This window comes from Desulfobacterium sp. N47, from assembly GCF_051233685.1.
Taxonomy (GTDB): Bacteria; Desulfobacterota; Desulfobacteria; order Desulfobacterales; family RPRI01; genus RPRI01.
The window spans coordinates 1-57,671 of sequence record NZ_JBAMMY010000130.1 but is presented as its reverse complement, the minus strand read 5'-3'; the positions used below and the strand labels follow the sequence as shown (position 1 = coordinate 57,671).

Genomic DNA, 57,671 nt, shown 5'->3' with positions numbered 1-57,671 from the left:
TACTTAACATAAACAATCATATGCCGGATGCTGCAATAGGAGTGGATATTCTTGCAGGGTTTCCCGGAGAAACGGATGAAGCTTTTCAAAATACATATTCTCTGATTAACGATCTGCCGGTAACTTATCTTCATGTTTTTCCATTTTCACCCCGTAAAAATACACTTGCTGCAAATATGGCCGGAAGAGTTCCGGCCGATATTGTAAAGTCAAGATGCGCAATTCTGCGTAAACTCGGAAGTTTAAAAAAAGCCGGCTTTTACAAAAAAGCCGTAGGAACCGATATCAATGTCCTGATCGAAGAGAAAAGAGAGCCGCAAAATAACCTCCTGAAGGGATTATCTCCAAATTATATACCCGTGCTTATAAACGGTGATGACTGTATGAAAAATTCGATAGCAAACGTAAAGATTCAAAGAGCATATGTCAACTATGTTGAAGGTATAATTTAATAAATACCAATGCTGGCCGGAATCAATTTATATTGTAATGAACCTGATTACAAATGACCTTCCGTAAAAAACAGGTGTGGCTGTTTCCTGCCGGGTAAAATGCGTTTAATTTTATGTTAAAACACTATTTCACAGAAATTTTTTCTATAATTACCGGATTAACAGGTACATCGCCCATAAATCCCTTGGATGAGATCTCGACACTTTCTATCTTGTCAACAACATCCATTCCTTTGATAACTTTCCCAAAAACTGTATAACCATACCCCCGTGCAGTCGGGGAGGAATAGTTCAAGAAATCATTATCCTTGGTATTAATAAAAAACTGGCTGGACGCTGAATTTGGGTCACCTGTTCTTGCCATGGCAATTGTTCCCCTGACATTTTGAAGGCCATTATTTGATTCTATCGCTATAGGAGCAAGTGTTTTCTTCTGTACCATGTCTTTTGTGAAGCCGCCGCCCTGAATCATGAAGCCTTTGATAACTCTATGAAAAACAGTACCGCTATAAAAATTACTATTAACATATTGGAGAAAGTTTTTTACTGTATTTGGAGCTTTTTCAGAAGCCAGTTCAATTTCAATATTTCCAAAATTAGTTTGAATCACTACCTGAGAAACCCCCTGCCCGGCAGCCTGGCTCAGAGTCCCAAAGACCGGAACAAAGAAGCAAGCAATTAGGTTTACCAGTACCACGGCACTCAGAATGCGTAAATTATTTTTCTTTTCTTTCAAGGTTTTGTCCTCCTGTTTTTTGGGAAAATAATGTGGGGAAAAATTCAAAGATCCGGTCAGCCGCTTTTATACCCGCGACATTTACGGATAATTATCCATCTGCTGTTAAAGATCAATATCAATCCAGGCAGGATCGTGATCACTGCCGTCTCCTTTATGTTTGGTGCGTCGATCAATTGTCGGGTTAGCAAATCGTCCGGCAAGAGCCTGGCTTACCCATATCTGATCAAAAAGACTGTATTCAGGCAGGTCCGGACCAGAAGGATTAAATCTATGTGTCCAGGCTGAGGTAAAGCTTATGATAAAACAAACTGCGTTACCATTCAAGCTTGAAATAACGAAAGTACTGCATGAATAAACCAGGCAACGCTTTGTATGCTGGCAATTCACCATACGGTTCAGAAATAAATTACTTGATGAAACTGATAAATTATATAATATTTCTTTTTGTTTGTGCTTATTTTTTTATTTTACTCACCCTAAAAAGGGTATTTTTTTTACTAATATTTGCCTTATAGCTTGGAATTGATTATAGTATATTAAACTTGCTTCCGAACTATCGTTATTCGTCCGGCCAGAGCATGGCTAAGGGAACAAAATGAAGGATTTTCGCTCTTTTCCCGCCCCGACCATTAAACTAAGTATTACTAAATCCGGAAAACATTCGTGTTACGGGAGATTGGATGAACAGGAAAATATCACATAAATCTGCTAAAGCAATAATTGAAATAAGTTCAGCCACAAAGCAGATTCAGAATTTCCACGAATTTCCACAAGTAATTGAATCAATAATATCAAAACATATACCGCTTGACTGGATTGCAATGTATAGCAATTCATCTTCAGAAAAAGAAATGATAACGCTTACCAATCCAAATCTGTCATTTGACTGGAACGAGATTTATTCACAGGTCGGACCTTACGATTATTTTGGGGCCTGCATTCAAAAATTGAATCCGGGGGAATTTCTTATCAACCAGGATGTAATTGACCCAACCATCGAGGAACAATGTTACAGCCTGGATTTTGCTAAAAAGCATACCGGAACAAATCATTTTATGGGCTTAATGGGTTTCAAAAATCGCAAGCAATTTCATGCATACGGATTTTATCGCGCCGATAAAAAAGATTCTTTTACCCAGGAGGATAAAATATTTTTCAGCTGCCTGAGTTCACTATTTGTCTCTATCTCAAATACGCTTTTCTTATATCTCCAAAACGATTTCATGCGCGCAGGCATTGAGTACCTGATGGCTGGTGAGTCCATAAAGCCCCTTGTTTTTGATAAAAGACTCAAGCCTGTTGAAATTCCTGCAGTTACCCTTAAAATACTTTCCGAAGTTTTTGATGAAACTAATTACGCAAAGCTTCCCGGAGAGTTTATTCAATGGATTAATACAACAATAGCACCCCGTGGTTATATTGAGCCGAATACCGGACCATGGTTTCTCAGACGAAACCTGCCAGGGAAAATGATATTATGCCAGGCCTATGTGATATTAACTCCGGACAAAAGACTTTATCTTTTGATTAAGATAAAATCCAAAAACAGTACGATTGACTTTTCCATGCTTAAACAATTAACAAATAGGGAGATAGAGGCTCTTGAATACTTGCCTATTGGCTATACAAACAAACAAATCGCAAAGATCATGGGCATAAAAGAAGTAAGTGTGAAAAAGCTCTTTAAGAATATAGCCCTGAAGTTAGGGGCATTCGGTAAAACAGAAACACTATATCGTGCGCTGTTGGAAAAACATCTGTTAGAATGAATCGCCGTAAATAAATATAAATACGATTAACCTGACTTTTCACGAAGATATTCTTGCTTTTGGCCAATGTTTTGTTTATTATTTTAGTCATTAAGGAGTTGATATGAAACGGCAATCCGTATCAAAAGACTATGTTCACACCGATTTAAATGAGGAATTCAGCGCCATTGGGGGCTACTATGTCCTGACGGAGGAAACCTGTCATCCTTTCTGTGACCGTGAGATTCTCTACTTATCGGGTTACTGCGTAACCTACAACTCTTGCTGCGGTTCCGGAAATTTATCCTATGCCATTGTACCCGGTTTCATCATCGACTGGAAATATAAAAAAAACTCAGACGGTTTTTTTGTGTCCAGGATTGAACCTGTCAGAGACCAGGCACTGCAAAAAAAAATCACATCCATGATTGAACAGAAAGAATCGGTCAGCCAAGTTAATTTTCTATAATAAGTCTATAATGAGTAATGATACGTAGCAAACACCGGTGCGTTTCCCGCGTTTAATTTCCGGCGTTAACCTTCAACGGACGACATGATAAAGTTAAATAAATAAACAACTTTAAAACTGGCTGTTGCAGGGCACGAATTGATTATGCATACCACCATTCCATCCTAAGATGACAAAGAAGCTGACTATTAGTTTAAGGAGGTTATTCCATGAAACACTGCACAATCGTTGTTGCCTGGGGCCTCATGTTTATGATATTTCTTTCAGTACTTGAGGCCGATGCTTTCTCCATCTGCCCGGTTCACTTGACTTAAAGCTGAGCTGGAACAATTCGCTTCGCTACAATTGGGCAATGCGTATGCAGAACCGTGATCCGCGTATTGCCGAAAATGACCAAGAGGATGCTCGAACGCCTGGGATACACCGTTTTAGCTGCCTCCATGCCGGACAAGGCGATCTCCCTGGCCAAGACTCATCCCGGAGACATCCACCTGCTTATAACAGACGTGATCATGCCAGCAATGAATGGCAGGGATCTTTTTGAATGCATTCACGACATCAGGCCCGCGATAAAATGCCTCTTTATGTCCGGCTATACAGCCGGCGTGATAGCGAATCATGGTGTTCTGGACGAGGGGGAGTTTACTTCATGCAGAAACCTTTTTCGCCAATGGATCTGGCCGGCAAAATTCGCAAGGCGCTTGAAGGGAAAAGATGAAAATAATAATCTGAGCCACTTTCAAAACGTTTCAGTTGGCATTTGATATCCAAATTGCTTTCCTGTTTTTGATATAGTTAGTCTCCAAAAAGTTCTTTTAGTCTTTTTGCTGCAGAATCAGTAAGAGTTTTTTTTGCTTTTGCTATCTCAATGGTATGAAGCCCCAGTATTTTGTAAAGAGGCAGAAGGTTTGGCGTCTTAGAACCGATTTCAGACAAATGATTTTCAATTGTTTGGATATCGCCTCTTGCAATCGGTCCGGTTAAGGCATCATCTATGCCCATTTTTTCTATATTTGAAAGAGTGCCTTGTATCAGCGGTTTTAAACCCATAAATGCTTCTTTTGCCGGCACTCCTGCCTGGCCTATCAGGTTTAAAGAAAGGTCAAGTAAAGTAACAAGGTAATTTGATGCAACTACTGCTGAAGCATGATAAAGAATTTTTGCATCTGTTTTTATGGAGATACAAACAGAACCAAGATCCTTAACAATTATACTTGCCGCATCGACTGCTTTTTTGTCGCCTTCAACAGATGTTACAATGCCGGAGAAAGGATTGATGCCATATTCGCCGGTTGATGCAAAACTCTGTAAGGGATGCATGGATCCTATGCTTGCGCCGCAGACTTTAGCTGATAAAAGCACATTGGATGTCAATGCTCCGCTGCAGTGAAGAACAATGGATTCCCGGCTAAAACCTTTATTGTTTGCTATACTGCTGCAAACTTCTTCAATTGCACCATCAGGAGTTGTAATAAATACAATGTCTGCTTTGGTTGCTTCCCATAAAACATCTGTGAAATTTGTGCTGCCGATCAATAAGGCTGTTCTTTTTGCTGATGAGAGGCTTTTGCTGGCAAAACCAGCCGGGGTATAGCCGGCTTCGGCAAGGAATTTAGCAAGAGCAGTGCCCACTCTTCCGCATCCAACTATTGAAAATGAAGGTTTCATTGATTCTTACCTTTATTATTGCTCAGTATATCTAATAAGAAGAGGGTTTGGTGCTTTATCCGTTATTGCAGTTTATATATTTATGGACACAGAATATTCAAGAAAAAAAACAGCTGTTACAGCAATTATCATAAATCGGTTCCATTTGTGTGAGGTTGCGTATGCGAACCGCAGAATGCAAAAAAGCACCCCTGCCTTATCAGCGTGAATGCTTTTTTTAACTATTATGATCTGATTACAGCTTTGTCACGTTTGCTGCGCCGGGCCCTTTGGGGCCATTTACGACATCAAAAGTAACACGGTCGCCTTCAGAAAGCGATTTAAATCCGTTTGAATTGATAGCTGAATGATGAACGAATACATCATTGCCATTTTCCTGTTCAATGAAGCCGAATCCTTTACGATCATTAAACCATTTTACAGTTCCATTTGCCATAGTGTTTTCCTCCTTTCAAAAAGTACAATCAAGGTCCCCACTTCAGGTCGCCACTTTGACAACATGGAACAAGCCTTTCGTTCGAAACCGATTTGCAAAACTGTGCAAATCTTTACTGATTTGTCGCAAAATACAACGCCAGCATGCAAATGTCAAGATAAATTATCGTAATTTCAAAAAATATTTGCAAGTAACACTATAATAATTTGAATTGTTCGTATTAACCATAAATAAAACCAAAAGAGCATAAAAACCCTAGACCGGGGCTTATCCACCCCCGGTCTGATAAGCTTTTTACTACACGGGCATTTTTAAAATCCATTAAAGATTAAGAAGCCTTTTTATGCTTTCGGTAATCTGTTCTGCCGATGCAGGTTTTGGCATATAATCATCGGCTTCCATGCTCATTCCGTCATAATGGGAATAACGTGTTGAGGTAACATGTGAAGCAACCGCAGTTAAAAGAACAATCGGAATATCGGAATACTGTTTATCCTTTTTTAATTTTGAGCATACTTCATACCCATCCATTTCAGGCATCATTACATCAAGGACAATTGCATCGGGAGGATTAGTTTTAACTTTGGCAAGACCTTCAGCTCCATCATAAGCAAGTTCAACATCAAAGCCTTCTTTTTCCAGATACTTTTTTAAAATCATGGAAAAATCGGGTTCATCATCCACCACAAGGATTCTCTTCTTACCGTTCATAGCACCTCCTTTTTAAGTTTACAGTAAATTCATCAGATTGCCGCTGAAAATGTATGTTGACTAGAAAACCGATCTTTTAGATTAATTATATTATAATTTAATAAATAATAGAAATCAATCTTTTGATACCGTCGTAAAAAGTAAGCAAACAAATATTGTGGATACATTAATCTACTGCAGGTCTTGGATAAAGACCGGCGCTTTCTACTATTTCAGGAACCTTTTCTTCCCATTCAATAGCCATTATATGAAAACCCTTAACACCTTCAACCTCTTTTAAACGCTGAATCGACTCAATACATATCTTTATTCCTTCATCAGGTTGTTTATCTTTTGGAGTGTCGGACATTCTTTTTACAACTTCATCAGGAACATCCATTCCGGGTACCCTGTTTTTCATATATTTTGCCATGCCCGCTGATTTTAAAGGGGTAAGCCCTGCAAGAATATAGACTTTCTCATGCAGACCTCTATCGCGGGCCATCTTCATCCACAGCTCAAACTTGTCAAGATTATAGATGCACTGTGTCTGGATAAATTCAACACCGGCAGCAATTTTTTTTGCAAGGCGCGGAACTCTTATTTCAAATGGATCGGCAAAAGGATTGGCAGCAGCTCCGACAAACATTTTCGGCGGACGCTCTATATCAGCTCCTCCTAAAAATTTTCCTTCATCGCGCATATGCCTTGCTGTCTGAATAAGCTGCATTGAATCAAGGTCATGCACATTCTGGCCCTGGGCACAATCTCCAAAACTCTGATGATCTCCTGAAAGGCAAAGAAGATTAAAAATATCAAAGGAAGCCGCACCCAGTATATCGCTTTGTATCGCAATTCTGTTTCTGTCCCTGGTTACCATCTGGAGAACAGGTTCAAGCCCCATCAATTTTAATTTTATACATGCCGCAAGGCTGCAAAGGCGGGTAACTGAAGTCTGATTGTCTGTGATATTTATAGCATCCACATGGTTTTTAATAAGGTTTGCTTTATGTTCTATATGACTGATATCGCTGCCACGCGGAGGACCGCATTCCGAGGTAACCGCAAAATGGCCTGCTGCAAGAATCTTTTCAAGTTTACTTGGCGTTTTGCAATTCATAACTGCACATCCTCCCTTGCAACTTTCCGGGGTCCTCCGGCTCTGTCGGCAGACCAGTCTTTCAAAGGAATAATAATTTCAAAATCATCAATTCTGCCAAGCGCTTTTAAACGGTCGACTATCAACTGCCAGGCGCAGTCAAGATCCTTGCTTATTTCGCACTTACCCTTTGTTGATCCGCCGCAGGGACCATTTAAAAGCCTCTTTGCACATCTTGATACAGGACATATACCGGCAGTTTTTGAAAGCATACATTTCCCGCAGGCCTGACATCTTTCGGTCCAGAGACCGCGTTTTTCGGTAACACCAAGAAAACAGGTATTAACACCCGGATGCACAGGAACGCTCTGGTATTTTTCAGCCACAAACTGCACTCCAACACCGCATGCCAGAGATAAAACCGCATCATATTTGTCCACGCTGTCACGAATTTCTTCAAGATATTCGTGATCACATTGACGTTCCGGGGTTATCTCATCTATTTTTATTTCTTTGCCTTTATTTAAAAAATACATCCTAAGTGCAGAAGCCAGAATCCCAACCTCCTTTTTGCCGCCGGCCTCACAGACTGTGACGCATTCATTGCAACCCAGTATCAGAATTTTGCTGTAGTTTTTCAGATCCTCGATAATTTCTTCAATCGGCTTTTTATCAGCTACAATCATATGTCGCGCCCTTTCTTTTATTTATATTATGATGGTAAAGATAATCAGTTTTCTGCACTGTGAGTTCCCGGAATTAAATAGTAGTATTATGCTCACATAATATAAGGACTTTTACGCCGCTTTATTTTTAGCGGCAATTTTAATCGGATTCGGGCCAAGTTTTCTGATAAGCTCATCCATCTCAACTGCGTACTGTGCAAATCTTGGACCTTCAGCAGAAGAAAGATTTCTCATCTGAACCCTTTCTCCTCCTACTCCTATTACATCTAAAATCTTTTGAGCCTGTTCGATTCTCTTTCTTGCTCTCAAATTTCCGCTGTTGTAATGGCATTCACCTTCCATGCAGCCTACCGCATATACTCCGTCAGCTCCTTTTTCAAAAGCCCTCAGGATATGAATAATATCGACTTTGCCGGTACATGGAACTCTTATAATTTTGATATTGGTAGGATAGTTTAATCTCATGGAACCTGCCAGGTCCGCAGCAGTATACCCTCAGTAATTGCAGCAAAAAGCAATTATTATGGGTTCAAAATCCTGATTCATATTACTCCTTCCAGCAAAGCTTCAACCTTGCTCAATATCTGATCATCCTCATACCAGTTCAATTCTATTGCCTTTGCCGGACATTCGGCCGCACACACTCCGCATCCGTGACAAAGAGCAACATCAATTTCACTCACTCCTTCAGCATTGATTTTTGGTACACCATAAGGACAAGATCTGACGCATATAAGACATGATGCACATTTTTCTGCTTCAACATAGGCGGTAACGGCAGATAGGGTCAATTGATCCTGAGAAAGAAATGTTGTTGCTCTGGAAGCGGCAGCCAATGCCTGAGAAATTGACTCTGTAAGCAATTTAGGACTGTGAGCCGTTCCGCAAATAAAAATTCCTTCAGTAGCCATATCTACAGGCTTAAGCTTAACATGCGCCTCCAGAAGATAGCCTTCGGCATTAAGAGCAAGTTTTACAATGGAAGATAATTCAGAGATATCCGTGGGTCTCATCCCGGCACTTAAGGCAAGAATATCTGCAGAAACTTTAAGACGGCGGCCAATAATAGAGTCTCTGAACGTTACCATAAGCCCTTCTTCCGTTGACTCAACTTCAGGCATCTCATCAAGGCTGTAGCGGAAGAAGAGGACACCTTTTCGCCTTGCTTCCGTGTAATAATCCTCAAGAAGTCCGTACATTCTGATATCTCTGTACAGAATATAAATATCGGCATCAGGATTAATATCTTTGATATGAAGTGCATTTTTGATCGCGCTCTGGCAGCAAATCCTTGAGCAGTTTGGATTCTCATCATTTCTTGATCCCACACACTGAATCATTACTATGCTGTCAATGCTATCGGCATTACTTTTGTTTTCAAGCTGGCCAGCAAGTTCTACCTGTGTCATCACTCTTTCATCCTGTCCGTATAAAAACTCGGTGGGAGTATATTCATTTGCTCCGGTAGCAAGAATCACAACACCATGGTCAATTTTTCTTTCATACATGCCAGGGCCCACAATTACTTCTGTGGTAAAATTTCCCTTAAACCCTGTGAACCCGACTATAAGAGATTGGGTTAAAACCTGAATTTTGGGGTGACCGGATACTTTTTTTATAAGATCTGAAAGGTACGGGCCTATTTTTTCTCCTTCAATGGTTGCGGTAAGCTTATTCGCCATACCTCCGAGCTTAAGTTCTTTTTCAATAATCACAGTTTCAAAACCCTGATCAGCAAGGCCGAGCGCTGCAACCATGCCCGAAATTCCTCCGCCTATAACAAGAGCCCTTTTATTAACAGGGATTTTCTTTTCACAAAGAGGATTAAGAGTTGCCGCTCTGGCAACCGCCATTTTGACAAGATTTTTTGCCTTTTGGGTAGCCTTTACAGGATCATTTGAATGAGTCCATGAATCCTGATTGCGTATATTCGCCATTTCAAAAAGATATTTATTCAAGCCGCAAGCTTGCAAAGTATCCATGAAAATTCCTTCATGGGTTTTTGGAGTACATGCTGCAACAACAACTCTGTTTAGATTTTTCTTTTTTATGATTTCTTTCATTCTGTCCTGGGAATCCTGGGAACAGGTAAAAAGATTGTTTCCCGTAAAAACCACATTCGGAAGTGTTAAAGCATATTCGGCTACTTCATTTACATCAACTACACCGGCAATATTTATGCCGCAATTGCAAACGAATACGCCCGTTCTGGGCTCTTTGCCTGTTAAATCAATTTCATCAGGTATCTGTATGGTTTTTGTTCTTGTGCCTCTTGCCGCATCCAGCCTGCTGCCTGCGGCACAGGCAGCAGCGCTGGCTTCAATAACGGAACCTGGGATATCCTTTGGACCCTGAAAAATTCCGCAGGCATAAACTCCCGGTCTTGATGTTTCAACAGGCGTAAACGGCTTGCTTTGGGCAAAGCCATACTTATCCAGATCAATATTTAAGCGCTTTGCCATGTCTATCGTCGACTGGGGAATCTTAAGGCCTACGGACAGCACGACCATATCAAATTCTTCTTCATGCATCATGCCTGATTCATCTGCATATCTTATAATGATATTTTGGCTTTCTTTTACTTCCTCCATAGTATGAATACGCGCCCTGATAAAACGTACTCCGTCTTTATCTTTTGCCTTGTTGTAATACTTTTCATAATCTTTTCCAAAGGTGCGCATATCCATATAAAATACTGCGCAATCAAGATTTATGTGAGAATGCTCCTTTGCAATCATAGCTTCTTTTACTGCATACATACAGCACACAGACGAGCAGTAACCATTCCCGCATTTATTGTTATCTCTTGAACCGATACACTGCAACCATGCAATTTTTTCAGGCTCTTTGTTATCAGAGAGCCTCACAAGATGCCCCATAGTCGGGCCTGATGCGCTTAATATTCTTTCAAATTCAAGACTTGTTATTACATTGGGATTTGTCTTGTAATGATACAACTCATCAAGAGGCAAAGGATCATAAATATCGGTTCCCGGACAAAGTATTACCGAACCAACCTCTATTTGTTTTTCTTCAGCTTTCTGGCTGTGGTTAACAGCATTTGCAAGACAGGCCTCTACGCACTGAAAACACTCGCAGCAATAACCGCAGTTAAGACATCTTCCGGCTTCAGCTTTTCCGTCTTCTTCATTATAGCCAAGCTCAACCTCCTTAAAATTACCGGCCCGCTCTTCTACAGAAAGCTCAGACATTACAGCCCTTGTCTTTATAGTTTCGTCTTCCGGAACAGGTCTGTATACAGGAGCTTCGTTTTTAGCAGTCTCACGGCCTTCGGCCATATCTATCCCGTCTAAATATCTCAATATAGATTCTGCAGCTTCTTTGCCTGCTGCAATAGCTTTAATGGCTGTGGCCGCACCTGAAGCAGCATCACCTCCCGCAAATATTCCGGGAAGATTTGTCTTAAAAGTAACCGCATCAACAGAAATAGTCCCCTTTCGGCTGAGTTCAAGCTTTGTCGGCAGATTTGCCTTATCAACTCCTTGACCTATAGCCATTATAACATTATCAGTATATACAATAAACTCCGATCCTTCAATCGGTATTGGACTTCGCCTGCCGCTGTTGTCCGGTTCTCCTAGTTCCATACGGATACAGCGTAAACCGACAACCTTGCCGTCTGAAGTCAAAACTTCCTGGGGTGCGGCAAGATAGGTTATTTCGGCTCCTTCGGTTTCAGCTGCATGAATCTCTTCTTCCCATGCAGGCATCTCGGCGCGGGTTCTTCTGTAGATTATATTAACCTTTTCGGCTCCAAGCCTTACGGCGCACCTTGCAACATCTATGGCCACATTGCCGCCGCCTATTATCGCAACTTTTTTGCCAACTTCGGATTTTCCGGTTAGATTAACTTCTCTTAGGAAATCAACGCCCTGACGGACTCCTTTGGCTTTTTCTCCGGGTACGCCAAGATCAAGACCCTTGTGTGCGCCGATTGCAATATAAACCGATTTGTAACCTTGTGCAAAAAGATCATCAATTGTCAGATCAGAACCAAGAGCTGTGTTGGTTTTAATTTCAACGCCAAGATTTGTTATTACTTCTATTTCATTATCAAGGACATCTCTTGGAAGTCTGTGCTCCGGTATGCCGACCCTTAACATTCCTCCTGCTTTGGGAAGAGCTTCATAAAGGGTTGAAAGCACTCCTTTTCGCGCAAGATGATATGCGGCAGAAAGTCCTGCCGGACCTGATCCTATGATGGCGACCTTTTCATTTCTTTCGGGAAGCGTTTTGATCTCGATTTGTCTCGGATCGAATTTATCCGCGGCAAGACGTTTAAGGCTGCGTATTGCAACAGGATTATCCACATCGCACCTGCGGCAGGCGTCTTCACATCCATGCGGGCATATTCTTCCAAGAACACCGGGCAAAGGCAGATCCTCCATGATTATCCGGAGAGCCTCTTTATATTTGCCCTGGCCGACCATCTGTACATAACCCTGGACATTGAGCCCTGCCGGGCAAGCCAGTCTGCACGGAGCCTTATCGCTTTTCTGTATGGAATATGCTCCGGGAATAGCCTGTGCGTATTGCTTATAAACAGCTCTGTTTTTTGAAAGGTTTTCATCATATTCATTAGATAGAATTACAGGACAAACCTTTGCACATTCTCCGCAGCCTGTACATTTTGAAATATCTATAAAGCGAGGATTTTGTTTTACAGTTGCAAGAAAATTTCCCTGTTCTCCCTCAAGTGTAAGGAGTTCTGAATTCATAAGAAGTTCAATGTTTAAATGCCGGCCGACCTCGACCAGTTTAGGAGAGATAACTCACATCGCACAGTCATTTGTGGGAAAAGTCTTGTCAAGCTGCGACATGAGGCCGCCGATGGCGGATGATTTTTCAAGCAGATATACATAATATCCGGAACTAGCAAGATCGAGGGCGGACTGCATTCCCGCAATACCTCCCCCAACAACCATAACAGATCCAACAACTCTTTCAGCCATGCGGTGCTCCTTATTATCTAAGAATAAAGGTATAAAACTCCGGTACCAGCTGATTAGTATCTATTGATATTTTGTTATCAGGAATATATTAACTGAATCTGATTGTTTTTTGAGCGGTTTAATAAAATATATAAGATACCCTGTAACCAGTCAAGCAAAAATAATAGCTTTTTAGTATACATTATTTTAATCTTGAATCTGATATTTCAGCATGCTAAAAATATTAGATAAAATATAAACTACAGATAAGGATTATCTTCACGATGCCGTATTCATCTCATCCCATTATCAATATAGCTCTTGTAGGCGGAAGTGAATTATGCAAGGAAATTCTTGAAAAAACCACTTTATATTTTAAACAGCAAGGCGTCCAGGATACTCCCATTATTGCCGTTGCGGATCCTGACACCCAAAGTCCGGGCATGTTGTTTGCGAAGGATAAAGGTCTTATTACACTTGCCGACTATCATGAGCTTTATGATATCTCATACAACATACAACTGATAATAATTTTAAACCCTGATCCGAAAATCCTTGAAGACATTTTAAAAACAAGACCTCCCAGAATACGCATCCTTTCGAATCATGTGTTTGAAATTTTCTGGAAGGTAATAAATTATGAAGGACGAAAACTAAGAGAACAGAATAAAGCCATGGAAACCATTATAAACGGTATCCAGGATTTCATATCTGTAATTACGCCTGATATGACAATTGTTGATGCCAACGAATCCCTGCTTAAGGGCATTGGTCGTTCGGGAAATGAAGTTATCGGACGCAAATGTTACGAAGTTCTTCAAAAAGATTCTTCAGCATGCACAAGTAATGGGATGTTATGTCCTTTAGATGAAGTTATACGTATCAAAAAACCGGTTCAACAGATAAGAACACATATAGACCGTAAGAATAGAGTCCGTCATATTGAGGTTAATGTATATCCCGTCTGGGGGAAAAACGGAAAGATCATAAAATTTATCCAAATAAGCAGAGATATAACGAAGCACAAGGAAGAACAGGAAGAGATTACAAAGCGCCTTGAAAAAATGGTCGAGGAACGCACAAGCCAACTTAAGGAAACTCATGAAAAATTAATCCATAAAGACAAAATGGCTTCTTTAGGCAAGCTTTCCGCTTCGGTAGTTCACGAAATCAACAATCCCATAGCAGGGGTCCTTAATCTTACTATACTTATAAAACGCATGATTCAGGAAAACCATTTTGGTGATAAAGATATGGATGAGATTATGCGTTATCTTAATCTTATGGAAAAAGAAACAAGACGGACAAGCAGAATAGTATCTTACCTTCTTGCCTTTTCAAGACAGAACAAGATGGAATTAAAGCCGTTAAGTTTCAGCAAACTTATCGAGCAAACTCTTTTTTTAAATTCAAACCTTATAAAAATAAACAATGTAAAAATCAAAAACAAGCTTGATCCAAATTTACCGGATATTATTGGCTCGGAAGATCAGCTCCAGCAGGTTATCATGAATCTGATATCGAATGCTGTTGAATCAATGGAATCTAAAGATGGGGGTATTTTAACTATTGAAACAAAGCATTTCCCGAAAAAGGGTAGTATTTTAGCAACATTTAAAGATACGGGTATAGGAATTACAAAAGAAAATCTGACTAAAATATTTGAGCCTTTTTTTACTACCAAAAAACAGGGTAAAGGTGTTGGGCTTGGCCTTTCCCTTGCTTATGGAATTATTCAGGAGCATGGAGGTTCCATAAATGTGAATTCCAAAGAAGGAAAAAGTACTACTTTTAAAATTGATCTTCCAATAAAACGTTAATTAAAAACAATCTTCTATTAACTGACATATTCGGCTGAGTATATTCTTTAATGCCCAGCCACGGATATACTACTCCCTTAAACTGTGGAGGTTCATTGATGAGCAAAGCACGGCTTCTTATTGTTGATGACGAGCTGATAATGAGAGAATCTTTGGCCGGATGGCTTCTAAGAGACGGCCATGAGGTTGAAACTGCTGCAAGCGGGGAAGAAGCTCTTGATAAAATCAAAGAGACCCGCTTTGATATACTGTTTGTAGATATAAAAATGGAAGGAATAAGCGGTCTTGAAGTATTAGAAACGGTTAAAGGAAGTGACCCTGATGTTGCCATTGTTATGATTACGGCATATGGTTCCATACAAACCGCGATCGAAGCAATAAAAAAGGGTGCATATGATTATCTTCTAAAACCTTTTGATCCGCATGAGCTTGGAGTTCTTATCGAAAAAATCCTGGAAAATCAGGCTCAGGCAAGGGAAAATCTTTATCTCAGAGAACAATTCAAGGAGACAACAAGGTTTGAAAGCCTGATAGGTCAATCCATGGCAATGCAGGAAGTATTCGAACTTATACAAAATGTTGCTCCTTTAAATACTACGGTGCTTATTACAGGTGAAACCGGCACCGGAAAAGGTCTGGCTGCAAAAGCCATACATACACACAGTCCGAGATGCCAAGGCCCTTTTGTTGTGGTTAATTGCGGTGCTATACCCGAGAATCTGATGGAAAGCGAACTTTTCGGATACCAGAAAGGAGCATTTACCGATGCTAAAACTACAAAAAAAGGCCGTCTTGAGATGGCCCATGGAGGAACACTCTTTCTGGATGAAATCGGAGAAATAGGCATGCGAATGCAGATTGATCTGTTAAGGGTGCTTGAGGATCGGATATTTTACAGGGTTGGAGGTACTCAGCCGATTGAAACGGATTTCAGGATTATTGCAGCCACAAACAGAACTCTTCAGGAAGCTATCACAAATGGTACATTCAGAGAAGATTTGTATTACCGGTTGAATGTTGTTTCATTTAAAATGCCCTCATTAAGAGAAAGGAAGGAAGATATTCCGCTATTGGCCGATCATTTTCTCCATCGTTTTACACAGGAAACAAACAAGCAAATTGACCGTATAAATCGTGATGCAATGGATGAAATGATGCTTTATGACTGGCCGGGTAATGTCAGAGAGCTTGAAAATGCTGTAGAACGATCTGTGGTCATAGCAAAAAAAAGAACCATTATCCCTCAGGATTTGCCCATTTTCCGGTCTGATGCAATCTGTATTCCATCTGCAAACAGTCTCGAAGAAATCGAAAAAACTCATATTAACAGAATGCTTTCCGATAACGAATGGAATATTTCCGCTACGGCCAAAGTATTAGGTGTTGACAGGTCAACACTATACAGCAAAATCAAACGCTACAATATAAAAAAAGCCTTAGTCTAAAAGCTTGAAGATAGATTGCGAATATAAAATCATCATTTCTCCAATCGGAAATATTGATGCAGAAATAATAGGGTCTGTTGAAAAGGGTATAGCCGGCATATTCGGTTTTCAGACTATAATTCTGCCATTAATAGAAGATATAAGCTTTGCACTTGATTCGGGCCGGAACCAGCATAATTCCACATCAATCCTTGGAAAGCTTGAAAGCTGCACACCTGAATACGCACTCAAAGTTCTTGCAATAACAAATGTGGATTTATTCATTCCGATACTTACCCATGTTTATGGTGAAGCGCAGCTTGGAGGAAGGACATGCATAGTTTCAACATACCGGCTGAAAGATTTTACTTCAACAATGCGGGCCACTATCTCTTTATCCGCAAGAATGGTCAAAGAGGCGATCCATGAACTTGGTCATACATTTAATCTTCTGCATTGCAAAGATCATTCATGCATAATGCATTATTGCCGGACGGAAAATGACGTTGACCGGAAATCGGATCAGTTGTGCAGATACTGTAAAATACTTTTAGAAGATGGAATTAAAAAATTAAGTTCTTAAAAAAAGCCGGGTTAATCTCTCCCAGCCCAACTGAGGTATATTTCCGTAAATATTTTCAGCAAGATATCCTCCGTCGGTATTTAAAAGATGTCCGGATTTTTCGATAGTGCTGTATAGAAGATTTACTTCTTTATCAATGAATTTTTCTGATTGATCGGCAATGTAAAGATTTTTTATATCATCTTTTAATTCTTCAGAATGAAGCCTTAAAATCCATCCGTCAGTATAAGGGTTTTTTCCGGCTGATTTTGCATCTTCTCTTATGTTCGGATTTATATCGGTAATAACACCGCTCACAGGTGAAAGCAAAGAAGCTGTCAAATTACCGCGTTTTATGATAATCTGCGAGCTGTTTTGCTTCATCTGTTTTCCGATAAGTGGCGCTTCAATGTGTTCAAGAGGGCCAAAAACTTTAAGCGCAAAATCATCAAGACCTATTCTCACAGTTTTTCCTTCTTCTATTTTAACCCATGCATGCCCTTTATGCAGATAGTATCCCTGAGGAATACTGAATCCATGAATATTTAATACTTCAACAGGATTAACTGTGGCATGAACAGTATACTGATCTAAGAAATACTGGTCGAACTCGCAGTTTATACACTTGTAATCATGGCTGCAGCTTCTGAAATCCATCCGGCCTTTCATGTGGTGTATGCATGGCCTTTTTGATACAGGCAGTTCTTTTAATTTATCCATCCAGTAAATAATTTTTTTATCCTTTTTGCCTTTGGTATTACTACCTTCTGAAACACTGCTGTTTGCATCTGCCATATTAGTCATGGTTCTGTCAAACTGGCAATTCGCGCAATCATAAAAAGCTTTGCAATACTTGGAGCGTACAACTCCAGCCTGCATCCAGACACATGGAAAGTGGTTTTTCTTTTCTTTTTTTGATCGGAGAGATTCCATTTATACCCTCACTGTAACAAGGTTCCCTGATGTACATAAACATTAACTTATTTTGTCAGGTTTGATAATATTTATTAATAAAAATTAAATGCAGAATATCGTATAAGGAATTTCAAATTATGAAACTAAAGGCGGGGTGTAAAACCCCGCCCTACACTATATTTGCCGTAAAACGGTTTTGCCAATAATCTTCTATCGTAGGGCGGCATTTTATATGCCGCCACAGATAGTGGTTATCTGCCTAAATCATGTCTTAAGAAAAGTTTTTGTGAGATTCTTCCAGTCAAGACCCGGAAGATTTCCATATATGTCTTCCATAAAATAACCGCCATCAGCAGCAAGTGGTCCTGCAACTTTTTCAACCATCCTTTCAAGTTCAACTACTTCTTCACTAATCCAGGAAAGACCGGCTGTATCATCCATAAGTTTTTTAACGGTTTCCTTGATATCCGGCGAACGCACCATAAAAAGCCAGCCATCTCCATAAGGTTCATGATTGGCGATTTCGGGTTTTTCCCTTACATTGGCATTTACTTCAACTATTACTCCGTCAACAGGAGAAAGAACATCAGCCATGTTATCTTTTCGTCTTAATCCCCATCCAACAGCTCCCTGGTCAAACTCTTTTCCAATTAGCGGAAGCTCAAGTGCATCCGCCCTGCCTAATAATTTTAAAGAAAAATCATCCAGCCCGATTCTTATATATCCTCCGCTTTCAATTCTTGCCCAGGTGTGTCCGTTATGAAAATAATATCCTACCGGAACATCAAAACCTTTAATTTGCTGGATCTCACCGGGTACCGTCTTGTTTTTGGTTGTCCAGACATCTTCAAAAAACTGGTCAAAATCGCATTTTGCACATTGATAATCATAGGCGCAGGCCCTTTGTTCAATCCTGTTTGTGAGGCTGTGCCTGCAAACCCTGTTCAGATAAGGTTTCTTTCTCATTGCATCCTGCCAGCTGATTCCGTTTCCTTTTTCAACTTTTTTGCTCATGCCCAAATCATATTTACAAGTAGTGCAATCATAAAAATTATTGCAATCTTTATATTTCACAAGGCCAGCCTGCATCCATATGCATGGATTGGAAGTGTGCGCACTTTTATCAGGTTTTACCTTCCAGGTTTGTCCTCCCAAAACGGTTTTTATTTCGGTTGGATTCGCATCTTTCGCATCACCTTTTTTATAGGTTGATCCATATCCCAGACTGCTTCTTTTCTCTTTTTGAGTGGTCATGTTTTTCTCCTTTGTATTTTATTATATATAATTTATTTAGTTAGTTCTGTTTTTATGTTTATTTTATATAGAGCAATGTATATGCCAACATGTTCAATTATGAGGTAATAACTTTTAACTAATTGAATATACAATAATATCAAAAGATATATCTGCTTAATAAATCGAAAACTATAAAATTTATAATATGATGGATTTTGCTACACTGTGGCCAAGGCGGGGTAATATATAAGATAATAATATAAATATGATTAGCATTTATAAATAGTTATAAAGCTGTTGGATTTTACGGCATAAATAAAGCCATGCTGTTGCATATTACAGCAGTATGGTTATATAAAAGTCTTGCTAAAGCGTTTACTATAAAATCAGTAAACCCAAAATTGTGTTTTGCCAATATAATTTTCACTTATGCCGGTATTCCTTTGAATTTAATACAACAAACCAAATGCCACAGCAAAGAATTATCTGACAGGATTGACAGGATTAACAGAATATTTATCAGACCGCCAAAACAAACTTTTTCAGCTGAATAAAAGTTCTTCGACCGCCTATATACCCTTAAGGACAATGCTCTAAAAAATTTCTACTAATTTATTAGCACCTATTACCTCAAAATCCACCGGAACCATAAACAACATTATTCTATAACTATTTTATACTGCGCATAAAAAGATCTCTTTTTTGCTCAAATGAATATTAAAAAAACTTGCCGGGATGGTATTTGGTGGTACAATATTTTAACAAGTATACTAAAGTCATAAAACCCGCAAATGCGATAAGCCTATAAACCATCAAAACATAAAGGATGTCAACAATGCGCGAAACAGAATTAAAACCAATTCAATTATATCGGAAATGCCAGCTTGACGATTTGCCTTTTGAAACCACGGATGATTTTGAAGACATCTCTATGGCAGCTCATGTGGTCGGTCAGCCTAGGGCCGAACAGGCTCTGCATTTTGGTGTCGGGATTCAGCGCCAGGGATATAATATCTTTGCTCTTGGTGAGCAAGGCACGGGCAGACACACCTTTATCCGGGATTTTATAAGTCAGCGTGCCGAACACGAACCTGTTCCCGAAGATATCTGCTATGTAACTAATTTTGATCAAAAGCATGTACCCGGTCTCTTAACCATTAAAGCAGGCCAGGGCAAATTATTGGCCAAAGATATGAAACATTTGATTGAAAATATCCGGCATGCCATGCAGACGGCCCTTGAAAATGAAGAATATCAGAACAGGGCCCAGTCTATTACCCAGGAATTCCAGGAAAAACAAAAGCAGGGTTTTGAAGAAATACGTAAGAAAGCAAAGGAAAAAAATCTGGTGGCGATGCCCACACCAAGCGGTCTGGTATTTGCCCCAATTAAAACAGATGAGGAAGGAACATATACCCCGGAAGAATATGAAAAACTTCCTAAAGAACAAAAGAGCAAAATCGATCAAAATATCGAAGAGATGAGAAATGAAGCCCAACGTTTGGTCCAAAATTTTCCTAAATGGCAAAGGGAAGTTCGCGAAAAAGAAAAAGCTTTTATGCGGGAAGTAACAGAATATACCATTGACCCCTTAATCAATGAATTGAATGAAAAATACACAACTAATGATTCAGTGAGCCACTATCTTAAGGCTGTCCGTGACGATTTAGTTCAAAATATCATGCAGCTCTTTCCCGCTCAACAATCTATGCCACAACAACAGATGCCCGGAGATGCTGCTGCCGGCATGGGCGAAAAGCCCGAAAATCCGGCTGAACGCCGCTATCATATCAATGTTCTTGTGGACAACAGCGAAACAAAAGGAGCACCGGTCATATATGAAGAAAATCCAACCTACCAGAATCTTTTCGGGCGGGTTGAACACCTTGCTCAAATGGGCTGGTTAATTACCGATTTCACCATGATCAGGCCGGGCGCAATCCACCGGGCTAATAGTGGGTATTTGATTTTAGACGCCCTTAAGTTGCTGACTGAACCCTTTGCCTGGGAAGGATTAAAACGGACACTAAAAACCGGAAAACTCAAAATAGAATCCATCGGCCAGATGTATAGTATGATAAGCACAGTTTCCCTTGAACCTGAAGCTTTGCCAATCAAGATAAAAGTAGTTCTGATCGGTATTCCGTACATATACTATATGCTAAGAGCGTATGATTTTGATTTCGGCGATTTATTCAAGGTTTCTGTAGATTTTGCCAGGCAGATGAACAATAACCGGAAAAACCAGCATGAATTTGTGCGCCTTTTGGCAGGTATTGTGCGCCAGGAAAAGCTGCTGCCTTTCAAGCGCGACGCAGTTGGCTTAGTCATTGAACGCGGCAGTCGTACGGTGGGAGATGCCCACAAGATGTCATTGCATATGGAGAGCATCATAAATTTGCTGCGTGAAGCTGATTATTGGGCGCAGCAAAACGGAAATTCATCTGTTGACGCAAATGATGTGCAAAAAGCCGTAGATGCAAGGATATACCGCTCTGACCGCTTGCGGGAAAGTATGCAGGAACAGATCGATAGAGATATCGTAATGATTGATACAAAAGGAAGCTCAGTTGGCCAGATAAATGGTCTTTCCGTTATATCACTGGGTGATTTTGCCTTTTCCCGTCCCAGCCGTATCACTGCCAGGATACGACTGGGAAAAGGAGAAGTAGTGGATATTGAGCGTGAAGTGGCCATGGGCGGCCCCATCCATTCCAAGGGAGTATTGATTTTATCCGGTTTTCTGGGAGGACGTTACGCTTTGAATAGTCCGCTGTCTTTATCCGCCAGCCTGGTTTTTGAACAATCCTACGGAGGTGTGGAAGGTGACAGCGCCTCTTCGGCAGAATTATACGCACTGCTTTCTGCCATAGCCGATGTTCCCATCAAGCAATCTTTTGGTGTTACAGGGTCGGTCAATCAATACGGCCAGATCCAACCCATCGGCGGTGTAAATGAAAAAATCGAGGGATTTTTCGATGTCTGCAAAGCAAGAGGCCTTACCGGAGATCAGGGCGTTCTGATACCGGCTTCCAATGTACAACATCTTATGTTGCGCAAAGATGTGATTGATGCCGTTGAGAGCGGACAGTTTTGCATTCATGAGGTAAAAACCATTGATGAAGGTATTGAAATTTTAACCGGTATGGTTGCCGGAGAGCCTTCTGATGCCGGTGATTATCCGCCTGACTCATTCAACAATAAAGTACATCAAAGATTAAAAAAGTTTGCAGATACAGTAAAGCAATTTGCCCAAAAGGACAATGATACCAAAAAAGAAGAAGTTACATCAGCAAAACCGTAATCCGTTTTTGTATTTTACCAACCCATAAGTAAAAAAGGGATATACATATGACTGAACAAAATAGACGGAGATCGCCAATTCAAAATATAATGGTTTGCCTGGATGCTTCCTCCTCGAGCCTGAATGCATTACAAACGGCTGTGGATCTTGCATTCCGTTTTAAAGCAACAATTGTTGGATTGTTTGTGGAAGACATCAACCTGTTGCGCCTTGCAAATTTACCTTTTGCCAGGGAAATATGCTTTTATTCCTCACAATCCCGTGAACTCAAGCTGCCTGAGATAGAATTACAGCTTCGTGTTCAAGCCGAAAGAATCCGCAGGACATTTATTGAAATAGCTGAAAGAGCAGGCGCTTCCTGGAAATTTCGGAACGTAAGAGGAACCGTTACCGGTGAAATACTTGCCGCAGGCACTTCGACAGATCTTGTAGTGCTGGGGAAAACCGGACGTTCTCTTCCAGGATTCAGACGTTCCGGCTCAACAGTACGTCAACTCCTGTTGCAGCGTCGTGGCATGACACTGATAATGGAAACCCGTATTCATTTTTTGCATAAACCGGTTGCAGCAGTATATAATGGTACCGGATCCGGGCAAAAAACGCTGGATACGTCCGTTTATCTGGCACAATCATACGACGCACCGCTAACAGTTATATTACTCGGTGACAGTGATGCCGATATTGAGCATAAGCAGCGCCGGGCAGAAGAAATGTTGCAGTACTCGGGTATAAGAGTAGACTTCAGGCATCTTATCAAGCCAATAATGGCCGAGTTATCCGTTTACATAAGACAGGTAGAAATGGGACCGGTAGTTCTGCCCAACATGGAAGATCTGTTTGAAGGTGAAGAACTTTGCGGCCTGGTGGAAGAAATTGATAATCCGGTGCTGCTGATCCGCTAGCATCTCTTTTAACGCCATACTCAAGGGGAATAATAAGACATATGACAGAATCAATAAGTTTTACTCTAAACGCAAAACCAGCAGCCATCAATACGGACGGTAATCGGGAATTTCCTTTGGGCACTGCACACCGATATAACCATGTAACAGTTTAGTCCCTATTTTCCCCACGATTATCAAGACATCAGCTTGAGTCGTTGTACAAAATGGGAGCATTGGGTCAAACCTTGAACAGTGATTATATCCTGGCTGTGATTCTAAAATCACAATTCAAGGTTTAAATCCGAATCTTCGGACAACCATGTATCACGAAAAAAACCGTTCCAACCGTTCGAATGGTTCGAGCAGTTCAAACGGCTGGAACGGTTAGATAAAGGTTTCCTGCCTCATTCCAATATCTCAGAGAGTTTATTTTCCCATCCAAGAGTTGAAACAAAAGCTCCGGCAAATCCTTCATTTTTAAGCATTGAAACAGTTTCGGAAGCGATTTTTATACATTCACGCACTCTGTCGGGAGCTTTCCGGATACGTTCAATTATAGCATCAGGAATAATTATGTTGTCCATATGTTGTTTTATATATTTTGCCATTCCGGCAGATTTCAATAAAAGTACTGTAGGAAGTATTTTCGTTTTTGAAAGGTCGATTCTTTCTAAAAAAGGTTTAATACAGTTTACATCAAATAAAGCAGGCGTTATAAAAAATTTTGCTCCAGCTTCTATCTTTTTGGCCATAATTTCAAGTTCAAGTGTTAAAGCATGCCCGCTGGCTCCTGAGTTGATGGTGGAGCCGGCAATAAATCGTGGAGATCCGGAAAGCTCAATACCCGCCATGTCTTTACCGTTATTCAAACTGTTTATTGTGCGAATAAGCTCGATCAAATCAAGATCGTAAACAGCCTTTGCCTCATGATGATCGCCAAAACGCGGTTCTTCACCACTAACAGCCATAACATTGTCAATTCCTACGGCTCCTGCTGTAAGCAGATCAGCCTGTAACGCAAGCCTGTTGCGATCTCTGCAATTTACCTGAAATACAGTTTCCAACCCATTTCCGTTTAATATTAATGCACCTCCAAGAGAGCTCATGCGCATTACAGCATTACTCATTTCAGGCACTACAAAAGCATCAACAATTCCTTTAACTCTTTTAGCGTTAGCCAGCATCAAAGAAACATCAACTCCCTTTGGTGGTTCCAATTCAGCCAAAATTGCAAAATTCCCTATTTCCAGCTTGCTTTTAAGGTTCATATACTTCCTCCCGGATCAGACTTTTCAAAGAATAGAAAATATTAAAGCCAATATATCAGCTAAAGATTTAATTTTATCATAACCGTCTTCTTCCTTCGACATTCATTCCCCCTTAAAAAAGGGGGATTAAGGGGGTTGTTTCCTTGTTCAATATTCTATATTCAAAATATATTCATATAGTTAATATAGATCAATTTACTTAACACAAATGCTCCGGATCACCGATTCCCATGATCACCTATGGGAAACGCAACTGTAAAAACGCTTCCTTTGCCGGGAGTGCTTTTTACAATTATCGAGCCTCCTATATCTTCCAAAAGGCCTTTTACTATTGGAAGCCCAAGGCCGGTGCCTGTTATAAATCTTGTTTTTTCATTTTTTATCCTGAAAAATTTATCAAAAATCTTATCAATATATTTTGGGTCAATACCAAAACCATTATCTTTTACTTCTACGACAAGATTCTTTTCTTCAGCAAATGCACTGACAATAATTTCTCCTCCTTCCTGAGTGTAATTGATAGCATTTGCAATAAGATTTCCGAATATACTTTCAAGAGCCAGAGGATCGGATTGGACTGAAGGAAGGGTGGTTTCAGGCAAATTCAGCTTAATAGACTGTTGTTTGCCTTTGGTTCTCGTACTGAGAAAATCTACAATATTTTTAAGCAACGTGCTTACACATACAGGTTTTAGCTCATTGCATACCATGCCTGCTTCAATACGCGAAAGATCAAGAAGATCGCCAATAAGAGAAATGAGCCCGCTTGTTTTTTCCTTGGCCCGGTTAAGAAGTTGCCTTTCACCATTTGAATCCTCGCCCGCCATGTCGTTTAACACAGAAGCTAACTGCTCATGTATAGTTGAAAGCGGAGATCTTAATTCATGGGAAACTTTAGCTACAAATTCTGACTTGAGTCTGTCAAGCATCTTTAATGCGGTAATATCTTCAATGGATATAACTGCTCCGAGGCATTCATTTTCATCTCCAACTACGGGTCTTATCCTTGCCATTAAATATTTATCGTCACTGGTGGAAAACTCATAAGGCGGAATATTTCCTGCATCATCATAGCTGCATTGCGAAATTCTCATGACAAGCGAACAAAAACCTTCGTCTTTAACATAGTGTTCTATATGCCCATCAGTTGAATCAGGATAAAAATCCAGACCTAAAAGCTTTAGAAATGCCGGGTTCATAAGCGCAACATGGCCTGTTGAATTGGTTACGACAATTCCGTTGGGAAGAGATTCAATTATGGTTCTTATGCGGCTTTTTTCGGTTCCAAGATCGGCTAAAGTCCTTTTTCTTTCAAGCTCAAGGATTTCGGCTTCAAAGGTCAATCTTATCTTTTCTAAAGCTCTGTTTACTATTATTCTTAAGTGCTCAGGCTCAAATGGTTTTGCAACAAAATCATATGCTCCCTGTTTCATGGCTTCAATAGCGGTTTCTACAGTAGCATATCCGGTAATCACTATTACCAGAATATCCGGATTTTTTCCCCTGATCCGCATCAGAACCTGCATTCCATCGAGCCCTGGCATTTTTAAATCCAGAAGAACTATTGAAATATCTTCTCTATCCAGAATATCAAGCGCTATATCTCCTCTTTCAGCCGTAAAAACCTTTAAACCCATCCGGACAAGAATTCTTTCTACTCCTGCTCTTATGCCCTCTTCATCATCAACAACAAGAATATGTATTGTGTCCTGATTTTTTTTCAATCTGTCAATCCTCCCTTATCGGGAATAGCTGCAGGAAGCTCAATTACAAAAGTCGTGCCTTTATCCTTAACACTTTTTGCATAAATTTTTCCTTTGTGATTATCTAAAATACTGTAGGCAAGACTTAATCCTAATCCGGTTCCTTTACCTTGTTCTTTTGTTGTGAAGAAAGGTTCAAAAATGTGCGGCAGGATATTTTCCGGTATTCCCTGCCCTGTATCCGATATTTCCACAACCACAATATCTTTTTCCGGATGCCTGTAGCTTTTTATCGTAAGTTTTCCTTTTCCTTCCATTGCATCTGCAGCGTTTAAAATTATATTCATAAAAACATGATTTAACTGTTGTATATCCCCATATACTTCCGGAAGAGATGGAGAAAGATCTTTTTCAATTTTAATATTATGAAAAAGTGTCTGATTTTCAAACAGAAACAATGTGCGGGAAATTGCAGTATTTATGTCATGCGAACGCATTTCATGCCGGGTCTGGCGGGCAAATTCAAGCAGTTCCTTAACTGTATCACGGCATCTCTGCGCTTCCTTAAATATTCGTGTAAGATCATTGCGGGCCCCTTCTTCAAGATTGTATTCTTCAAGAACAAGCTGGGTAAAAAGGGTAATGCTGCTTAAGGGATTGTTTAACTGATGAGCCACACCTGCCGCAAGTTTTCCAAGAGATGCCATCTTTTCCGACTGAAGAATCTGTATCTGGGCTTTTTCAAGTTCTTTTTTCATTTTTATAGTATCACGCATATCGTGAAAAAAGCCTATTGTTGCGACTTCGCGTTCATCTTCGTAAACTATGGAGGCGTTTAAGCTGATAGGAATTATTTCACCGTTTTTCCCGAGTACCTCCGTTTTGTAAGATTTCAGTTTTCCTTTCCCTCCACATTCGTCGCTTCGAAGCCTTCGCATCACCTTTTTTGCTCCGCTACCGGGATATACTTCACGTATATTAAGATTATCTAAAACATCCTTTATGTTATAACCGCCTATTTTAGCTGCGGCATCATTAAAAATAAGAATTTTACCCTCCATATCAGCTGCTATAACTCCATCGACCGAGCTTAGAATTAAATTTCTCAAAAAAGCGTTTGATCTTTTAAGTTTCTCTTCAAGTCCTTCAAGCGCAGGAAAATCAAAATCCACAATAACAAGAGCATCTATTTCGTTCTCTGATAATATCGGATAAGAATAAAGACAAAACATTTTATCCTGTTCTATCATGCCTTTCTTATCCATCAAGGCAGGTTTTTTCGTTTTAAGCACAATTACTGCCGGACAATTATCGCAGTATGAATCCAGGCCAAAAAGGACCTTGTAGCAAGGTTTGCCTATGAGACCATGTTTTATGCTCTGGCATGAATCGCTATTAATGGCTATAACATTAAAATCAGGTGAAATAACAAGAAGTTTACGTTTAAAGGAGTTTATGGCTTTTAGCAGGTATTCATTTTCTTTATTAGATCGCATTTATTTATTTCCCTTATTGTTGCTAACCTCATACAGAACGAAGTCGTTGTGATTAAAACGAAAATAAAGTTATGAATAAAAAATGCATTTAAAATTGAAGGTTGTGAATATATAGTTTTAGATTATCTTATTTAAGTCTATAAACGTAAAAAAAGCAATTAAAAGTTTGTTTATAGATTTATTTAATCAAAAAGCCGTATATCAATGCCATTGAATTAAGAATAAAAAATAATTATAATTTAAACATAACATACTAATACAACTTAATATATCTATATATAATATTTAAGGCAACTAAAAGCGCTTGAATGGAACCGGGAATAACCGAAACTTTTGCTCAAGTCTGCATCTGGGCTATGGCTTTGCGGAATCTTGCATGGGCTGCTCCGAAAAATACAAGACCTATTAAAATAATGGTGGCAAAACGCGGCCAAACAATATCGATTCCTGCGCCGCGATAAAGTATAGCCTGTGCTAAGGCGACAAAATGTGTTGTTGGCATAAGAGACATAAGATTCTGGATATATACCGGCATGCTTTCTCTTGGAGTAACCGATCCGGAAAGTATCAGTATCGGAAGTAAAACAAGAATAGTCAGCAAACCCATCTGAGGCATGGATCTTGCCACTGTTCCCAAAAAAATGCCCATGGAAGTTGTGGCGAAAAGATACACAAGGGTGCCGCAAAGAAACAGCGGAATCGACCCGGCGATTTCAACTTGAAGAATTAACCGGACCATCACATACAATGAGAATATGGTAGCCATAAGTACGACGCAACCCATTGACCAGACTTTGGCGGCCATAAGCTCAAAGGGGGAAAGAGGCATAACCAGCAAATGTTCGATGGTACCGTGCTCGCGCTCGCGAATAAGAGCCGCACCAGTCAGCATGATGGATAGCAGTGTAATATTATTCATTACTTCCATAACAGACATATACCACACCTGCATCAGGTTTGGGTTAAAACGCATACGCACTTCCAGTTTAACAGGCCCTTCCTCAAGTGAGCGGTAACGCCGGACAAATTCGCTCAGCTCTCCGTTTATGATAGTTCGTATATAACCTGCTCCAATGAATGCCTGTGACATTTGTGTGGCATCGACATTTACCTGAAGAGCCGGATTCTTACCGGCCAGAACATCACGCTGATAGCTTGGCGGAATATTTAACACAAATATATAGTGTCCCCTATCCATTTCCGGATCTGTATCATGCTGGGTGATAATATCCGGTTTCTTGAAATGGGGGCCGTAGAATGCGCTGATAAAACGCATGGAAAGTTGAGATTTATCTTCATCTATGATAGCAATCGTCGCCTTGTGAAGAGTATCCGGCTGGTTTTTTGCTGAAATATAGACACCAAAAGTAAATACCCAGCCGATCAGAAACAGCATAACCCAATCACGTGAAAGACTGCGAAACTCTTTCAGTCCCAGGTTCCAGATATTGGACAAACTGTTGCGGCTCATTTTACTTCTCCTGTTTTTTCAAAAAGATTAAACACATTCCGAGCAATACGGGAATAGCGATCAATAAAGGAATGAAGAAGATATAAAGGTCTTTAAGGCCAAGTGCTTTAGAAAACACACCGCGGCATATGATCAAAAAATGTGTGGTGGGATACATGTTCCCTATCCATCTGGTAACGCCTTCGGAAGAAGACACAGGATTTATAAGGCCTGATAATTGTACTGCAGGAAGTATTGTGGAAATGGCCGTACCCGACATAGCCGCTATCTGGCTCTTTGTGAAACCGGACATAAAAAGTCCCAGGCCTGTGGCCGCTGAAACGTATAATAAAGCTCCCAGAGTTAAAGTGAGCAGGCTGCCTTTTACAGGTACATTGAAAACAAAAACAGCTAAAAGTATCATAAGAACGAAGTTTACCATTCCCAATGCGATATAAGGGATTTGTTTGCCTATTAGAAATTCAAGCCGCGTTACCGGGGTTACGTAAAAGTTGGTAATAGATCCCAGTTCCTTTTCACGCACTACTCCCAAAGCAGTCAGCATCGAAGGAATAAATATCAGCAGCAAAGGTATCACAGCCGGTACCATGGCATTTAAACTTCTTACTTCCGGGTTATAACGATAACGTACTTCTATGTTTGCCTGCCCGGAAGAAGGAACCGCGCCATAGGTGGTTAACATAAGGTAATTAATGTAAGAATAGTGCATGCCTGTAACATAACCGGATATTGTTTCGGCTCTGTTAGGCATTGCTCCATCTATCCATACACCAATTGAAGGATGCTGTCCTGCAGCAAGTTTACGCCCGAAGCCGGGTGGTATCTCCATGGCTAAGCTGATTTCTCCATTTTGCATGCGGCGTTCCAAATCAGCATAATTAAGTATCGGATCATGTTCAATAAAATATCGTGATCCTGCAATATTTAAAGTATATTCATGGCTGGCAACGCTCTGATCAAGATCCATAACTGCAAAGGACAGGTCTTCCACGTCAAGACTTATACCGTAACCCATAATAAACATTAAAATAACTGTTCCCAAAAGTGCTAACGCCAGGCGTATTGGATCTCTGCGCACTTCCAAAGTCTCGCGGTAAGCATAGCTGATCATGCGTTGCCAGCTGAAGGCCTTTCTTGCCGGAATATTGTTTTCAGGCAAAGATACGGATTGGGTTTGAGAAACTTCTTTTGCAGTATCGTCTGTCTTTTCCAGTCCTGCTTCTTCAAGATAGGATATGAAAGCATCTTCTAATGTACCACCTTTTGAATGCTCAATATTTTCCGGTGTATCGCTTGCTAAAATACGACCCGCATGCATAAGGGAAATACGGTCACAGCGTTTGGCCTCGTTCATGAAATGCGTGGAAATAAACAGTGTAACCCCGTCTTTGCGGGATAATTCAATAATTAATTCCCAAAAACGGTCACGGGCCAGCGGATCGACACCCGAAGTCGGTTCGTCAAGTATCAGTATTTCCGGTTTATGGATAACCGCCGCGGCAAGAGAAAGACGTTGCCGCATACCACGGGGAAGACTTTCGGGAAAACTGTCTTTTATCTGTTCAAGGTCAAAGCGCTCCATCATTTTTTTAACGGTAGCATCAATCTCATTTTCAGGTATATGAAACAACCTGGCATGGAGTTCCAGATTTTGCAACACCGTCAGTTCGGAATAAAGTGAAAAAGCCTGAGACATATAGCCGACACGCCTGCGGCTGTCTATGCTTTTAGGATCTACAGGTTTTCCGAACAGGAATGCTTCACCATCGCTTGCCGGCAAAAGACCGGTCAGCATTTTCATTGTGGTTGTTTTACCGCAGCCATTTGATCCTATAAAGCCGAATATTTCGCCTCGCTCGATTCGAAGATCAACATGATCCACAGCCACAAATTCGCCAAAACTGCGTGTAAGACCGCGCGCTTCAATAGCAACTTCACTGAGATCCGCCCGCCTCGGTTGAATAAGGACATCACGGTGTTTATCAGCATTCGGTAAAAGCGCAATATAAGCATCATCAAGGTTATTCTTTCCGGTTTGCTTAAGTATTTCGTGTGGCGTGCCGGTTGCAAGGATACGGCCTGAGTTCATGGCAACCAGCCAGTCAAAGCGTTCGGCTTCTTCCATATAAGCTGTTGCAACTATTACACTCATACCATAGCGTCGTCCGCGGATACGATCAATCAGTTCCCAGAACTGGTGGCGGGACAAAGGATCCACGCCGGTTGTAGGCTCATCTAAAATCAAAAGATCAGGATCATGAATCAGCGCACAGCATAATCCGAGTTTCTGCTTCATGCCTCCGGAAAGCTTGCCCGCAGGCCTTTGTGCAAAGGGTGCCAGACCGGTGCTTGCCAGCAGTTCGGAAATACGTTGTTCCCGCTCATTTCGATTATGACCGAATAATCTTCCAAAGAAATCCACATTTTCGAACACTGAAAGCGTCGAATACAGGTTCCTGCCAAGCCCCTGCGGCATATAGGCAATACGCGGACATACATTGTTGCGGTGTTTTGCTGAGGACATATCACCGCCAAGTACTTGTACACTACCTGTCTGTATAGAACGCGCCCCTGCTGCAATTGCAAGCAGTGTAGATTTTCCAACACCATCAGGACCTATAAATCCGATTATGCGACCGGATGGAATTTCAAGATCTATACCATCCAGCGCCGTTTTATTACCGTAACGATGCGTTACAGCTGTGAGCTTCGCTAACGCGGATTCTGCTTTTTTATCGGAATCATTCATTGAGGAAGCCTTACATTCAGATTTTCAGGCCATGGGATGTCCTGATTCAGACGCACATATGCTACTCCCGGAAGGCCTGTTTTGACCTGCTCTTTATACTGTTTCAAAAGCGACGGATCAATTTTAGCTTTGACCCTGAAAACAAGTTTTTGCCTTTCGCTGGCCGTTTCAACGGTTTTGGGCGTAAACTGGGCTATGCTGGCTACATAAGATATCTTTGCAGGCACTACGTATTGTGGTGCGGCATCGACAATAATCCGAACATCACTGCCTATGGCAAGCTTGCCGGCAGCTCTTTCAGGAAGAAAAAATGTCATGTATACATCTTCAAGGTCAACAAGGCTTACCACCTTGCCTCCGCTGCCAACCACTTCTCCTGGTTGAACTATACGATACTGCACACGGCCGTCTCTTGGAGCTTTCAGGATGCTGTCATCAATCTCAGCGTTGATTCTTTCAACATTGGCAAGCGCAGCCTCAATAGCGGACTGGGCCTGTATAACCTGAGAACGTGCAGCCTCAATTGAGGATTGAGCTGCTATCACCTGCGACTGGGCTGCAACAAATGCAGCTTTGGCGCTTTGCATCCGGGCGCTGTCATCATCGACTTCCTGAGCTGATACTGCATGTTCTGCAACCAGTATTTCTGAACGTTGAAGTTTTTTTTGGGCAACTAAGAGCTCACTTTCTCTCTGAACTGCAATTGCATGTGCAGTCGCCTTCTCGCTTTCCCGCTGGGCAACTATGGCCTGCGCCGTAGCCTTGGCATTCTGAGCCTGACGCACCTGGGCCTGGGCTTGAATAAGATTGGCAGTCAATACCTGGGTATCCATTCTGGCTGCAACCTGTCCTGCCTTAACCATGTCGCCTTCATCAACAAAAATTTCCTTGATTCGACCGGCGGCTTTGGCTGCAACATCGATTTCGGTAGCTTCAACACGACCGTTTCCGCTGGCAAAGTTTGAGTCCGGATCACGTGGCTTCAGTATCCACCATAGCCCAAACGCGCTTGCCGCAAGAATAAGTATAACAATAAATCTTGTCGACATTTTTTTGATTAGCGTATTCATATACTCCATCAATTAAGATTATACGTGTTGTTTTTAAGAATTCCGCCGCCCAGAGCTTTATACAAAAGGATTGCGTTTGTAAGCTGTTCACGTTGAGTTTGCACCATCTGCTGCTCGGCGGAAAAAAGGTCGCGTTGCGCATCAAGCAATTCCAGATAATTTGCAGCGCCGTTTGTATAACGTAAATTTACTATCCTGGTACGGGCGGATTCGGCGGATAGTGTGTCACGCTGAGCCTGAACCTTAAACATCAGTTGTTTGCGGGCGGCAAGTGAGTCCGACACTTCACGAAAAGCTTGCTGCAGAGTCAATTCATAATCTGCCACCGCAATATTCTTGCGTGCCTGCGCAATATCCAGGCCGGATTTGTTACGACCGGCGTCAAACAGAGGAAGCGTGATAACCGGAAGAAAATTCCAGGTCTTACTGCCGGCTTCAAACAGGCCGTCAAGCTGGGCGCTTGCCGTACCAAATGCGCCGGTTAGCTGGATACGCGGAAGAAAAGCCGCCCTGGCCGCTCCAATGTTGGCATTTGCAGCTTTCAAACGGTTTTCTGCTGCAAGCACATCCGGGCGGTTGATCAAAAGATCCGATGGAAGTCCGGCCGGAATATCAAAATCAAGTTTTTGATCGGAAAGAGAAGCAGGTGAAGGCAGATTATTAAGATCAGTTCCCACCAATACCCGGAGAGCATTATGAATCTGTGCGCGAGCCAGAGATAGAGACGCCAGATCGCTGCGGGCTCTGGTGAGCAAGGTTTCAGCCTGACGCGCATCCAGTTCGGACGTGTAACCGACTTCAAACTTTCTTTTGGCTATGCGATAAGAATCCTCGCGTCCTGCAAGGGTTTTTTGTGCCAGCGCAATACGTTCGTCAAATTCCCTTTCCGACAGATAGGTGTTGGCTACTTCTGCTATAAGGCCGAGTGTGAAAGATCGTTTTGCCTCTTCGGTGGCCAGGTAGCCGGAAAGAGCGGCATCGGAAAGATTGCGAACCCGTCCCCAGAAATCAAGCTCGAAAGAAAGAAGATTAAGCGTTGTCTGATACTGTGATGCGGTTACCGCTTCTCCCGTCACCGACAGGTCCGCAGGCGTCCGGCCTCTTTGGCCGCTTGTTGCAGCTCCGATATTTGGGAACAGATCGGCGCGCTGGATGCCATACAATGCACGGGCCTCAGCAACTCTCTGAATTGCAATACGCAAGCTCCGGTTGTTATCCAATGCCCGTGAAATCAGATCCTGAATGCACGGATCGGTGAAAAACTCACGCCATTCTCTGGTTACAGCAGACTTGCCTTCCATAACCGGTTCATACTCCGCAGGATAGGTTTTCGCTATTGGCGGCGTTGGAAGTATATTAGGAGGAGCCAGAGAACAGCCGGAAATGATAGTTGCTAAGGCCAGAGTTGTCAGCAAAATAATGGGCCATCTCACTTTTAAGCATTGGAAAGAAACAAAAGCGCTGCAATTCCAATTCCTTTTCATTAATGCTTTGTTTACGGAACCGGCCTGTGCCGATTTCTTTTTTATGGCATTCAATGTATTACTTTGTGTTTGATATTTATGTATTATCATCTTGGTTCCTTGCTCCGCAGAATTAAAGATTGATTATTTAATTCGTGGGTTATGGGGCCTATAGTCAACAAGTTCCATGAAGGACCCGTTATAAAACTTGACTTTTATAATTGATAATCAGCAAAGGATGTGCCATTGGATGAATTGCAGATAATAAGACGTAACTCTTTAAATAAAGAAATAATAACCATATTGAACTTTTGCAATAATAAAAAATAATTATGTCAATTTATTTTACAATCTGTAAAAAAAATGATGGACTTCTTGCAGGTCTACCAAAAATCTGCCAGATGAACGCATACCCGGAAAAGGAGATTTTAAGGAAAATTCTGTTGCACAATCAAACACCCCTTCTGCAAATCCGTAATATTCGATTGTTTATCCTGTTTCGGATAATGTTTAATACCCGCTTCTATTATCCTGTGTTTGCTATTCTGTTTCTGGATTTCGGATTAAGCCTTGAACAGTTTGCATTGCTCAACGTGGCCTGGGCAATAAGCATTGTGCTTCTGGAAGTTCCTTCAGGCGCCATGGCGGATATTATCGGCCGCCGTAATCTGCTGGTTACTAGTGCAGCTATTATGGTCGTTGAAATATCGCTGCTTTGTTTTGCTCCCCGTGGAAATATTACGCTTCTGTTTGCCATATTTCTGGCCAACCGGATATTGAGCGGTTCGGCGGAGGCCTGTGCAAGCGGAGCTGATGAAGCTATTGCCTATGATACACTGAAAAAACTGGATCGCTCTGATGAATGGCCGAAAGTCCTGGAGATTCAGATGCGGTTTGGCGCCATGGTACAAATGGTGGCTATGATCCTGGGGGCATTGGTTTACGACCCGGTTTTAATGCAAAAGGCTGCGGATTTTATAGGTTTGCAGATTCAGTTAAATCAGGGGATAACCATGCGGTTTCCGCTGTATATGACGCTGGCGATGGCTTTAGGTACGCTTGCGGTTTCACTTAGAATGCTGGAATCAGACAGTATTGAAGCCAATAGGCGAATTGCCGGGACGAAAGCGGGCAAACCGGTTAAAGAAGCATTCAAATTAACGCTGAAAGCCGGGCGATGGATATTGCAAACACCGTTTGTTCTGATGATCATTCTGGCCGGTATGTTCTTTGATCACTGGATCCGAATAATCATCACCTTAACCAGCGAGTATTACAGGCTTATTCATCTACCTGAGGCGTCGTTTGGATTGATTTCCGCCATAGTCTCTTCTTTTGGGCTTTTTATCCCGAAAATAGCCCGGAAAATGGGGCAGACACATACCCAGCTTTTCAATATAAATATCATGTGCGTCCTCTGCATTGCCGGCTTGGCGGGCATGTTGATGATGATCCCTTTTTACGGATTGATTCCGGCAATTCTCCTGTTTTGCGTTATATATATAAATAATTATCTGCAAAGTTATTACTTAAATCCCCTGACCGCATCAGAACAACGGGCAACCGTACTGAGTTTTAAGGGTTTGTCTTTCAACCTTGCCTATGGCGTTATGGGCTTGTTATATGCTGGTTTACTGGCTTATTTGCGCAAACGGACATCACATGTCCTGCCCGGATTATCCGGTCACGAACTTGAAGATATTGTATTTATTAAATCATTGATCGGATTTCCATGCTATTTTATATTTGCCCTTGCAGGGTTGTTCTGGTTTGGATGGATAAAATTAAAAAGGAATAAAGAATACAAAAAAATCCAGGGATAAGTAAGCACAGAGGCAAAGATAAAAAATCCCGGCCTCTTCAGACAGCTTCTTGCCAGGATGCCCTTGTCTTAGGATAGTGCTTTATGCTAATGGAATGAAGAAATGAAAAATATTAATGTCTCAAATGACAATCAAAGCCTGAAAATATATTTTGCAGGAGCAATCCGTGGCGGACGCAGCGATGCTTTGCTGTATCATGAGATGATTAAATTTCTTCGTGATTTCGGGCAAGTGCTAACCGAACATGTCGGGGATACGGGACTTACCGAAGATGGCGATGATGGTCCGAATGACCGGGCCATTCATGACAGGGATATTGCATGGCTGAAGGCCTGTGATCTGATAGTAGCGGAAGTGACTCTCCCATCTCTGGGGGTCGGCTATGAACTGGGCCTGGCGTGTGCACTGGGTAAACCGGTTTTATCCCTATACCGGCCGCAAACCGGAAAACGGCTTTCCGCAATGATTGCCGGAAGCGATGGTATCATTACAGCCGAGTATTCTAATATCGATCAGGCAAAGAAGATTATCCGGCAGTTTATCGTAAATTCCTGCAAGCCTTTTGGCCCGGGTACAGTTTGATGGCATCTGTTAACGGAGCCTGTTCATGATCATACCATTGGAACTGCTTTCTCCTGCCGGAAATGTTAAAATCGGCATCGCAGCCATTGATCATGGCGCTGACGCAGTGTATATCGGCGCCCCCAGCTTCAGCGCGCGTGCTGCCGCCGGAAATTCCATCGAAGACATTGCTGAGTTGATCCGGTATGCCCATCTGTTTGCTGCAAAGGTTTATGTAGCTCTTAATACCATTGTGACCGATCAGGAACTCCCTGAAGCACTGAAACTGACCCGGCAAGTATATGATGCAGGAGCTGATGGACTCATTATTCAGGATGCGGGATTGCTTGAACTCGATCTTCCACCTATCCCACTGATCGCCAGTACCCAGATGCATAATACCACGCCGGAAAAAGTAAAGTTTCTTGAGGCAGTGGGATTTAGCCGTGTCATCCTGGCCCGGGAACTCTCGCTTGCGGAAATTAAAATAATACGTAACCAGACAAAGGTTGAGCTTGAATTTTTCGTACACGGCGCTTTGTGTGTCTCCTATAGCGGACAATGCTACATGAGCCAGGCCATTGCCAAAAGAAGCGCAAATCGCGGTGTCTGCGCCCAGCCATGCAGGCATCGCTATACCCTGAGCGATGAAGACGGCAAGAAAATACTGGAAAATAAACACCTGCTTTCCTTAAAGGATCTGAGCCTGACAGGCTTAATCCCCGATCTGGTAAAAGCCGGGATTACTTCATTTAAAATCGAGGGCCGTTACAAGGATGCTGGGTATGTAAAAAATATAACTGCTGCCTTTAGCCGGGAAATCGACCGGTTCATTTTAAATAACCCCCAATACTGCCGTGCCGGTTCAGGGAAAACAAGCGCAGGATTTGAGCCTGATCCTGACAAAACTTTTAACCGCGGATATACCCGGCATTTCCTTTTTGGCCGGATAGAAAAAGTCGGCGCCATTGATACCTCGAAATCTCTTGGAAAATGTGTCGGCAAGGTTACGGAGATGGGCAAGGGATTTTTTCGCATAGATACGGATCGGATAAGAAACGGAGATGGTCTTTGCTTTTTTACACCCTCAGGCGTTTTATCCGGATTCAGAGTCAACCGGGTAGACAGAGACCGGATTTATCCCAACACCATGGAAGAGCTTAAGATGGGAGAACAACTCTATCGTAACCATGACCATGAATTTCTCCGGATGCTGGAGATGTCCTCTTCCGTTCGGAGGGTAGGAATATCTCTTTGGTTTCAGCAAAGTGATACCATGATTGCCCTTGAGGTGACCGACGAAGATGGTAACCAGGCCAAAGCAACCATCGAAACCTTGTATCAGGTAGCCCGAAATCCGGAGACCGCCGGAAACCGGATAATTGGGCAGCTATCCAGTGTCGGAAATACAATTTATCAACTCGAAGAATTATCCGTAAGTCCCGAGCATCCGGGCTTTCTGCCTCTCAGCATCATCAATCGCCTGCGACGGGAGGCACTGCAATTGCTGGATCAGATCCGCGTGAAACGATATCAGAGAAAAACAGCGGTCTTTTCTCCCAACACAGCGTCTTATCCTGAAACAACATTGGGTTTTCAAGCCAATGTATTAAACCAACAAGCCAAAAGATTCTACGCCCGTCATGGAACGGTAGTCAGCGAACCTGCCCTTGAGGCCGGTGGAAATCCGACAGGAAAAAGGATTATGACCACCCGTTACTGCATCCGCCATCAGCTTGACGCATGCCCGCGGCATACCCCCAAAGCCATTTCTCTGAAAGAGCCCTTAAGGCTGACCGATAATCACAGGAATTACCGGCTCTCATTTGACTGCAATCTGTGCGTGATGCATATCTACCTGGAAGAGCAATAGAGAAGGTGGCATACCTCGCATAAGCGCTAAGTTAATTAATATATAGCAACTGCATGAAAGTAATTTGAATATCAAATATAGAACAAGGAATAATGAAGATCGAAGGAAGATAAACGGTATGATAATGTAAGCAAATCTTTTAAAATTCATCATTATGGCATTTCAAACAACCTGTTTTACCCGCTATCATTTAAAGGTTTGTAATATTTTGTGTGGATTATGAGATATTGTAATATAATCAATATGATCAATTAGCTAAATCCGAATAGTTATAAAAAATTGGATTGCAACCGCGTTATAATAATATCATAATATGGAGATTACTACTCTTGTTGTAATTCAAACAGGGTTGAGATATATAATGTCAAAAAGTATTATTAAAAAGAGCAACGAATATAGCATAGTGCAAATTGATGCTCGTTGTTTGATATTATCCTAACAAATCTCAAATTTTAAAATTTTATGATATATTGCTGTTGGATATTCTCCCTTGATATTCAGATGAGGTAAGTAATGGCAGAAGATTTAAGAGGTTTGCCGCTTTTAGATGGTAGAATTATTGCCGTCAGAGGAAGTGTGATCGAAGTTCGTTTTGAAAACGGGCTTCCTGCCGTATACAATATGCTTACTGCCGGAAATGATGGAGAAATAGCGCTTGAAACAATGGAGCATATAAATTTAAAGACGGTGCGCTGTATTGCTATAACACAGGCCCGCGGTCTTTCTCGAGGAGACAGGGTGTTAGATACAGGCAGACCGATATCTGTTCCGGTGGGTGCCGACCTTCTTGGAAGAATGTTTAATGTTTTTGGTGATCCTATTGATAAAAAAGGAGCACTTAAGCAATACAAACTGAGATCTATCCATAAAAAATCCGTAAGCATATCCGAAAGAACAACAAATACCGAAATATTTCATACAGGAATAAAAATTATCGATTTACTCGCCCCGCTTGAAAAAGGCGGAAAAGCAGGTCTTTTCGGAGGAGCAGGTGTTGGCAAGACCGTGCTTATTATGGAAATGATTCATAATATGGCCAGTGTGCACAAAGGAATAAGTGTTTTTTGCGGAATTGGAGAACGCAGCCGGGAGGGAGAAGAACTTTACAGAGAGATAAACGAGGTAGGTGTGCTGGACAGGGCGGTTCTGGTGTTCGGGCAAATGAACGAACAGCCCGGCGCGAGATTTCTTGTAGGACATACGGCGCTTACAATGGCGGAGTACTTTCGAGACGATGAACACAGGGATGTGCTTATGCTTATAGACAATATTTTCCGCTTTGTTCAGGCTGGTTCGGAAGTCTCAGGATTAATAGGCCGGATCCCTTCCCGTGTGGGATATCAACCAACGCTTGCAACCGAGCTTGCCGAGCTTGAAGAGCGTATATGCAGTACAAAAGCAGGCGCCATTACTTCTATTCAGGCTGTTTATGTCCCTGCTGATGATTTTACCGATCCTGCCGCTGTGCATACTTTCGGCCATATGTCTTCATCGATTGTTTTATCAAGAAAAATGACGACTCAGGGGCTATATCCGTCTGTAGATCCTTTGCAGTCACGTTCAAAGATGCTGACACCCGGCATAGCCGGAGAACGGCATTACAATACTGCCCGTGCAGTCAGGCAGACTCTTGCGGAATATGAGGATCTTAAAGATATAATTGTAATGCTCGGAATGGAAGAACTTTCCAAGAACGATAAAAATACGGTTCACAGAGCCCGCAGGCTTGAAAGGTTTTTAACTCAGCCTTTTTTCACCACCGGACAATTTACGGGGCTTGAGGGAAAGATGGTTACACTGGAAGATACTCTTGATGGCTGTGAAAAGATACTTAATAACGGGTATGCCGATTATCCCGAACAATCGCTTTATATGATTGGCGGTATATGGGAGGCAAAAAAAATATGAAACTAAACATCTTTACACCCGGAGAAATCTTTTCGGAAGAAGAAGTTGAAAAAATAATTATTGAGGGAGTAAACGGATATTTTTGCCTTTTGCCCGGACATATAGACTATGTTGCAGCTATTGTTCCGGGAATACTCTTTTATACTCTCACCGGAGGTGAAGAGGTATTTGTGGCTGTTGATGAGGGTTTGCTGGTAAAAAAAGACCGGGAAGTATTTATCTCCGTCCGGGGCGTAATAGAAGGCGCGGGTCTTGGCAGCCTTAAACGGGCGGTTGAAGAAAATTTTGAGATTCTGGATAACCACGAGAAAAGGGCGCGTTCAATACTGGCAAAACTCGAGGTTGATTTTGCGAGACGTTTTCTGGAGCTGAAATGAATAGCGGCGGAAAAAAAGATTATGGGAAAAAGTTTGCAAAGCGTGTCAGCGAAAAAGAGACATTAAAAATAAAAGCGCGCGAAGAATCGGATTTAAATACGATCACATGGTCAGGCATGCTGGGCATCATAGGCTGGTCGATTATAATACCCATGATGCTGGGTTTAGCCGCAGGCATGTGGATTGATAAACATTATCCGTCAAATTATTCCTGGACCATCATGCTGATGTTCGGAGGGCTGGGGGCAGGATGTTTCAATGCTTATTTATGGGTTAAAAATACTATTGAAGGAAAGAAAAAAAAATCACGGGGAAACGATCAATCATGATGCAGGAAATTTTTAACTACAGGCCAATGGCATTGTTATTTGTTGCAGCTTTTGCTGCCGGATCACTGACTGCGGCATGTTATTTTTATATCCTTTATAAATCCGTGATAAAAACAGCCAGGTCCCAAAAAGCGGCTATGACGTTTATTATCAGCTATATAATTCGTATTGTGCTTTGCAGCGCATGTTTTGCAGCAGCAGCATATTTTGCAGATATAATCGGGCTTATTGCAAGTACAAGCGGATTTTTTACAACAAGAGCCATATTGCTGAAATATTTATCAGACAATAAGGATGCGCAAAGATGGATATGAATCCTGATCAAATAATATTTTTTAAGGCCGGAGTGTTTCCAATAAACGCAACGATATTTTTCACATGGGTAATAATGCTTTTATTGTGCCTGATTTCATGGACCATCACCGGAAAACTTTCATCAGGGCCTAAAATATCGCGCTTTCAGAGTATTCTTGAGACTATTTATACGCTTATATCGTCACAGATAAAAGATGTGACCGGCTCTGATCCTACGCCGCTTGTTCCTTTTCTGGGAACTCTTTTTGTGTTTATATTAACCGCCAATCTGATGGAAGTCGTTCCTCTTTTCCACCCACCTACCGCATCTCTGTCGACAACTGCAGCTCTCAGCATATGTGTGTTTTTTGCTGTACCTGTATTCGGGATTATGAAAAAAGGAGTATGGGGATTTTTGAAAGAGTATGCACAACCATCGGTATTTATGATCTTATTTAATATACTTGGAGAGATTACGCGCACGGTATCTCTTTCCGTAAGGTTATTTGGAAATATTATGAGCGAAACTCTCATAGCAGGGATACTGCTGGTTCTGGTTCCGCTTTTTGTGCCTGTAGTAATGCAGATATTCGGAATAATCATAGGGACTGTACAGGCATATATATTTTTTATACTGGCAACTGTTTTCGTGGGTTCGGCAGCTTCCGGAAAACAACATTAATCGTAGAGACGAAAGTTCTAATGTCTCTGCTTTGACAATACCATGCATGCAGAAGGAGGTAGTTGGAATGGATAGTATAACAATAATAGCGGTGGTTTCGATAATAGCATCTTCAGGTGCAATAGCGATAGGCACAATAGCGCCTGCTATAGGTGAGATGATGGCAATCATGAAGGGGCTTGAAGCAATAGCACAGCAACCTGATGCAGCAAACACTATCACAAGAAATCTTTTTATAGGTATAGCCATGATAGAATCGCTGGCAATTTACTGCCTGGTTATAGCGGTAATACTTATTTTTACAAACCCTTTCTGGAATTATGCCATTTCACATGGGGCGAAATAGCATGAAAATAGATCTATTTACCTTTTTTGCGCAGATTGTAAATTTTATTATACTCGTAGCTTTGCTGAACAAGTTTTTTTTCAAGGCTGTTAAAACTGCTATGGACAAACGCGAGAGGGGCATAAGCGAAAATATTGCTGCTGCACAAAAGAGTAAAAAAGATGCTGCCGAGCTGGTGGCGCAGAGCATAGTTGCAAAGAAAGAGATTGAAGAAAAAAGAAATGAAATGCTTGCCAAAGCCAGAGCTGCAGCAGAAGATGAGAAACAGCAATTGATATCCGCTGCAAAAAACGATGTCCGGAAAACAAGACAGATATGGCTTGATGATGTAGAGGATGAAAAACAGAGGTTTCTTGAAGCTTTGCGCGTAAAAAGCGGTGATTTTGTCTGCCTGCTCGCAGATAAGGTACTTAAGGATCTTAGCGGTGTTGAGCTGGAAAAGAGGATATCTTCGGTATTTGTTGAAAAAATCCATGCTCTTGAAAATTCGAAAGCCGCCGGATGGATAAAAACCGGCTCACAGCTAAAGGTAATATCTTCTTTTGAGCTTTCGGATGATAACAAGAAAAAAATATCGGATGAGGTAGAAGAAAAATTTGGTTGCAAGACAATCTTTGAAAAGCAAACCGGTGCTCACTGTGGGATAGAACTCAAATTTGACGGCTACAGGATTTCCTGGAGCATTGAGGATTATCTGAAGGAACTGGAAGAAGAACTCGAAGGTGTGTTTATACATCCGAAAGAAATATGAAGCCAAAGGCAAGCATGAATGAAAAAAAAAGCTTAACAGGCACACTGGACAGGATGTTTTTAGCAGCAGAAAAAACACTTGATCAGTATCCGGCAGAGCTTGCAATTAAAGAAGCAGGTAATATAACGAGTGTGGGCAGAGGTATTGTCAGGGTAAGCGGTTTGCCGGGAGTAAAGTCTGACGAGCTTGTGGAGTTTCCGGGAGGCCGTATGGGAATAGCCTTTAATCTTGAGCCTGATGAAGTTTTGGTAGTTACACTGTGCAGAAGTGAAGAACTTGAAGCAGGCATGGAGGCCAGACGTACAGGCAGGGTAACGGATGTGCCTGTCGGAGAAGCTATGCTTGGGAGGGTCGTAGATCCTCTTGGAAACCAGCTTGACGGTATGGAAAAGCCTGTAACGACAATGCGATATACCATAGAGCGAGAGTCGCCTTCAATAATGGATCGTGCGGCTGTGACTGTACCACTGCATACCGGTATAGTTGCCATAGATGCATTAATACCAATTGGCAGAGGGCAGAGAGAACTGATTTTGGGCGACAGGCAAACAGGAAAGACCGCTATAACCATTGATACAATTATCAATCAGAAAAACAGCGGGGTTGTTTGTATATATTGTTCTATCGGACAGCAGACATCTGCGGTGGCAAAAGTGGTGGCGGATCTGAAAAAATACGGGGCGATGGAATATACTACGGTAGTTGTTGCTTCAAGCGATGAGCCACCCGGCATTAATTTTATAGCTCCTTATTCAGCCACATCGATAGCAGAATATTTCATGGAAAAAGGAAGAGATGTTCTTATTGTATATGATGATCTCAGCCGTCATGCGCGATCCTACAGGGAGTTGTCTCTTCTGCTCAGAAGACCTCCTGCGAGAGAGGCTTTTCCAGGTGATATATTTTATATACATTCCCGCCTGCTTGAGCGCGCAACTCATCTTTCAGAGGAAAAAGGCGGCGGTTCGCTTACGGCTCTTCCGATTGCGGAAACCGAGGCTCAGAATATAGCCGCATATATACCGACTAATTTAGTATCAATAACCGATGGACAGATTTACCTTTCGCCGAAGCTGTTTCAGGAGGGAGTACTTCCTCCGATAGATATAGGCAAATCCGTATCGCGTGTCGGTGGACACACTCAGTTGCCTGTGTACAGATCGGTGGCGGGAGATCTTAAAATATCATATGCGCAATTTGAGGAACTTGAAGTGTTTGAGCGTTTCAGTACCAGGCTTGATGAGGCAACACGCAGAGCTCTTGAGAGGGGGCATCGTATAAGGGAAATGCTCAAGCAGCCGCAGTATGCGCCTTTTTCTGTGCCCGGACAGATTGGGATGTTGCTTGCGGTAACATCAGGTTCATTAGACGGAGTGCCGCTTGAAAATATAAAGAAAGCAGCTCAAAAGATAAGGGATGATATGGAAAATAAGCGGCCGGATATAGTAGACAAGATAAACAGTGGACAAACGCTTGAAGATAAAGACAGGCTCAGCATAATTTTACTGGCACAGGAAGCCTCTGCCATAGTAACGAGTTAAATTGACCTGAATTTCCGGATACAATTTAACCACACCTTTAATGGTTTTTGCTATGAAAATAATAAACTTGGCGGCATATAAAAAATGCCGCCCTACGGAATATATTTTGTAGAGCTGGATTTTATATCCAGCCGTAATTGCTTTGAATTAACGGATATATATGCAGTCTCTTGAGGTGATAAAAAATAAAATAAGCGGCACCGAATCTTTGCGTTCAATAGTCAGAACGATGAAGATACTTGCAGCGGTCAGCATAAGACAGCATGAAAAGAAGCTGAATTCACTTCAGGCATACGGTAACACAATTGAACTGGGCCTGCAGGTCGTATTAAAGTCGGTTAATACAAAAGAAGAAAAGCGTCTTCCTGTTCAAGACAAGCTGGGTGCGATAATATTTGGTTCGGATATGGGTTTATGCGGGCAGTTTAACGAGCAGATGGCTGCTTTTGCCACAGATAGTATAGGCACGGAAAAAGCATTGATTATGACTGTGGGAGAAAAGGTATTGGCAAAGCTTGATGGAGTTTGGGACTGGCTGCCTTTTCCGGCTACTCTTTCTGCCGGTGTGGAATCCGTGCTGCGGAATCTGCTTGACAGAATAGATATATGGCGCACTGCAAAAGGGGTTGATAGGGTGGCCCTTTTTTACAACAGACTGATTCCGGAAAGTTTGTCATATGAACCTGTAAAAGTGATGCTGCTTCCTGTTGATGAGGATTATCTTGAAGGGCTCAGGAAGAAAAAATGGCGCTCGCGGTCAATTCCGATGTTTAAAATGCCGAAAGAAGAGCTGTTTGCCGTGCTTATCAAAAACCTTTTATATGTGTCACTTTACCGGGCGTTTGTTGAATCGCTTGCTGCCGAAAGTGCGGCAAGGCTTACTTCAATGGAAGCTGCCGAAAAACATATCGACGAGCGGATAAAAAACCTCAACGAATTGTACAACAGCGAACGCCAGGACGCAATAACTTCGGAACTTCTCGATATAATAGCCGGTTATGAAATACTTACAAAAAAATAGGCAACTTCTGCCTGGCCGAACAGATTCAAGACATTTTAGGACCAGAGATCAAGTCCGCTTTTGGCTTTTATTTACCATATTAACAAGTTCATCCTGTTACTCCATCAATATTGACATATTGCATAAGGTGCAATAACATCCAAAGCTTTCTGAAAGGATTTAAATATTTTTTTAATGATTGGTTTATGCTTCTAATATTCCTATGAATAAAACAAAGCTGAATTCTGTAATAATTTCTGTTTTTGTTATTATAGCAATAATTGCATCTTATCTGTATGGCATCCATTTTCTTGATCTTATGGAATTAAAAACCATAGATTTGCGATTTGAGTCAAGAGGCGCGGTTGCTACATCTTCGAATGTTGTTCTTGCCGTTGTTGATGAAAAAAGCATAAATAATGAAGGAATATGGATCTGGCCAAGATCAAAAATGGCAGACCTTGTCAATAAACTTTCAAATGCAGGTGCAAAAGTAATAGCATTTGATATAGGATTTCTTGAAGCTGATGAAAAAATCACTGTAAGAACAATAGAAAATATTCAAAACAAAATTAAAACATTCAACTACCTAAATTCTTCATTATCAGCATACCTTGAAGATCTTAAATTTCAGACAGACAGTGACAAGCTGCTTGCCAGCGCAATTCATAATTCTAAAGCAAAGGTTGTGCTTGGATATTTTTTTCAGACTGATAAATTATCATCCGGTCATATTGACGAAAATGAGATCGGAAAACATCTGTCTAATATCAGGACTTCCGAATATAAATCAATATTTTATTTATCAAAATCTTCACAAAAAGCGCCACTTATAGAAACTGCATTTCCGCAATCAAACATTGAGGATATTTCGGGTGCAGCTGATTATTCCGGATATTTTAACATGTTTCCTGATGAAGACGGAGTAGTCAGAAGGCTTCCTGCTGTTTTGAAATGCAAAGATAGTCTTTATGCTCCTCTTTCCCTTGTTTCAGTGAGCGCTTTTCTTGAAAAACAACTTTCTCTAAAGATATATGAATACGGTGTCGGGGAAATTGCTATAGGAAGTCTTTTAATACCAACGGATGAAATAGGATGTATATCAATCAATTACAGAGGACCTGCCAAAACCTTTAAGCATATTCCGGTTACAGATATACTAAATGGAAACGCAGATCTTAATCTTATAAAAAACAGGATTGTGCTTGTAGGTGTAACAGCTGTAGGAATCTACGATCAAAGAGTTACCCCCTTTTCCGGTGTTTTCCCCGGTCTTGAGATTCATGCTAATATTGTTGACAGTATTTTATCAAAGGATTTTATATATCAACCGGCCTGGGCTACCATCTTTGACATATTAGCTATAATTGTCGCAGGGCTTTTACTTGGATTTATAATACCAAAAACAAACGCTATAACAAGTATCGTCGCATTATCCTTATTATTTACAGGGCATATTCTTTTATGCCAGTGTCTTTTTTCAGAAAAAGGATGGATATTAAATATTGTTTACCCTATTACTGCAATTATTTCTGTTTATATCAGTCTGATACTCTATAAATATTTTACAGAAACGAAAACAAAAAGATTTATAAAGGATGCATTTTCCACCTACCTTGCCCCTTCAGTAGTAAATCAGCTGATAGAATTTCCCGAAAAGCTTGATCTTGGCGGACAGGAACGTGAAATCACCGCATTTTTTTCTGATATCCAGGGGTTTACAACTATATCCGAATCTCTTTCTCCCAAAGAACTGGTTGCATTATTAAATGAGTTTCTTACAGAAATGACTGAAATTATTTTAGAATATGAAGGAACGGTAGATAAGTTTGTAGGCGATGCTATCGTAGCCTTTTTCGGAGCTCCGAACGACCTGCCTAACCATGCCGAAGTCGCCTGCATGGCATGCATTAAGATGCAGAAAAAACTGGTTGATCTAAGAGCAAAATGGGATAAGGAAAATAAAGCGGCTCTTAAAATGCGCGCAGGTATTTGCAGTGGCCCTGCCGTTGTGGGTAACATGGGATCAAGAACCAGAAAGAACTATACAATGATGGGAGATACGGTTAATATTGCCTCAAGGCTTGAAAGTGTTAACAAAATCTATGGGCTCTATTCCTTAATAAGCGACACTACTGCAAAGGCGCTTGGAAGCAATATAGTAATACGCGAGATAGACTCGGTAAGTGTGGTAGGAAAAAATGAACCGGTAACCATTTATGAGCTTGCCGGATATCCCGAAGACGTAGATGATAAAATGCGCAATATTTTTGATTTTTATGCAAAAGGGCTTGCAGCATACAAAAAAAGAAACTGGGATCAGGCGATATCACACTTTATAGCAGCTCTTGATATAACAATAAGCGACGGGCCAAGCAAAACAATGCTGGCCCGCTGCAATGAATATAAAACCAATCCGCCGGGAAACAACTGGGACGGAATATTTACAATTAAATCAAAATAAATCGCTTACAAAACATATAACTTATCATACTAAATGTTTTCTTTTCCAACCAGCCTTTTTTATGGAGCTGTTGTCGGGCCCTGGTTGGTTCCGCTATATATCCCGGTGGCATGCCCACCTGCTGAAACAGAGTTGATGCTCCATGCACCTCCAATGGCTTGCCCGGCAGGCCCATACAATGATCCTGAACTGGTAAAATTTGCTTGTTGTTGTCCATCGATTTGACCTGGACCATTAAGCTCAAACTGAGCACCGGTTGTAAAATCACCTCCCGCATTTGTCACACTTGCACTATGCCCATTCACCGGATCTGAAACAGATAGATTAAAATTTGAAACAATACCATCCATAAAGCTTACTTTGGCATCAAAAGAACCGGTCATGTTAGAGCCGCCTGTACTTGTCCAAGAGGTTCCATAAGCAGCCCCGGAATATGAATACCAGCCTGCAAGGTTTTGCAAAACAGCCATATCAGTGGCTGAGGTTGGATCTCCGACCATATAGTATCCCCGGTTGTCAACATAATATGTATAATCAGTGCCGTTCATAGGCTCAGGTTGTGTCCAGTATCCCCATTCCATATATGTATTATGTCCGAGTTCTGTAAAGCTTACAGGATAAGCACCTGAAATAGTATCAAAATAAGTTTCAAGATTAGTTAACTTTGCGTTAGTCATTCCGCTTGAAGCATCCACTTTCATAACATAATTGCCAGGGGCAACGGCTTCTGCGCCTGGGTTATCCAGATTCTGCAAGGAAGTGCTTGTATAAGTACTATTATAAAATTGAGCAGAAGAAACACTATCTGTCAGCATTGCAGTAAAATAACCAATTTTATTAACAGGTCCGCTGGCTGCATCAATTGCCGAGCCGGTTAGAGTCTGAGATAAATTTTCAGAATAATTATCGGTACTTACTACAGATAAATCTGCGATAACTGTGGTTATAATGTTTTCAACCACATCGCCTGTATCCCCTGCACCGGAACCGGAAATCCCGGAAACAATAAATCCGCCACCTTCAGTTTGCTGAATAAATTGATTTGCGATATTTGGATCCGTAGGCTCAACGCTGCCTGCGCCAAGATTGTCAACAAAAAGGCTTTCGCCTGCTCCGACATTATTTGTACTGCCATCGGCATTTGAAGTTACATCAATTACACCGTCAAAGCCATGAATTATGGTTTCAAAATTATCCGAGCCATTTTCAGCAAGATATATGAGACTTCTATCCGAAAGATCTGCTACTTTTTCACCGGCTTTTTTTACTTCAACACCGAATTTAGTACCTCTTACACCCATTACGGCAGTAGGAGTCTTCACAGAGGCCGAAATACTTTTATACTTAAATAGACGCACCACATAAAACATGGCTTTGCCTTTTAGCATACTTATAACGGATTTTTTCTCTTTTAAAGCATTATCTTCAGATACTTCTTCAACCACAATTTTTCCGTTTTCACCCATTGTTATAATATCTTCCGTTTTAAACCTTATACGGCAACGGGAATCCTTAAGGGTATAAAAAACATCCTGCTGATAAACTGCATCTCCGGTCATTACATAACAAGCTTTACCTGTATCTCCATGCACAACCACAACATGGCCGGAGGATTTCCGGATGGTTCCAACCGGTAATCCATCTGCTTTAATGAAATAATCTTTAACTTGTAAAGATTTCAGCTCATCAGGAAGAAGACCGGCAGATACCGAGTTTCCACGAAGATTTTCGGTATCAGTTTTGTTATCGGCTAAAGATATACAAGCCCATCCAAGCAACATTATAAATGTGAACAATAAAAATAATAAGTGTCTCTTCATAAATTCCTCCCTGATTAAAAACGGCAGCCTAAGCTTAAAGAGTAAGTGGTGCGGTCATAATCATAAATATCGGCATTGGAATTGTTATCTGTATATGTAAAAGCAAATGAGGTATAGAAATATTTTAAAAAGCCCTGGCTCACTATAGCGGTTATACCATTACGCTTATCATCTCTGCCCTTGTTATAAAGCAGAGGTTTTTCATCAAAGTCTTTCTTTGCCCACAGATACTGTAAAAACAGTTCGGTATTTGTGGGAAACCTTGTCAGGTATGACAAACCAAGGTATGGCCCGTCATAGGTGAATCGGCCATCATCCGCATCCATGTAATCATAGCCGGCTGTAAGAGAAATAACATGCTTCCGGTTACCAAGATAAAAAGTAGGTACCATTTCAAAGCGGTACCTATCATTATCCAGTCCGGATCTGCCGGTTGAATAAAAATTTTCCGTATTGAAAGAAAAAAGGCTTCTTAAGCTGAAATACTGGCAGAAATAATGCTCGTATTCCGGATCAACATGTAAAGCATACGAAAGCCGGTCGTTTCCGTATTCTCTTTCCGTATAACCCACAGGAAGTTTAAAAATATCTTTTTGAGCCACCCACCAGGGTCCGGTGCTTACATCAATTGATAAGAAATTAAACTCGCTGTAATCAAAATGTGCTTTGTTATAAAAAGAGAGGGAGGTATTCCACATAAGTCCTTTTGCCTCTCCCGCATCGACAAGAATATTTCCTGCTACAGTAGTTACCGAAGCTTCATCTTTCAGTTTGGCAGTGAGCTTATCCGGGGTAAGAAAACCTCCGAACACCTGATATGAATCCATATCAGGGCCTGAATTTATATTGTCATCCCAGATGAATCCTTGTGCTACCCTGAGATTCCAGGATACTTTTTTAGATCTTTTATCAATAGCAGACAGCATCTTTGATATATTATTCATAACTGCTTTCGGAGGAGACGAAGCCTTCACGATATCGAGTTGCTGGCGCGCTTCATCAAAACGTCCCATATTAAAATATGTTGCAGCAAGCTCAAGCCTTACCCTGTTTAACTTCGGATCAATAGAAAGCATTTGTTTGAATTTTTTTACCGCAAGCTCACTCTCGCCCGTTCTCATTGCGCTGGTGCCGATCCAGAACATTACATCCATAGTCTCGGCAGTGCTTGCAATTTCCTTAAAAATCGGAAGAGCCCTGGCAAAATCTCTGTCGTAATAAAGGGCAAGAGCATCAGCAAGTTTTTTATCGAGAATGCTGATTTCTTCAGGAGTCATTTTATTTAGTTTTTCAACAACTTGTTTATCAACAATACCAGGCCCGGCTTCATTATTAATTGTTTGATTATTTTCCACGGCAGCTTCTGTGTTATCCTGCTGAGCCACAGCCAAACCGTTTTGTATAAAAAACGATAAAACAATAAATATTAAAAAAGAGGCGGGTGTAATCTTTAAAGGCATGTAATAATCTCCTTTTTATTTAAACTACCCATGATGAATGGAAAGCCATTTCAGATATAATTATCTGTATGAACAAATCCAAATAAGAACGACACCATTAAAAAGTTACAAATAAAATATATATCAACATATCTTTATATATCATACAGTTTTATAATTATTTATGTCAAATCTTTTTCCTATACCATCTTAATATTATAACTTGATTAATATAAAAACATTGCTATAAGGGGGTACATGATAAGAAAAGCACAAATAGATGACATAAAGGCAATTCATAATCTTCTTCAGATTTACAGCAGCAAGGGAGAGCTGCTCCCTCGCCCTTTCAGCAAACTTTATGATCATCTGAGAGATTTCATTGTTTATATTGATAAAGACAGCGATAAAATTATAGGCTGCTGTGCTTTGCAGTTCTGCTGGGAATATCTGGCAGAAATAAGATCTCTTGCAGTTCATCCTGATTATTTAAGGCAAAAAATAGGTACAGCGCTTGCTGAAACAGTGCTTGCAGAAGCTAAACTTTATAAAATTGAAAAGGTTTTTACTTTAACATACAAACCAGGGTTTTTTGAATCAATTGGATTCACCCAAATAGATAAAAGTGAACTGCCTCTTATTAAAATCTGGTCGGACTGCCTGCTTTGCGTAAATTTTCCCAATTGTGATGAAATCGCATTAATCAAAGATATCAGCTGAAAAAGAACACATCCAAACCTTCTTTGCGTTAAATCCTTTTAGATATTTGTTGTTTTGTTAAGAAGATCAATTACTGTTTTTAACAGCAAAAAGAGATACCCTGCATCTTCTTTACTAAGTTCTATCGGATATTCATCTTCAGGCACTTCAACAAGTGTATCCACAACATATTTCATAACATACGGCTGCTCAGAAACCTGGATACCGGTAATTCTTTCTAATAATTTATCATGAGTTCCATCCAGACTTTCTATAAATTTTTCATTATCTTCATAGCAACCAATAATGTCTTTTGAAGATATTTTATTTATCCTCTTTTGATAACCTAATTTGAACATTCTGTATACATTGTAAAATATATAAACAGACAATTCCCTGACTTCCAGATCAAGATCTTTAGTAAGTTCAAGCATAAAAGACAATAAATGCGGCTGTTGTTTTGAAAGCTCTTTTATTCCTTTTGTTATCCTGCTTGTATTAAACATGGCAACTTCTTGCCGGGATTCATCCACCAATTCTTCTGAAATAACTTCCATATACCCTCATGTTTTGATCAGCTGCATGTCCTTTTTTGCATCTGATGATTTGTATTTCGGATCAAGATTGTACAGATTCTTTCAACTGATCGGCAACCGATTGATTCAGCAATTTTTGAGCCTCGATAAGCATTTTATATTTTGAAGTAATCTTGTCCATGTTTTTCGACAGAACCGCCTTCAGCAGATACCCCTCTATTTCAGCGACCTCAAGCCTTTCATAATAATCCATAGTCTCTTTGAGATGTGCGATTACAATCTTGCCGGTTAAAATCGGGTGATTGTTGGTTACATTTGCATCCTCAAATCTTGTCCCATGTTCAAGCTCAACTTCCAGACCTTTTCTAAAAGCTTCAAGAGGTATATTCATTCCCTGGTTATTAACAATTTTGAGAATAATGGATGCTTCTTCATTTGAAACATTTGGATCAGTAATTTTGGACCAGTCGCGCAATCCGACTTCCTTACAGATTCGTTTTACTTCATCAGCAGTAATATAGTCAGGCAAATTCATAATTTTCTCCTTTTATGATTAATCTTGGTTAAATATCCCATTATTTATAAAAGCTGTTATCTGGCAAAGAACTTTTTTGTCGTTCATTATAAACGGGTGTGTTTTATGTACAACCAAAAAATCTTTCATACCGCAAAGCTTTGCACTTTCTACGGAAACTTTTCCATCGTTTTCCCCAGGAATAAGAAGCGACAGTAAAGGATTAATTGTTTTATCGCCTGTAATAATCCCGACTTCATAATCAACAGCTCCCAGGCTTTTTGGAAGACTGTCAGGCCCGGTTCCCAACTGTTCCCCTGCGGGTCCGTTTATCCATTTAAACAAGCATATATCTCTCAATTTGTCCACTACTTCACTTCCGCTGTTCGGCGGGCTGAGCATCACGACACGGCCAAGCCTCGGCACTTTATTATTATGTGCAAGATAATATCTGAGCAGAATGCCCCCGATAGAGTGAGTGACAAAGTGAATTCTGGTTGCACCAAAGGAAAAACATTTTTCAATTGCTTCCGGTATTACATCAACAGAAAGCTCTTGTATAGTCTTTTTACGTGATGGAAAGCCGGTATTAACCACGCAAAATCCGTTTTTTTCCAGGTGGCGTTCAAGTTTTAACAAGGATTTTTTAGTTCGTGCTAACCCATGCAGCAGTATAACGCATTCAACAGCCTTGCTCAAATCCTTTACGGGATAAAGGGGCAAGAGTAATAACGGATGCTGCATAAATTTGTTCATTGTCCTAAAAATCACCTGGTTCATTTAAGGGTAGCCTTGCTATTTCCGGATAAAAATAAAATCCCCGCCTTCATCTCCGGATTCTCTTATCTCACCAAATTGCGGGATCTGGTTTACCGGGCTGTTATTTATTACTGCTTGCCGAAAGCTTGAAAATAATTCTTCCGAAGATAAATATTGCTTTGAATTATCGTTTAGCCTTTTCAATAAATATTCTACGAATACACTTTTATCCGGAACCTCGTTTAATGTTCCGCTGGTAATGGCTTTACGGCTTGGTATAGTGTAAAGCTTCTGAATTGCAGGAGATGATTCTTTAAATGCAGAGCGGGTTTTGAAAATACCGCCGCCAAAGCATGCATCTGTAATCAGCAAGGTGTGTTTACTGTTAATTCCCCGGACAAAATCACGGATAGTACTGTTTGATACCCATTGAGCCCTGTTGCTTTTTTTTGCATTGCTGGGCAACCAATAGCCCTGCCTGAAGCGCTCATCCCAGTATCCGTGACCGGCATAAAAAATCAGAAGATTATCATCGGGCCGGATAATACGGCTCAATTTATCAAAAGCCTCGATCAATTCAGTCATATTTGGATTTAGAAGCAATATTGTATTGTCAGGCTCAAAAGAATAATTGGCCGTTAAAATGTGATGCAATGCTTTTGCATCTTTTACCGGATTGTCCAAATCGTTTAATTCCTGCGATAAATATTTCTCAACAGCAATAATCAACGCAAAATATCTGCCTTTTGAAATATTCGAATCTGCCTGTACCGGTGTTTTGTCTGATAAATGATTTGAGATAACTGATTCGGGCATTTCACGTGTTACAACAAAGGATCGTTCTGCTACATTATTATAAATATCAGCGGCCTTTATTTTAATGTTATTTCCACCGACTCCTAATCTTATTTCAGCCAGAAAATCTCCATCTTTAGACAATGAGGCTTCTACTCCATTAACAAAAACTTCATATATACTGCTTTCATCCGTAACTTTCCCTTTCACCAGCAGTGTCTTGTCCGTGTGTATAATTTTAATGCCGCGCTTAACAAGAGGTTCATAAACGGTTATATCAGGAGGCAAAATATCCGTTTTACCCAAAACAGCCGGTTTGCCGGAATTTTCATTTATCAAATCCTTGTGGGCTAAGGTATTATTTGATTTTGCAGCAATTTGTTTTGCTGATAAAAGCAAATCAAGATAACGGGCGGATGAAGACCTTTCCAATATTTCACCGGCAAGCTCTATTACAGGATCTTTTTTCACATGTTCTTCTTTCCGTTTGCCGACAAGAATTGTCAATTTTTCTCCCGTAACCTTGCCATATTCATTTTGCATTGCATTCTGAAGATTTTCCTCACGGGTTTTATCAACACTATTTTCATTTAGAACAGTAAGATCAGGTATTACGCCATTTTTCTGGATCTCGTTGCTGTTTGGCGTGATATATTTTGCCGTGGTCAATCTGATGGCAGATCCGTCTGAAAGTGGGATAATAGTTTGAACAGAACCTTTTCCAAAAGTTCTTTCACCTATTACAAAGGCTTTTTTATAGTCCTGAAGTGCCGCTGTGAATATTTCGGCTCCGGATGCAGTTGCCGAATCAACAAGAATAATGATTGGAAGTTTATAATTATCCTTGTCCTGATGAGCATTAAAGGTTTGATTCTGAATTTCAACACGGCTTTTAGTAAAGACAATAGGCCCTGAATCAAGAAAAACATCAGCAGTTTTTACCACCTGATCCAATATTCCTCCCGGATTGTTTCTGAGATCTATGATAATTCCTTTTACGCTTGTCTTTACCGTGATGTTATCAAGAGTATTTTTAAAATCATCGGATGTATCGGATTGAAAATTGGCAATCTTAATGTATCCGTATTTTCCATCAATAATTTCAGATTTAACGCTTAGAAGCGGTATCAACCCACGGGTGATACTCATTTGTTTCGGTTCTGGCCATCCATCCCGTTGAACTGATATAGTCACTTTACTATCTATAGGACCGCGAATTCTTTTTACCGCTTCTTTCAGGGTCATGCTCTTTGTCAATTCATCTTCAATCCTGATGATTTTATCCCCTGCCTTAAGCCCTGCCATATATCCTTGCGTCCCCTCTATAGCAGAAACAACTGTTAAAATATCGTCTTTAACTGTAACCTGGATTCCGATACCGGTAAGACTTCCATTTGCTCCTATTTTCAGTTCCTGATAATCATCGATATTTAAATAAGACGAGTGAGGATCTAAAGAAGCGAGCATTCCATCAGCCATAGATTGAACAAGCGCTGAAGGAGCCGTATCCGGATAGAAACGAATCGTTGATTCAAAAATGTCTAAAATTGTTTTTTTTGCGTTTGTGCGAAATATTTCTTTTCGTGAGTTTGAAAGCCTTGAATTGACAAATGCCAGAACAATACTGTTTTGATTCTTTTCTATGATTTTGAAGTTTTCAGATCCAAGCTTCTGCTCAACTCCTTTAAGAGCGCCGGTTAGCATGACATCATCAATTTCGGCATAATAATTATATTTTAAGATAAGATCATATATTTCAGATAAAATATTGCCGGTTTTCTTTTCATCCGGATAAGATCCAATACGATTGGAACCTGAGTCTGAAACACGGTTACGGGCAGAAAAAGCTGAAGCACTTGAAAAAATGGATAAATGTAATAGAAATAAAATTATTAGAATTATTTTTACTTTTGTAATCTTCATTTTATTACACCTTTTCATCTCTTAGCTTCATTTATTCTTTGATTTCAATTTATCTTTTCTAATGAACATTCTAAATACTGTCAATTTCCTCGCTTACAGATTGCCCCAAGGATTTATCACCGGATAGCCATTGCCATTTTGTTCAACAAATTTTAATCTTTTCCCAGGTAAAAGTTATAGTATTTGTCCGTTTAGCATAACGCACCCATACCCAATTACAAACAGGCAATCGGAACGTTATTATGACAAATGATATAGTGTTGAAAAGCTTATTTCAGTTTCCACTTCAGTTGAAATTCTATCTCTTCAACAGTTTTGCCTCTTTCATGTTCGATATTGATTATCGCATCGCCTGGAACATTCACCCTTACTCCTGCTATTTGTATCCGGAATCTTTTGTCCTCTTCCAATGAATCGGCAAGTCTTCTGAGTTTCTGAATGAATTGTTTTTTCGGGTAGTCTTTTTCAATATCTAATGTTTTTTTCGCCATTTTATTCTCCTGCTCAGCGTTATAAGTATGGGTTATCGCTTGCCTGTTCTACCGTAATATTATTTTACAACTACTGTAATACATTAACAAACGTATTAGCCAAAAACAAGGGGATCTTCTTTATAAACCAGGGTAACCGCATTTATATTTCATAGACATTTAAAAAAGCTGAAAAACTCCACGCTTGTCATTCCGGCGAAGGCCGGGCACGCAGTGAAGCTTTAGCGCTAACCAGTAATTCCATTAGGTTCCGGATACCGGATCAAGTCCGGCATGACGGTTTGGGTGTTTCGCAAAACTATTAACCCTACAACGATATTTAGTTTAATTTAATATTGTACAATGCAACATAATCTGCTATACTTTCCGGAACAACCGCAAAAAGGAGGTAGCTTATGTTGCCGGAATGCAGGATTCAAGACGACCCATACCATATTCCAAA

General features: G+C 40.8%; 48 protein-coding genes (1 of these 48 running past the window's edge). 23 read left to right on the top strand and 25 right to left on the bottom strand.

What is annotated here, in order from left to right; genetic code table 11:
* On the top strand, window positions 1–452 hold the 3' end of the coding sequence (gene mtaB, locus VXK47_RS08235; RefSeq protein ID WP_435548295.1) for a MiaB/RimO family radical SAM methylthiotransferase. The gene continues 850 nt to the left of window position 1, outside the view; the window shows 452 of its 1,302 coding nt (coding positions 851–1,302); the start codon falls outside the window, past its left edge; the stop codon is at window positions 450–452.
* Between the two features lie 124 nt (window positions 453–576).
* Here mtaB and VXK47_RS08230 read toward each other — a convergent pair whose 3' ends face one another.
* Window positions 577–1,188: a peptidylprolyl isomerase gene (locus tag VXK47_RS08230; protein ID WP_435548294.1), complete on the bottom strand. Its 612-nt coding sequence runs from the start codon at window positions 1,186–1,188 to the stop codon at window positions 577–579.
* A gap of 105 nt (window positions 1,189–1,293) precedes the next feature.
* Entirely contained in the window at window positions 1,294–1,581 is a 288-nt protein-coding gene (locus VXK47_RS08225; protein WP_435548293.1) for a hypothetical protein, read from the bottom strand.
* A gap of 290 nt (window positions 1,582–1,871) precedes the next feature.
* On the opposite strand from VXK47_RS08225, the gene VXK47_RS08220 reads away from it, so the two are divergent.
* The 3 genes from VXK47_RS08220 (at window position 1,872) to VXK47_RS08210 (ending at window position 4,172) form a co-directional block, all read left to right on the top strand.
* The gene (locus VXK47_RS08220; RefSeq protein ID WP_435548292.1) at window positions 1,872–2,960 is read left to right on the top strand and encodes a helix-turn-helix transcriptional regulator; all 1,089 of its coding nucleotides are present in this window, start codon (window positions 1,872–1,874) and stop codon (window positions 2,958–2,960) included.
* Between the two features lie 103 nt (window positions 2,961–3,063).
* Entirely contained in the window at window positions 3,064–3,408 is a 345-nt protein-coding gene (locus VXK47_RS08215) for a hypothetical protein (RefSeq protein ID WP_435548291.1), read from the top strand.
* A 368-nt stretch (window positions 3,409–3,776) separates the two neighbouring features.
* Entirely contained in the window at window positions 3,777–4,172 is a 396-nt protein-coding gene (locus VXK47_RS08210) for a response regulator (RefSeq protein WP_435548290.1), read from the top strand.
* Between the two features lie 31 nt (window positions 4,173–4,203).
* Here VXK47_RS08210 and VXK47_RS08205 read toward each other — a convergent pair whose 3' ends face one another.
* The 7 genes from VXK47_RS08205 to VXK47_RS08175 form a co-directional block, all read right to left on the bottom strand.
* On the bottom strand, window positions 4,204–5,076 hold the full coding sequence (locus tag VXK47_RS08205; protein WP_435548289.1) for a Rossmann-like and DUF2520 domain-containing protein: 873 nt from the start codon (window positions 5,074–5,076) through the stop codon (window positions 4,204–4,206).
* 235 nt (window positions 5,077–5,311) lie between these two features.
* Entirely contained in the window at window positions 5,312–5,512 is a 201-nt protein-coding gene (locus VXK47_RS08200) for a cold shock domain-containing protein (protein WP_435548288.1), read from the bottom strand.
* A gap of 321 nt (window positions 5,513–5,833) precedes the next feature.
* Complete coding sequence (locus VXK47_RS08195; protein ID WP_435548287.1) at window positions 5,834–6,223, bottom strand: response regulator transcription factor; 390 nt, start codon at window positions 6,221–6,223, stop codon at window positions 5,834–5,836.
* Between the two features lie 166 nt (window positions 6,224–6,389).
* Window positions 6,390–7,322, bottom strand: a complete 933-nt coding sequence (locus VXK47_RS08190) for a methylenetetrahydrofolate reductase (protein WP_435548286.1) — start codon at window positions 7,320–7,322, stop codon at window positions 6,390–6,392.
* Window positions 7,319–7,987, bottom strand: a complete 669-nt coding sequence (locus VXK47_RS08185) for a methylenetetrahydrofolate reductase C-terminal domain-containing protein (RefSeq protein ID WP_435548285.1) — start codon at window positions 7,985–7,987, stop codon at window positions 7,319–7,321. Before VXK47_RS08185 ends, VXK47_RS08190 begins: the two co-directional genes overlap by 4 nt.
* 111 nt (window positions 7,988–8,098) lie before the next feature.
* Window positions 8,099–8,533, bottom strand: a complete 435-nt coding sequence (locus tag VXK47_RS08180; RefSeq protein ID WP_435548284.1) for a hydrogenase iron-sulfur subunit — start codon at window positions 8,531–8,533, stop codon at window positions 8,099–8,101.
* The gene (locus tag VXK47_RS08175; protein WP_435548283.1) at window positions 8,530–12,960 is read right to left on the bottom strand and encodes an NAD(P)-binding protein; all 4,431 of its coding nucleotides are present in this window, start codon (window positions 12,958–12,960) and stop codon (window positions 8,530–8,532) included. The genes VXK47_RS08180 and VXK47_RS08175 overlap by 4 nt, the downstream gene beginning before the upstream one ends.
* A 263-nt stretch (window positions 12,961–13,223) precedes the next feature.
* Here VXK47_RS08175 and VXK47_RS08170 point away from each other — a divergent pair, with 263 nt between their 5' ends.
* The 3 genes from VXK47_RS08170 to VXK47_RS08160 all read left to right on the top strand — a co-directional run bounded on the left by VXK47_RS08170 (window position 13,224) and on the right by VXK47_RS08160 (window position 16,766).
* The gene (locus tag VXK47_RS08170; RefSeq protein WP_435548282.1) at window positions 13,224–14,759 is read left to right on the top strand and encodes a PAS domain-containing sensor histidine kinase; all 1,536 of its coding nucleotides are present in this window, start codon (window positions 13,224–13,226) and stop codon (window positions 14,757–14,759) included.
* 98 nt (window positions 14,760–14,857) lie between these two features.
* Window positions 14,858–16,204 carry a sigma-54-dependent transcriptional regulator gene (locus tag VXK47_RS08165; protein WP_435548281.1) on the top strand — a complete coding sequence of 449 codons (1,347 nt, stop codon included), beginning with the start codon at window positions 14,858–14,860 and terminating at the stop codon, window positions 16,202–16,204.
* Between the two features lie 4 nt (window positions 16,205–16,208).
* Complete coding sequence (locus VXK47_RS08160; RefSeq protein ID WP_435548280.1) at window positions 16,209–16,766, top strand: archaemetzincin; 558 nt, start codon at window positions 16,209–16,211, stop codon at window positions 16,764–16,766.
* Here the strand turns inward: VXK47_RS08160 and VXK47_RS08155 are convergent.
* Window positions 16,755–17,678: a hypothetical protein gene (locus VXK47_RS08155; RefSeq protein ID WP_435548279.1), complete on the bottom strand. Its 924-nt coding sequence runs from the start codon at window positions 17,676–17,678 to the stop codon at window positions 16,755–16,757. The genes VXK47_RS08160 and VXK47_RS08155 overlap by 12 nt on opposite strands.
* 246 nt (window positions 17,679–17,924) lie before the next feature.
* Entirely contained in the window at window positions 17,925–18,914 is a 990-nt protein-coding gene (locus VXK47_RS08150) for a glycine cleavage system protein H (RefSeq protein ID WP_435548278.1), read from the bottom strand.
* Window positions 18,915–19,731: 817 nt separating this feature from the next.
* On the opposite strand from VXK47_RS08150, the gene VXK47_RS08145 reads away from it, so the two are divergent.
* Together VXK47_RS08145 and VXK47_RS08140 are read left to right on the top strand one after the other, a co-directional pair.
* The gene (locus VXK47_RS08145; protein WP_435548277.1) at window positions 19,732–22,200 is read left to right on the top strand and encodes a Lon protease family protein; all 2,469 of its coding nucleotides are present in this window, start codon (window positions 19,732–19,734) and stop codon (window positions 22,198–22,200) included.
* 47 nt (window positions 22,201–22,247) lie between these two features.
* Window positions 22,248–23,102 carry a universal stress protein gene (locus VXK47_RS08140; RefSeq protein ID WP_435548276.1) on the top strand — a complete coding sequence of 285 codons (855 nt, stop codon included), beginning with the start codon at window positions 22,248–22,250 and terminating at the stop codon, window positions 23,100–23,102.
* A 386-nt stretch (window positions 23,103–23,488) separates the two neighbouring features.
* On the opposite strand, the gene VXK47_RS08135 is transcribed toward VXK47_RS08140, so the two are convergent.
* The 7 genes from VXK47_RS08135 to VXK47_RS08105 form a co-directional block, all read right to left on the bottom strand.
* Complete coding sequence (locus VXK47_RS08135; RefSeq protein WP_435548275.1) at window positions 23,489–24,352, bottom strand: methylenetetrahydrofolate reductase; 864 nt, start codon at window positions 24,350–24,352, stop codon at window positions 23,489–23,491.
* Window positions 24,353–24,570: 218 nt separating this feature from the next.
* Complete coding sequence (locus tag VXK47_RS08130) at window positions 24,571–26,076, bottom strand: sensor histidine kinase (protein WP_435548274.1); 1,506 nt, start codon at window positions 26,074–26,076, stop codon at window positions 24,571–24,573.
* Window positions 26,073–27,551 (bottom strand): ATP-binding protein, encoded by a 1,479-nt coding sequence (locus VXK47_RS08125; RefSeq protein WP_435548273.1) that lies wholly within the window; start codon window positions 27,549–27,551, stop codon window positions 26,073–26,075. The genes VXK47_RS08130 and VXK47_RS08125 overlap by 4 nt, the downstream gene beginning before the upstream one ends.
* 337 nt (window positions 27,552–27,888) lie before the next feature.
* A complete protein-coding gene (locus VXK47_RS08120; protein WP_435548272.1) occupies window positions 27,889–29,022 on the bottom strand; it encodes an ABC transporter permease in 1,134 nt (377 codons plus the stop codon).
* 1 nt (window position 29,023) lies between these two features.
* Window positions 29,024–31,771 carry an ABC transporter ATP-binding protein/permease gene (gene rbbA, locus VXK47_RS08115; protein ID WP_435548271.1) on the bottom strand — a complete coding sequence of 916 codons (2,748 nt, stop codon included), beginning with the start codon at window positions 31,769–31,771 and terminating at the stop codon, window positions 29,024–29,026.
* Window positions 31,768–32,841: an HlyD family secretion protein gene (locus tag VXK47_RS08110; protein WP_435548270.1), complete on the bottom strand. Its 1,074-nt coding sequence runs from the start codon at window positions 32,839–32,841 to the stop codon at window positions 31,768–31,770. The genes rbbA and VXK47_RS08110 overlap by 4 nt, the downstream gene beginning before the upstream one ends.
* Window positions 32,842–32,849: 8 nt before the next feature.
* The gene (locus tag VXK47_RS08105; protein WP_435548269.1) at window positions 32,850–34,415 is read right to left on the bottom strand and encodes an efflux transporter outer membrane subunit; all 1,566 of its coding nucleotides are present in this window, start codon (window positions 34,413–34,415) and stop codon (window positions 32,850–32,852) included.
* A gap of 221 nt (window positions 34,416–34,636) precedes the next feature.
* Between VXK47_RS08105 and VXK47_RS08100 the strand changes: the two genes are divergently transcribed.
* The 13 genes from VXK47_RS08100 to VXK47_RS08040 all read left to right on the top strand — a co-directional run bounded on the left by VXK47_RS08100 (window position 34,637) and on the right by VXK47_RS08040 (window position 48,253).
* A complete protein-coding gene (locus tag VXK47_RS08100; protein WP_435548268.1) occupies window positions 34,637–36,127 on the top strand; it encodes an MFS transporter in 1,491 nt (496 codons plus the stop codon).
* A 102-nt stretch (window positions 36,128–36,229) separates the two neighbouring features.
* A complete protein-coding gene (locus VXK47_RS08095) occupies window positions 36,230–36,709 on the top strand; it encodes a nucleoside 2-deoxyribosyltransferase (protein WP_435548267.1) in 480 nt (159 codons plus the stop codon).
* Between the two features lie 25 nt (window positions 36,710–36,734).
* Window positions 36,735–38,561, top strand: a complete 1,827-nt coding sequence (locus tag VXK47_RS08090; protein ID WP_435548266.1) for a peptidase U32 family protein — start codon at window positions 36,735–36,737, stop codon at window positions 38,559–38,561.
* 513 nt (window positions 38,562–39,074) lie between these two features.
* Window positions 39,075–40,469, top strand: a complete 1,395-nt coding sequence (gene atpD, locus VXK47_RS08085; RefSeq protein ID WP_435548265.1) for a F0F1 ATP synthase subunit beta — start codon at window positions 39,075–39,077, stop codon at window positions 40,467–40,469.
* Window positions 40,466–40,846: a F0F1 ATP synthase subunit epsilon gene (locus VXK47_RS08080; RefSeq protein ID WP_435548264.1), complete on the top strand. Its 381-nt coding sequence runs from the start codon at window positions 40,466–40,468 to the stop codon at window positions 40,844–40,846. Before atpD ends, VXK47_RS08080 begins: the two co-directional genes overlap by 4 nt.
* A complete protein-coding gene (locus VXK47_RS08075; RefSeq protein WP_435548263.1) occupies window positions 40,843–41,175 on the top strand; it encodes an AtpZ/AtpI family protein in 333 nt (110 codons plus the stop codon). Before VXK47_RS08080 ends, VXK47_RS08075 begins: the two co-directional genes overlap by 4 nt.
* The gene (locus tag VXK47_RS08070) at window positions 41,172–41,489 is read left to right on the top strand and encodes an N-ATPase subunit AtpR (protein WP_435548262.1); all 318 of its coding nucleotides are present in this window, start codon (window positions 41,172–41,174) and stop codon (window positions 41,487–41,489) included. The genes VXK47_RS08075 and VXK47_RS08070 overlap by 4 nt, the downstream gene beginning before the upstream one ends.
* The gene (locus VXK47_RS08065; RefSeq protein WP_435548261.1) at window positions 41,486–42,151 is read left to right on the top strand and encodes a F0F1 ATP synthase subunit A; all 666 of its coding nucleotides are present in this window, start codon (window positions 41,486–41,488) and stop codon (window positions 42,149–42,151) included. Before VXK47_RS08070 ends, VXK47_RS08065 begins: the two co-directional genes overlap by 4 nt.
* Before the next feature lie 67 nt (window positions 42,152–42,218).
* Window positions 42,219–42,497 carry a F0F1 ATP synthase subunit C gene (locus tag VXK47_RS08060; RefSeq protein WP_435548260.1) on the top strand — a complete coding sequence of 93 codons (279 nt, stop codon included), beginning with the start codon at window positions 42,219–42,221 and terminating at the stop codon, window positions 42,495–42,497.
* 1 nt (window position 42,498) lies between these two features.
* Window positions 42,499–43,248: a F0F1 ATP synthase subunit B family protein gene (locus VXK47_RS08055; protein WP_435548259.1), complete on the top strand. Its 750-nt coding sequence runs from the start codon at window positions 42,499–42,501 to the stop codon at window positions 43,246–43,248.
* Between the two features lie 14 nt (window positions 43,249–43,262).
* A complete protein-coding gene (locus VXK47_RS08050; protein ID WP_435548258.1) occupies window positions 43,263–44,789 on the top strand; it encodes an alternate F1F0 ATPase, F1 subunit alpha in 1,527 nt (508 codons plus the stop codon).
* A 160-nt stretch (window positions 44,790–44,949) separates the two neighbouring features.
* Window positions 44,950–45,810 (top strand): F0F1 ATP synthase subunit gamma, encoded by an 861-nt coding sequence (locus VXK47_RS08045; protein ID WP_435548257.1) that lies wholly within the window; start codon window positions 44,950–44,952, stop codon window positions 45,808–45,810.
* Between the two features lie 202 nt (window positions 45,811–46,012).
* Window positions 46,013–48,253: a CHASE2 domain-containing protein gene (locus VXK47_RS08040; RefSeq protein ID WP_435548256.1), complete on the top strand. Its 2,241-nt coding sequence runs from the start codon at window positions 46,013–46,015 to the stop codon at window positions 48,251–48,253.
* A gap of 59 nt (window positions 48,254–48,312) precedes the next feature.
* Here VXK47_RS08040 and VXK47_RS08035 read toward each other — a convergent pair whose 3' ends face one another.
* The gene (locus VXK47_RS08035; RefSeq protein ID WP_435548255.1) at window positions 48,313–50,073 is read right to left on the bottom strand and encodes a FecR domain-containing protein; all 1,761 of its coding nucleotides are present in this window, start codon (window positions 50,071–50,073) and stop codon (window positions 48,313–48,315) included.
* Between the two features lie 14 nt (window positions 50,074–50,087).
* Window positions 50,088–51,533 (bottom strand): surface lipoprotein assembly modifier, encoded by a 1,446-nt coding sequence (locus tag VXK47_RS08030; RefSeq protein ID WP_435548254.1) that lies wholly within the window; start codon window positions 51,531–51,533, stop codon window positions 50,088–50,090.
* 237 nt (window positions 51,534–51,770) lie between these two features.
* Between VXK47_RS08030 and VXK47_RS08025 the strand changes: the two genes are divergently transcribed.
* On the top strand, window positions 51,771–52,232 hold the full coding sequence (locus tag VXK47_RS08025; protein ID WP_435548253.1) for an N-acetyltransferase: 462 nt from the start codon (window positions 51,771–51,773) through the stop codon (window positions 52,230–52,232).
* A 38-nt stretch (window positions 52,233–52,270) separates the two neighbouring features.
* On the opposite strand, the gene VXK47_RS08020 is transcribed toward VXK47_RS08025, so the two are convergent.
* The 5 genes from VXK47_RS08020 to VXK47_RS08000 form a co-directional block, all read right to left on the bottom strand.
* Window positions 52,271–52,768 (bottom strand): hypothetical protein, encoded by a 498-nt coding sequence (locus tag VXK47_RS08020; protein ID WP_435548252.1) that lies wholly within the window; start codon window positions 52,766–52,768, stop codon window positions 52,271–52,273.
* Window positions 52,769–52,829: 61 nt separating this feature from the next.
* Window positions 52,830–53,282, bottom strand: a complete 453-nt coding sequence (locus tag VXK47_RS08015; RefSeq protein WP_435548251.1) for a DUF5661 family protein — start codon at window positions 53,280–53,282, stop codon at window positions 52,830–52,832.
* An 18-nt stretch (window positions 53,283–53,300) separates the two neighbouring features.
* Window positions 53,301–54,017 carry an esterase/lipase family protein gene (locus VXK47_RS08010; RefSeq protein WP_435548250.1) on the bottom strand — a complete coding sequence of 239 codons (717 nt, stop codon included), beginning with the start codon at window positions 54,015–54,017 and terminating at the stop codon, window positions 53,301–53,303.
* A 39-nt stretch (window positions 54,018–54,056) separates the two neighbouring features.
* The gene (locus VXK47_RS08005) at window positions 54,057–56,738 is read right to left on the bottom strand and encodes a S41 family peptidase (RefSeq protein ID WP_435548249.1); all 2,682 of its coding nucleotides are present in this window, start codon (window positions 56,736–56,738) and stop codon (window positions 54,057–54,059) included.
* Between the two features lie 269 nt (window positions 56,739–57,007).
* The gene (locus VXK47_RS08000; RefSeq protein ID WP_435548248.1) at window positions 57,008–57,229 is read right to left on the bottom strand and encodes an amphi-Trp domain-containing protein; all 222 of its coding nucleotides are present in this window, start codon (window positions 57,227–57,229) and stop codon (window positions 57,008–57,010) included.
* Window positions 57,230–57,671: the final 442 nt, after the last annotated feature.

Coding starts and splice junctions, on each gene's coding strand:
- VXK47_RS08090 (WP_435548266.1), top strand. CDS start 36,735: ATGATCATACCATTGGAACTGCTTTCTCCTGCCGGAAATGTTAAAATC.
- VXK47_RS08135 (WP_435548275.1), bottom strand. CDS start 24,352: ATGAACCTTAAAAGCAAGCTGGAAATAGGGAATTTTGCAATTTTGGCT.
- VXK47_RS08145 (WP_435548277.1), top strand. CDS start 19,732: ATGCGCGAAACAGAATTAAAACCAATTCAATTATATCGGAAATGCCAG.
- VXK47_RS08205 (WP_435548289.1), bottom strand. CDS start 5,076: ATGAAACCTTCATTTTCAATAGTTGGATGCGGAAGAGTGGGCACTGCT.
- VXK47_RS08070 (WP_435548262.1), top strand. CDS start 41,172: ATGATGCAGGAAATTTTTAACTACAGGCCAATGGCATTGTTATTTGTT.
- VXK47_RS08140 (WP_435548276.1), top strand. CDS start 22,248: ATGACTGAACAAAATAGACGGAGATCGCCAATTCAAAATATAATGGTT.
- VXK47_RS08150 (WP_435548278.1), bottom strand. CDS start 18,914: ATGACCACTCAAAAAGAGAAAAGAAGCAGTCTGGGATATGGATCAACC.
- VXK47_RS08110 (WP_435548270.1), bottom strand. CDS start 32,841: ATGAATACGCTAATCAAAAAAATGTCGACAAGATTTATTGTTATACTT.
- VXK47_RS08095 (WP_435548267.1), top strand. CDS start 36,230: ATGAAAAATATTAATGTCTCAAATGACAATCAAAGCCTGAAAATATAT.
- VXK47_RS08030 (WP_435548254.1), bottom strand. CDS start 51,533: ATGCCTTTAAAGATTACACCCGCCTCTTTTTTAATATTTATTGTTTTA.
- VXK47_RS08105 (WP_435548269.1), bottom strand. CDS start 34,415: ATGATAATACATAAATATCAAACACAAAGTAATACATTGAATGCCATA.
- VXK47_RS08055 (WP_435548259.1), top strand. CDS start 42,499: ATGAAAATAGATCTATTTACCTTTTTTGCGCAGATTGTAAATTTTATT.
- VXK47_RS08100 (WP_435548268.1), top strand. CDS start 34,637: ATGTCAATTTATTTTACAATCTGTAAAAAAAATGATGGACTTCTTGCA.
- VXK47_RS08065 (WP_435548261.1), top strand. CDS start 41,486: ATGAATCCTGATCAAATAATATTTTTTAAGGCCGGAGTGTTTCCAATA.
- VXK47_RS08050 (WP_435548258.1), top strand. CDS start 43,263: ATGAATGAAAAAAAAAGCTTAACAGGCACACTGGACAGGATGTTTTTA.
- VXK47_RS08200 (WP_435548288.1), bottom strand. CDS start 5,512: ATGGCAAATGGAACTGTAAAATGGTTTAATGATCGTAAAGGATTCGGC.
- VXK47_RS08155 (WP_435548279.1), bottom strand. CDS start 17,678: ATGGAATCTCTCCGATCAAAAAAAGAAAAGAAAAACCACTTTCCATGT.
- VXK47_RS08225 (WP_435548293.1), bottom strand. CDS start 1,581: ATGGTGAATTGCCAGCATACAAAGCGTTGCCTGGTTTATTCATGCAGT.
- VXK47_RS08000 (WP_435548248.1), bottom strand. CDS start 57,229: ATGGCGAAAAAAACATTAGATATTGAAAAAGACTACCCGAAAAAACAA.
- VXK47_RS08005 (WP_435548249.1), bottom strand. CDS start 56,738: ATGAAGATTACAAAAGTAAAAATAATTCTAATAATTTTATTTCTATTA.
- VXK47_RS08010 (WP_435548250.1), bottom strand. CDS start 54,017: ATGAACAAATTTATGCAGCATCCGTTATTACTCTTGCCCCTTTATCCC.
- VXK47_RS08015 (WP_435548251.1), bottom strand. CDS start 53,282: ATGAATTTGCCTGACTATATTACTGCTGATGAAGTAAAACGAATCTGT.
- VXK47_RS08165 (WP_435548281.1), top strand. CDS start 14,858: ATGAGCAAAGCACGGCTTCTTATTGTTGATGACGAGCTGATAATGAGA.
- VXK47_RS08075 (WP_435548263.1), top strand. CDS start 40,843: ATGAATAGCGGCGGAAAAAAAGATTATGGGAAAAAGTTTGCAAAGCGT.
- rbbA (WP_435548271.1), bottom strand. CDS start 31,771: ATGAATGATTCCGATAAAAAAGCAGAATCCGCGTTAGCGAAGCTCACA.
- VXK47_RS08025 (WP_435548253.1), top strand. CDS start 51,771: ATGATAAGAAAAGCACAAATAGATGACATAAAGGCAATTCATAATCTT.
- VXK47_RS08190 (WP_435548286.1), bottom strand. CDS start 7,322: ATGAATTGCAAAACGCCAAGTAAACTTGAAAAGATTCTTGCAGCAGGC.
- VXK47_RS08170 (WP_435548282.1), top strand. CDS start 13,224: ATGCCGTATTCATCTCATCCCATTATCAATATAGCTCTTGTAGGCGGA.
- atpD (WP_435548265.1), top strand. CDS start 39,075: ATGGCAGAAGATTTAAGAGGTTTGCCGCTTTTAGATGGTAGAATTATT.
- VXK47_RS08060 (WP_435548260.1), top strand. CDS start 42,219: ATGGATAGTATAACAATAATAGCGGTGGTTTCGATAATAGCATCTTCA.
- VXK47_RS08035 (WP_435548255.1), bottom strand. CDS start 50,073: ATGAAGAGACACTTATTATTTTTATTGTTCACATTTATAATGTTGCTT.
- VXK47_RS08020 (WP_435548252.1), bottom strand. CDS start 52,768: ATGGAAGTTATTTCAGAAGAATTGGTGGATGAATCCCGGCAAGAAGTT.
- VXK47_RS08215 (WP_435548291.1), top strand. CDS start 3,064: ATGAAACGGCAATCCGTATCAAAAGACTATGTTCACACCGATTTAAAT.
- VXK47_RS08040 (WP_435548256.1), top strand. CDS start 46,013: ATGAATAAAACAAAGCTGAATTCTGTAATAATTTCTGTTTTTGTTATT.
- VXK47_RS08080 (WP_435548264.1), top strand. CDS start 40,466: ATGAAACTAAACATCTTTACACCCGGAGAAATCTTTTCGGAAGAAGAA.
- VXK47_RS08120 (WP_435548272.1), bottom strand. CDS start 29,022: ATGAGCCGCAACAGTTTGTCCAATATCTGGAACCTGGGACTGAAAGAG.
- VXK47_RS08185 (WP_435548285.1), bottom strand. CDS start 7,987: ATGATTGTAGCTGATAAAAAGCCGATTGAAGAAATTATCGAGGATCTG.
- VXK47_RS08195 (WP_435548287.1), bottom strand. CDS start 6,223: ATGAACGGTAAGAAGAGAATCCTTGTGGTGGATGATGAACCCGATTTT.
- VXK47_RS08220 (WP_435548292.1), top strand. CDS start 1,872: ATGAACAGGAAAATATCACATAAATCTGCTAAAGCAATAATTGAAATA.
- VXK47_RS08125 (WP_435548273.1), bottom strand. CDS start 27,551: ATGCGATCTAATAAAGAAAATGAATACCTGCTAAAAGCCATAAACTCC.
- VXK47_RS08045 (WP_435548257.1), top strand. CDS start 44,950: ATGCAGTCTCTTGAGGTGATAAAAAATAAAATAAGCGGCACCGAATCT.